General features: G+C 40.3%; 28 protein-coding genes, 1 tRNA gene, 2 pseudogenes and 1 riboswitch. Of the genes and pseudogenes, 23 read left to right on the top strand and 8 right to left on the bottom strand.

Annotated features, from left to right (window positions below; all coding sequences use genetic code 11):
* Positions 1-30: 30 nt before the first annotated feature.
* From ACFO3G_RS01795 to ACFO3G_RS01785, 3 genes are all read left to right on the top strand, one after another.
* Positions 31-1,158, top strand: a complete 1,128-nt coding sequence (locus ACFO3G_RS01795) for a choice-of-anchor J domain-containing protein (protein WP_380077401.1) — start codon at positions 31-33, stop codon at positions 1,156-1,158.
* 142 nt (positions 1,159-1,300) lie between these two features.
* Positions 1,301-1,726 carry a helix-turn-helix domain-containing protein gene (locus tag ACFO3G_RS01790; protein WP_380077399.1) on the top strand — a complete coding sequence of 142 codons (426 nt, stop codon included), beginning with the start codon at positions 1,301-1,303 and terminating at the stop codon, positions 1,724-1,726.
* Positions 1,684-2,607 (top strand): IS3 family transposase, encoded by a 924-nt coding sequence (locus tag ACFO3G_RS01785; RefSeq protein WP_380077411.1) that lies wholly within the window; start codon positions 1,684-1,686, stop codon positions 2,605-2,607. The genes ACFO3G_RS01790 and ACFO3G_RS01785 overlap by 43 nt, the downstream gene beginning before the upstream one ends.
* 224 nt (positions 2,608-2,831) lie before the next feature.
* Here the strand turns inward: ACFO3G_RS01785 and ACFO3G_RS01780 are convergent, their stop codons facing one another.
* A complete protein-coding gene (locus ACFO3G_RS01780) occupies positions 2,832-4,103 on the bottom strand; it encodes a uracil-xanthine permease family protein (RefSeq protein WP_380077397.1) in 1,272 nt (423 codons plus the stop codon).
* 218 nt (positions 4,104-4,321) lie between these two features.
* Positions 4,322-4,669, bottom strand: coding sequence for a hypothetical protein (locus ACFO3G_RS01775; RefSeq protein ID WP_380077395.1), 348 nt, complete (start codon positions 4,667-4,669; stop codon positions 4,322-4,324).
* Positions 4,670-5,100: 431 nt separating this feature from the next.
* Between ACFO3G_RS01775 and ACFO3G_RS01770 the strand changes: the two genes are divergently transcribed.
* The 15 genes from ACFO3G_RS01770 to ACFO3G_RS01700 all read left to right on the top strand — a co-directional run bounded on the left by ACFO3G_RS01770 (position 5,101) and on the right by ACFO3G_RS01700 (position 26,717).
* The gene (locus ACFO3G_RS01770; RefSeq protein WP_380077393.1) at positions 5,101-7,662 is read left to right on the top strand and encodes a YfhO family protein; all 2,562 of its coding nucleotides are present in this window, start codon (positions 5,101-5,103) and stop codon (positions 7,660-7,662) included.
* A 696-nt stretch (positions 7,663-8,358) separates the two neighbouring features.
* Positions 8,359-9,123, top strand: coding sequence for an exodeoxyribonuclease III (locus ACFO3G_RS01765; protein ID WP_380077391.1), 765 nt, complete (start codon positions 8,359-8,361; stop codon positions 9,121-9,123).
* Positions 9,124-9,403: 280 nt separating this feature from the next.
* Positions 9,404-10,735 (top strand): UDP-2,3-diacetamido-2,3-dideoxy-alpha-D-glucuronate deacetylase VimE, encoded by a 1,332-nt coding sequence (gene vimE, locus ACFO3G_RS01760; RefSeq protein ID WP_380077389.1) that lies wholly within the window; start codon positions 9,404-9,406, stop codon positions 10,733-10,735.
* A gap of 11 nt (positions 10,736-10,746) precedes the next feature.
* The gene (locus tag ACFO3G_RS01755) at positions 10,747-11,991 is read left to right on the top strand and encodes a glycosyltransferase family protein (protein WP_380077387.1); all 1,245 of its coding nucleotides are present in this window, start codon (positions 10,747-10,749) and stop codon (positions 11,989-11,991) included.
* A gap of 1 nt (position 11,992) precedes the next feature.
* Positions 11,993-13,072 (top strand): bifunctional 3-deoxy-7-phosphoheptulonate synthase/chorismate mutase type II, encoded by a 1,080-nt coding sequence (locus tag ACFO3G_RS01750; RefSeq protein ID WP_380077385.1) that lies wholly within the window; start codon positions 11,993-11,995, stop codon positions 13,070-13,072.
* Positions 13,062-13,445: a 2-amino-4-hydroxy-6-hydroxymethyldihydropteridine diphosphokinase gene (locus tag ACFO3G_RS01745; RefSeq protein ID WP_380077383.1), complete on the top strand. Its 384-nt coding sequence runs from the start codon at positions 13,062-13,064 to the stop codon at positions 13,443-13,445. Before ACFO3G_RS01750 ends, ACFO3G_RS01745 begins: the two co-directional genes overlap by 11 nt.
* A gap of 298 nt (positions 13,446-13,743) precedes the next feature.
* Entirely contained in the window at positions 13,744-14,796 is a 1,053-nt protein-coding gene (nusB, locus tag ACFO3G_RS01740; RefSeq protein WP_380077381.1) for a transcription antitermination factor NusB, read from the top strand.
* A gap of 2 nt (positions 14,797-14,798) precedes the next feature.
* Positions 14,799-16,610: a translational GTPase TypA gene (gene typA, locus ACFO3G_RS01735; protein ID WP_380077379.1), complete on the top strand. Its 1,812-nt coding sequence runs from the start codon at positions 14,799-14,801 to the stop codon at positions 16,608-16,610.
* Between the two features lie 687 nt (positions 16,611-17,297).
* Positions 17,298-17,528: riboswitch (cobalamin riboswitch) on the top strand.
* Positions 17,529-17,819: 291 nt separating this feature from the next.
* Positions 17,820-19,283: a 4-hydroxyphenylacetate 3-hydroxylase family protein gene (locus tag ACFO3G_RS01730; protein WP_380077377.1), complete on the top strand. Its 1,464-nt coding sequence runs from the start codon at positions 17,820-17,822 to the stop codon at positions 19,281-19,283.
* 8 nt (positions 19,284-19,291) lie between these two features.
* On the top strand, positions 19,292-19,609 hold the full coding sequence (locus tag ACFO3G_RS01725; protein WP_380077375.1) for a NifU family protein: 318 nt from the start codon (positions 19,292-19,294) through the stop codon (positions 19,607-19,609).
* The gene (locus tag ACFO3G_RS01720) at positions 19,606-20,898 is read left to right on the top strand and encodes an acetyl-CoA hydrolase/transferase family protein (RefSeq protein ID WP_380077373.1); all 1,293 of its coding nucleotides are present in this window, start codon (positions 19,606-19,608) and stop codon (positions 20,896-20,898) included. The genes ACFO3G_RS01725 and ACFO3G_RS01720 overlap by 4 nt, the downstream gene beginning before the upstream one ends.
* A gap of 71 nt (positions 20,899-20,969) precedes the next feature.
* Positions 20,970-22,088, top strand: a complete 1,119-nt coding sequence (locus tag ACFO3G_RS01715) for a 4-hydroxybutyrate dehydrogenase (RefSeq protein WP_380077371.1) — start codon at positions 20,970-20,972, stop codon at positions 22,086-22,088.
* 186 nt (positions 22,089-22,274) lie between these two features.
* Entirely contained in the window at positions 22,275-23,630 is a 1,356-nt protein-coding gene (locus tag ACFO3G_RS01710; RefSeq protein ID WP_380077369.1) for an aldehyde dehydrogenase family protein, read from the top strand.
* 210 nt (positions 23,631-23,840) lie between these two features.
* Positions 23,841-25,694, top strand: a complete 1,854-nt coding sequence (locus tag ACFO3G_RS01705) for a 2-oxoacid:acceptor oxidoreductase subunit alpha (protein ID WP_380077367.1) — start codon at positions 23,841-23,843, stop codon at positions 25,692-25,694.
* 21 nt (positions 25,695-25,715) lie between these two features.
* Positions 25,716-26,717, top strand: a complete 1,002-nt coding sequence (locus ACFO3G_RS01700) for a 2-oxoacid:ferredoxin oxidoreductase subunit beta (protein WP_380077409.1) — start codon at positions 25,716-25,718, stop codon at positions 26,715-26,717.
* Between the two features lie 234 nt (positions 26,718-26,951).
* Here the strand turns inward: ACFO3G_RS01700 and ACFO3G_RS01695 are convergent, their stop codons facing one another.
* The 3 genes from ACFO3G_RS01695 to ACFO3G_RS01685 all read right to left on the bottom strand — a co-directional run bounded on the left by ACFO3G_RS01695 (position 26,952) and on the right by ACFO3G_RS01685 (position 30,638).
* On the bottom strand, positions 26,952-28,031 hold the full coding sequence (locus ACFO3G_RS01695; protein ID WP_380077365.1) for a mannose-1-phosphate guanylyltransferase: 1,080 nt from the start codon (positions 28,029-28,031) through the stop codon (positions 26,952-26,954).
* 286 nt (positions 28,032-28,317) lie between these two features.
* The gene (locus ACFO3G_RS01690; RefSeq protein WP_380077363.1) at positions 28,318-29,589 is read right to left on the bottom strand and encodes a DUF2851 family protein; all 1,272 of its coding nucleotides are present in this window, start codon (positions 29,587-29,589) and stop codon (positions 28,318-28,320) included.
* A 779-nt stretch (positions 29,590-30,368) separates the two neighbouring features.
* Positions 30,369-30,638, bottom strand: a complete 270-nt coding sequence (locus ACFO3G_RS01685; protein ID WP_380077361.1) for a hypothetical protein — start codon at positions 30,636-30,638, stop codon at positions 30,369-30,371.
* A gap of 327 nt (positions 30,639-30,965) precedes the next feature.
* Here ACFO3G_RS01685 and ACFO3G_RS01680 point away from each other — a divergent pair, with 327 nt between their 5' ends.
* A complete protein-coding gene (locus tag ACFO3G_RS01680; RefSeq protein WP_380077359.1) occupies positions 30,966-33,284 on the top strand; it encodes an outer membrane beta-barrel protein in 2,319 nt (772 codons plus the stop codon).
* 116 nt (positions 33,285-33,400) lie between these two features.
* Here ACFO3G_RS01680 and ACFO3G_RS01675 read toward each other — a convergent pair whose 3' ends face one another.
* Positions 33,401-34,717 (bottom strand): DUF389 domain-containing protein, encoded by a 1,317-nt coding sequence (locus ACFO3G_RS01675; protein ID WP_380077407.1) that lies wholly within the window; start codon positions 34,715-34,717, stop codon positions 33,401-33,403.
* 649 nt (positions 34,718-35,366) lie between these two features.
* Between ACFO3G_RS01675 and ACFO3G_RS01670 the strand changes: the two genes are divergently transcribed.
* From ACFO3G_RS01670 to ACFO3G_RS01655, 4 genes and pseudogenes are all read left to right on the top strand, one after another.
* Positions 35,367-35,439, top strand: a tRNA-Gly gene (locus tag ACFO3G_RS01670).
* A 134-nt stretch (positions 35,440-35,573) separates the two neighbouring features.
* Positions 35,574-36,182 (top strand): annotated as a pseudogene (locus ACFO3G_RS01665) (MarC family protein); the annotation flags it as partial.
* A 203-nt stretch (positions 36,183-36,385) separates the two neighbouring features.
* Complete coding sequence (gene rho, locus ACFO3G_RS01660) at positions 36,386-38,923, top strand: transcription termination factor Rho (protein WP_380077357.1); 2,538 nt, start codon at positions 36,386-36,388, stop codon at positions 38,921-38,923.
* A gap of 21 nt (positions 38,924-38,944) precedes the next feature.
* Positions 38,945-39,664, top strand: a complete 720-nt coding sequence (locus tag ACFO3G_RS01655) for a Bax inhibitor-1/YccA family protein (RefSeq protein WP_380077405.1) — start codon at positions 38,945-38,947, stop codon at positions 39,662-39,664.
* Positions 39,665-40,279: 615 nt separating this feature from the next.
* Here the strand turns inward: ACFO3G_RS01655 and ACFO3G_RS01650 are convergent.
* Both ACFO3G_RS01650 and ACFO3G_RS01645 read right to left on the bottom strand, forming a co-directional pair.
* Complete coding sequence (locus tag ACFO3G_RS01650) at positions 40,280-40,990, bottom strand: SIR2 family NAD-dependent protein deacylase (RefSeq protein ID WP_380077403.1); 711 nt, start codon at positions 40,988-40,990, stop codon at positions 40,280-40,282.
* A gap of 939 nt (positions 40,991-41,929) precedes the next feature.
* A pseudogene (locus ACFO3G_RS01645) lies at positions 41,930-42,195 on the bottom strand (IS4 family transposase); the annotation flags it as partial.

The raw sequence follows: 42,195 nt of genomic DNA, 5'->3' as shown, positions 1-42,195 counted from the left end.
TGACAGACAATTCGAAATAATTTCTTTAATTTGTACTTGTGTAAGGTTCATGCTTTTTATCGTTTTTTAGTTTGTAATTTCAAAGATAATAGTCTTGGGTCTTACACACTTTTTTGGGACAGTATCTATGCAGCCTCATCGGAAGCATTTGACTTTGGACGAGTAAATGTAAACGAGGAAGTGTCGGATAAAGTTTGCTTTATTTATGGAGAACATCTGAGTAAAATGCCCAAAATCAAGGTTGTGTCAAAGCACTTGGGTATTTTCTCCGTAGATGTAGAGGGCGATGAGAAAATGTCTCGAGCTACTGTTATGTTGGATACAGAAAAGATAGGAACTTATGAAGCCTATTTGAGAGTAGAGTATAATGATACAAATATTCTTTATATTCCTATTAAAGCTATTGTTCAAGATCCAGGTAATCCATACAATTTAGATGATACCCATCCCATTGTTGAATTAAATGAAACTTTTGATGCTAAGGCTCTGATACCAGCGGGATGGAAAAATATAGCTGTAGAGGGAACTCGTAAATGGATGATGCGTACTACGGGAGGAATTAATGCTAATCGCTATCCTGCAATTGACGCTTTAGGAGATACCAAAGGAAAGGTGCACGCACTCCTTGTATTACCTGCGATTGACTTCGATAGTGATGTTTTAGCCCAAGGTAAGAGCCTTTTCTTTAAACTGGCAACGGTGAAAGAGAGTGGGGCTACTCTAAGTCTTGTAGATCTAACTAAAGAGGGTGTCATAACACCTCTTCTGGATATTACTCAATCAGTTGATGGAGACTGGAAAACTATACAATATCCTATCGATAGTCTTCCGGAAAGAGGGGTGAGATTCTTGGCTTTTGAATACATTGGAGAGGAAAAAACAAAAGCAACGATTTATCGTATAGATGATGTTAAAATAGATAAGACTATACTCTCTTCCAATCAAGTGGATCCTATCCCATTTACGATTGCAGTAGAGGGACAAATCTTACATATCAAGGGTGATATAGAGAGAAAAAATATTATCCTATGGAGTATGGAAGGATGTCTAATTACACAAACTCAAACTGCTTTATCTGAAATTTCCATACCATTGCCTACAAAGGGGGCGTATGTTGTACAAATAGGAGATAAAATACAGAAGGTATATGTACAATAATAGACTATTATACTTGTCCTATTAGGAAATCATCGTAGTGTTCTTGAGAAAATGAGGGGTTGTTGATTGAAAATGTCAAAGCCCCTCTTTTTATGTCTTTTGTCTAGTCCTACAATAGCGTTACACCTAAAAAGAGTAACGAATGGAAAAGGCAGAAAACAAGTATGTTAAGCGTACCCAAAAGGATTACAGCATGTCCTTTAAATTATCGGTAGTGCAAGAGTATGAAAGCGGTAAAGCAAGTTTATGCTATCTTCAGCGCAAATACGGAATACAGGGAAACCAAACCGTTAAGCGGTGGATAGAGAAATATGGGAACTTCGACATCTCAAACAAAACACTCAGGCCAATGGAAAAGAGTAAGGATCAAGAACTTCTGGAATTACGGCAGAAGGTAAGGCTGCTTGAACGCAGGAACGCCCGATTGGAAAAAGAACTCGAGCAGAAAGACATGAAAGCAGAGTTTTTCGATATGATGATAGATATTGCAGAAAAGGAGTATGATATCGATATCAGAAAAAACTCCTGTCCCGAACAGTCACCCAATATAAAGAAGAAAAATCCGTAAGTATCAGCGGAGTCTGCAGACTGCTCGGGGTAAGCAGACAAAAGTATTATCGTCAGCAGTGGAGCATATCCAAAAGCCGGGAAAGAGCCACCGAGGTGGTAGAAATGGTGCGGGAGGTCCGTTTGGAGATGCCCCGCATAGGCACCCGCAAGCTCTATCATATGCTCCATTTGCCATTGAGGGAGAAAAAAGTTGGTCGGGACAGGCTTTTTGCCATACTTCGGGCCAACCACCTTCTTATACAACCCGCACGTTCGTACCATAGGACGACGAACTCGTATCATCGGTTCCGAAAGCACAAGAATCTGATTGAAAATATGGTGGTGTCACGTCCGGAAGAGGTATGGGTGTCCGATATCACTTATATAGGCAATAGGAACGGCCATATGTACCTCTCTCTGATCACGGATGCCTATTCAAAAAAGATTATGGGATACGATCTCTCCGATTCATTAGAAACCCAAGGTCCCCTGAACGCACTAAAAATGGCCAATCGCAACAGGCTGTATAAAGATGTGCCACTGATACATCATTCAGACCGGGGAATACAGTATTGTTCCAATGCGTATCAAAAATTATTGAAACGATATAGAATAACTCCCAGTATGACGGAATCTTACGATCCGTACGCAAATGCTGTGGCCGAACGGGTAAACGGAATACTCAAGCAGGAATTCCTGCTTGAAGAGCTCAATCTTCCTTCGCAGCATATGAAACAGGCCGTGAAGGATGCGATTTGTAAATACAACAGGCTTAGGCCTCATTTCTCTTGTGGATATAATACCCCTGAGTACATGCATCATCAAAATCGCGTTAAGATTAAAACCTACAAAAAGAAACAGATTATCAAGGCCGGCCTTGATAATCTGTTTGAGAAATAGTTTATTTTTGTCCAATAACTGTAACGGTTATTTAGGACTAGTCATTTTAGTCTGTCTAATTAACCCATTTTAGCTCCAATCAAAGAGTTTTCTGCTTAGAGTTGTGTCAATGATAAACCGAAAAGCATGTGTATAGTGCCAGGCGTCCAAGTTTCACAGTACAGGGAGCATACCTTTGTATGTGACCGAACTTGAATACTGCAGACAACGCAGCAATATGCACATTATTTTCGGTTTATTAGGTGTTCCATGGCCAACACTCCCACAACTCCCACCACAAACCCATTTGATACAATAGGTCTAAGCACTTCCGGTATTTCATTGATTACATTCTGTGGCAAGAAAGAGATAAATAGAGCCAACATCAGAGGGAGTGCTATTGTGGTACAGTCTGTAAAGTCTCTTACGACATTGGGTAGTGTCATCATTTTGAATGAAGATGCCAGTTGCGATACCATGATAAATAGCAACACAATACCCATCACCGGTAGTGGTATATCGCATATCATAACGATTAGGTTGGGGAATATGGCACACACAATGAGTCCTAAGGCAGCCGGAATGAGTGTATATCTTGATGCGCATCCCGTATTCATAATTATTCCCGGACTTATTGAGAAGTCTACAAATCCTATTGTCCCGAATAGTCCGCATAAGATATTTGATAGTCCGGTCATTCTCAGTCCATCTTTTGTTCTTTTGTCGGGGTTGTCGGCTTCGAGAGCTTGTTCGACTGCTTGTATGGATCCTATTTCGTTGATAAACAGTGCTATGTAGCAAAAGAAGAATGCAAATAGGACACCTATGTTTAGCTTAAATCCCGGTATAAACATCTCTTGCCATGGGATTTGGCTATATGATACCATTTGCATGGATGGTTGTCCGGGAAAGCATATTCTATATACAATGCTTCCGACGAGCAGTCCCCATAGTACGGTCGTAGATTTCCATATCCCTCTGAATACTTTGTTTAGGATGACCATTGCTGTGAATAGGGCTATTGAAAGTATAAAAAGGTGTAGTGGATTGATTTGATTTCCGAATACGAGCTGTATAATGGTAGGTGTCAGAGTAAGCGCTATTAGGGCGAGTATGACGGTTATGATTCGATGAGTAAAGAGCTTTGTAAACTTGTACAACAGGTTGGTATATGATAGGATTGTCAGCAAAGCTCCTCCCAAAATGATCGCTGTGTATATGGCATCTATCCCTTGATGATTTGCCGTAAGAATGCCTATCAGCAGTACTGCGGCAGGTCCGATGACTATCGGTAGTCTATGTCCCCAAAATACTTGAGCCAATAGAGCTATGCCTGCGAGAGCAAACAACTTTTGAGCGTAGAAAATCTTTTGTGCTGTGGTGTCGTAATGTATGCCACCTACTAATATGGCAAGAATGATAAGTGTAGGTATGATGATTAAAAACCATTCGAGGCCGTACACAAGGAGGGCCTTAAGGGGCATTTTTTGATCAATGTTGTACTTGATTGGATTCATTGTAAAATAGGGGTGATAGGGTAGCTTGGGCTACTTTGGTAGAAAGAGGCTGCAATTGTAAAGTCGTTTTGCTCTGATTGAGGTCTGACCCGTTGGATATGGCAGACTATATGATGATAGCTCGATCGAGCGTATTTCAAAACAGTTCTTATAGACATCTCTTGAGCCTCAAATAGGGTAAGGTGTTATCAAAAACAGACTAAATGGGTTGCTTGGTTTTATGCGTTTGATATTTTCTTTACCGACTTGCCGGTCTCTTTGAGCATGGTACAGCTGTCGTTGAGGTCGTCCATCGCGCATTCGGTAAATTCGTACCCTCTTTCGAGGTGGTCTCTTGCTTCAAGTAGGGCTGAGCTAAAAGCTTTCTTTTTGTCCGGCTCTAACTTCTCTTTCTTTAGTATGCTTTCTAACTCATCGATGGCAGTATATGCCTTTTCTATCTTTTCGGATATGACTTTGACAAGGTCTTTTGTGGTCTCAGTCTCTTTGTTTAGTACTTTGATGTGTTTCTGAAGATTGTCAATTTTATCTTGCAAAGCTTTGTCTGTTACTCCTTTATCTTTCATTGTTGCATACAAATTTTCTGCTAAGGTAGTGATATTTTGAAATCGGAAAGGTGGTCGTTCTATACTTTCTTATGAAGTGGTCTATGTTGCAGAAAGCTATTGTCAGATTGAAGATATAGGGAGAGAATGATGCATCAAGTGCTATGGTCACAAATTTATGAGCAGCTGTGGTGGCTTTGATATGCCGGGTGCTGCCATCTGTGATAAACAATGTCCGGCTTGATGTTTTACGATATAAATGTGTTTATTATGTATTTTTGCATTCATGACTTAGGAGTTGTTTGCGGGTTGTCAGGGAGATAATGACGAGTTGTGATGGAAGCTACGCGCATTGTTTGATTCTTTTTTAAGATTAAAGAATGATGTAATCGGGCAACAGTTTCTAAATCAAGTTCGTTTCTTACAAGGTAGAAATAATAGAAAATACAGATATGGATAAACAGATTGTAAAGGACTGCTGGAGAAAATCATGGCCTACAGTGCTTGCTATTTTATTTTTTGCCATCGTTTCGTTGGCTTACTTTTATCCTGCCACCTTTGAGGGTAGGGAGCTATTTCGTAATGATGTAGAGGGTGCTTCGGGTACTGCTCAGGATGTTCGTGATTATGAGTCTGCTACGGGTGAGCATTCTTACTGGACCAATAGTTTGTTTGGTGGAATGCCTATGTATCAGATTTCTCCCTCTTATCCTTCTACTAAGGCTTTGCAGGAGATTCAAAATGTCGGTACTCTTCGTGCTCCTTTAAACATTATGGGTAATTATGCCTGGCTGTTGTTTGCAATGATGGTTGGCTTTTTCATCTTTATGCGATCTCTTAAGCAGGATGTGATTGTAGCTGTCTTGGGCGCACTTTTTTGGACCTTCTCCTCTTACTTCGTCATATTGATTGTGGCAGGTCATATATGGAAGTTGACAGCTCTTTGCTTTATTCCTCCCACCATCGGGGGTATGATCTGGCTTTATAGAGGCAAATATTTGAAGGGTTTTGTCGTGACGGCTTTGTTTACGGCTCTTCAGATTATGGCCAACCATGTGCAGATGAGCTATTATTTCCTGTTTGTAATGGTTGCCATTGCGATCTCATTTTTTGTACAGGCTATTCGTCAGCATCAGTTGGGGGCTTACCTCAAGTCTACAATCGGTCTTGTCTTGGCCGGTGTATTGGGTGTGGCAATCAACTTGTCCAATTTGTATCATACCTATGAATATTCTAAGGAGACGATTCGTGGGGGAAGCGAACTGACAATCAAGCCCGAGGGAGCTTCCGAAAGTTCTGCTGATGCCAACAAGTCTGGATTGGACAAAGAATATATTACTCAGTGGAGCTATGGTATTGGTGAGACTTGGACCTTACTTGTGCCTAATCTTAAGGGTGGAGCCAGTGGCTATGTGGGCATGAGCCCGGAGCTGATGGAGAAAGTTTCGGATATCACATCTGATCCACAGAGCCAACAGATCCTTGCCGGTATGAATCAATATTGGGGCGATCAGCCTTTTACTGCCGGTCCTGTCTATGTGGGTGCCTTTGTTTTGGCTCTCTTTATCTTTGGTTGTATCCGTGTCAAAGGTCCGGTCAAGTGGGCTCTTTTGGCTGCCACAATCTTGTCCGTACTTCTCTCTTGGGGACACAACTTTATGTCTCTTACTTCTTGGTTTATCGATTACTTCCCCATGTACAATAAGTTTAGGACTGTATCGAGTATTTTGGTGATTGCCGAATTTACCATTCCTGCTCTTGCTGTATTGGGACTTGTCGAATTTATGAAGCATCCCAAGGAGTCTTTGAAAGATGTCCGGTCCTGGGGGGTGGCTCTTGGTCTTACCTTCGGTGCCGGCATTCTGTTTTATATATTGCCGACTGTATTCTTCAACTTTGTCTCTACTCAAGAGCAAGAGATGTTTAATCAGGCCATGTCGGGCAATGGTCAGCTGATAAGTATGATTGTCAATGATCTTACAGCGTTGAGGGTCTCTGTATTCAGGGCTGATGTTTTGAGAAGTTTGGTTGTGATTTTGCTTTCAATCGTGCCTCTTTATCTCTACAGCATCAATAAACTTAAACCACTTTGGACTGTCGTATTGGTTGGAGCCATTTCTTTGATTGACCTTTATACGGTAGATAAACGCTATCTCAACGACGAAAAGTTTGAAGAACCACTGAGTGTTAGTAGCAAGGCAGCTCCGCAGACAGAGGCAGATAAACTTATTCTTAAGGACAAGACTCCCGGCTATCGTGTCTTCAACATGACTGTCGATGCCTTCAATGAATCTACCACATCAAGGTGGCACAACAATATTGGGGGATATCATCCTGCTAAGTTGCAGAGATATCAAGATTTAATCAGCTTCCAACTGGCTCGTCGTAATATGCAGGTTCTTGACATGCTCAATACGAAATATTTTATTGTTCCTTCTCATGATGGTAAGTCTCAGCAGGTTGTCCCCAATCCGGGTGCATTTGGTCCGGCATGGTTTGTCAAGGATATTAAGGTTGTCAATAATGCCAATGAAGAGATGCAGGCTTTGGATAGTACCCATCTTAGAGAGACGGCTGTTGTAGATAAGCGCTTTGTTTCTAACGAACTCTCTTCCCTTAAGCTTATGACTGATACGACTGCTACAATTAGTCTTATGAAATATGCCCCCAACCATTTGGAGTATAAGAGTTTATCCAAAGAGCCGGGGCTTGCAGTGCTAAGCGAGATTTATTACCCTCATGGATGGACTGCCACCATAGATGGTAAGCCGGCAGATATCTTGCGTGTTGATTATGTGCTTAGAGCTTTGATTGTTCCTGCCGGAGAGCATACAATAGCACTTGATTTTCATCCTAAGTCGGTCAAGACAACTGAATTGGTTGCTAAGGTTGCTTTTTGGATCTTGCTGGCCGTTATGATTCTTTCGATTGCGCTTCCACTTTTGCGTAAGCAGGATGAGATAAAGAGGTTAGACGAGGATAATGAAGATCATACCAAGGAGGATGCAAAATAAGAAGCAACAGCTTTTGGAATATATGAAATAAAATAAGTTTGGATCTAATCCATCAAGTATATTACTTGCGGATTTTATTGATACTCGCAAAAATGCCTTCTACCACGATGTAGGGGGCATTTTTGTTTTGCTTGCAAGTTGTGCAGTATTTTATCGATATAGAGGTAGTCATTCAATAGTTAGAAAACTATTCTTCAAAGGATTTTGCATTGCCGTAGCTGTTCCAGTGCATGTATCTCTCAAACAGCAGTGCTTTTCCACCTCGTGAGGTTGCAGGAGAGCTGCAAATGGATCTTTCTCTTTGCCTATTTATCTGCTTTGAAATAAAGACGCTGAACGCCAAGCCTTTTTTAATGGAGTTGAAAGCTCTTGGGCGATACCTGTATTGCAAACATAAATATATACTTGCAACATTTGAACACTTTTCTGCTGATGTTTTTCAACTTCTATTTTTGAGGAAATGGTCATAGCAGCTATTCATCTTTGTTAGATGCCAAAAACAGTTGAAACCAACTTCATAAGTGTAATCTCTTTTTATCAACATCTTTGGGAAGATTAGCTGTTTCCTTTAAATCTCAAATGCTTATATTTGATTCATGAAAGCTATATTGTCTCTTATATATAGTCGCATTTTTGTTGCTATTATTAATGCTGTTTCATTTGTAATTAATTGATTTCATTTAAGTTAAAATCATTATGAAAGTTATCACATATAATGTCAATGGGCTGAGGGCAGCCCTTAAGAAAGATTTTATAACCTGGCTTAGGTCAGAAAATCCTGATGTGCTTTGTCTTCAGGAGACCAAAATGCAAGAGGATCAGTTTGAGCCTGCGGATTTTGTTGATGCAGGATATCCTTATTGTTATCTGTTTTCTGCCAAGAAAAAGGGGTATAGCGGGGTAGCTATTATCTCAAAGGTGGAGCCGGATGCTGTCATCAAGGGTATGGGTATTGATGCTTATGATGATGAGGGACGTTTTATTCGTGCCGATTTTGGTGATTTGTCTATCTGCTCTATCTACCATCCTTCCGGTACAAGTGGTGATGTGCGTCAAGATTTTAAGATGCAGTGGCTGGAGGATTTTCAGGAGTATTGCAATACCTTACGTAAGGAACGACCTCAATTGATTTTGTGTGGGGATTATAATATCTGCCATGAGCCTATTGATATTCATGATCCGGTGCGTAATGCCAAAAATAGTGGTTTCCTCCCCGAAGAACGTGAATGGATGACTCGTTTTCTGAGCGATGGCTATATCGACTCATTTAGGTTGCTTCATCCTGAAGAGCAAAAATATTCTTGGTGGAGCTATCGATTTAGTGCTCGCAAAAACAACAAAGGCTGGCGTATCGACTACTGTATGCTGACTGACAATATGCAAGATCGTTTGGAGTCTGCTTTTATTCTCAATGAGGCTGTTCATAGCGATCATTGTCCTGTGGGGGTCATTGTCAAGTAGTTGATATCTTATAAGTGGCTTGCAAGTGACCTTCAAAGTTTTCTTTTGGATGACCTGATGTGATTTTTGTGATGGAAGTTTTTTCAGCCTGATTGGATACCTTTTTGCTATTTAGAGGCCTCTTCTTTTGCAAATAGCTTGATATAGGCATCAAAATGTAGCATAGAATAATTCACAAATCATTTACAGATAATTACGAATTTCATTCGGATAACTTCTTAGGAGGCATAATTGTGTTTTAATAGCTTACTTTGTAGTTTAATTTAAGGCAAAGTTTTGTATGAATGCAGAAGTAGTCAATTATATCATTCGTTTTATGGTCAATGAGGATGTGGCTCCGGACGATCTGGAAAATCTCGTTGGCTATACTTCCGATCCGGAACGAATGAAGGGGTATAAGATTGTTATCTTGCCATCCCCTTTCTTCAAACTGGGGGTGTATGGTACACCTGCCTCTTATCCCGAACTCCCTTTGTCGGAGTTTGAGGGTGTGCCGCTCCTTTTTGGCTCTCCGTCGGTCTATCAGTCAGATGAGGGTCCTCTTATCATAGAGGCCGATCTTGTGGCATCATCCTTTTTTGTCTTAAGTCGCTATGAGGAGATTTTCAGGCGCAGTATAAGGGATGTGCATGGGCGCTTCCCGGGGAAGGAGTCTCTTCCTTATAAAGCCGGTTTTATCGAACATCCCATCGTGGATGAGTATGGTGTGATTTTGCGTCGTTATATGCGTCAGTGTGGAATTGATGTTAAGGAGCCTCCTCGATATTTCTCCCATGTCAATTTGACGCATGATATTGATGAACCTTTTGCATATCGTGGATTTAGGAGTTTCTTGAGGGCTATTGTCAAGGAGAGAAAATCTCCCTTCGAAGCTTTTCGTTTGGCCTATTCGGATCCAAAACATGATAAGTATTATACGTTCGACAAATTTCTCGAATGGAATAAACTTTGTCGCGAACAGCTTGGAATAAGCAGATGTGATACCATCTTTTTCTTCAAGTCCAATGGTACTCATAAGTTGGATATGCCACAGTATAAGCTCAATAGTCTTCGCTATAAGCCACTTATGGATATGGTCGAGAAGCGTGAAGTCAAAATTGGGTTGCATTGCTCTTATTCCTCTTCACTCAGGCCCGAACGTATTAAGCAGGAGAAGATTAAACTTCAGCGATCCGTCAATTGTATTACGGACTTGTCGAGGCATCATTATCTTGCCGCACGTGAGCCTGAAGATATGATATCTCTTATCAATAGTGGCATTCGTCATGACTATACGATGGGGTATGCCGATGTTGTTGGTTTTAGATTGGGTACCTGTCGACCGGTAAGGTTTATCAGGCCTTCTACTCGTGTGTTGACTGATCTTGTGCTTCATCCTTTGATGATGATGGATTGTACCTTTACGAAGTATATGAATCTTTCGGAAGAGGAGGCCGAAAAGAAGGCCAAACTTCTTGTGCGTTCGACAGCTCAGTATCATGGGGAGTTGAATATCTTGTGGCACAATGTCTCTCTTTCGAAGGCTTTGCATCCATGGTTGTGCAGATTGTACAGAGTGTTGCTGAGGTATCTTACTGCTGTGGATATGCAGGGAAGGGGAGAGGCTAATTAACCAAAGATGTCATGAAAAATCTCTTGATTATATCGGATGCTTTTCCTCCAACTTTTGCTCCCAGGATAGAGGCTGTCGCCAAATACCTCCCTTTGTATGGATGGCAGCCCACGGTGATTACCATTTGCACAAGAGAAGCTAACTATACACATACAGCTACGGACAGCTTGACCAAAGATCCTTGCCCGGTGTATAGGTTGCTTAAGTCTGATGCTGAAGCCGGTAAGTTGAGACATCTGTTATCCTTTTTGGGTGAATTGCTTTCTGAGAGTCGCGAGAAGCATTTGGAGCAAGAGATTCTTTCGTTGTCTCTTCCGAGGTTTGATGCCATTCTTTGTTTTGCATATCGCAAATTTCCTTTTCGTACAGCTTTTCATTTGGCTAAGAGATGGGGTATTCCGTGGATTGCCGACTGTCGGGATATTGTCGAACAATATACGGAGGGTGACTTCTTGCCAAAGAAACTTATTTTGGGCGGTATCAGGTTTAAGTTTGTTGAGAAGTGGATTAAGCATAAGATTTTGAAGGCTCGCAATGCCTCCATTAGTCAGGCTTGTGCTGTGATAACGGTATCTTCTTGGCATTGTAAGGTGTTGTCTAAAATCAATCCGAATGTACACCTTATATATAATGGGTATGATCCGCAGATTTTTGAGGTGTGTCATAATAGTCATAAGCGATTTAAGATCGTCTATACCGGTCGTCTTTTGAGTCTTGAGATGAGGGATCCTACATTGCTGTTTGAGGCTCTGCGCAGTGATTGTTTGGCTCGGCTTCTCAAAGAGGGATTGATTGATGTGGATTGGTATACTGATCAGCATTCAAAAGAGTTGCTTGAGCCTTTGATCAAAAAGTATCATCTCGAACGGTTTTGCCATTTCTATGCTATGGTGCCAAGGGAGCAGATGGCAAAGATCATTTGTGATGCAGATATATTGCTCCAACTTTCCAACCGAGAAACTTCCGAAGGGCCTCATGGAATGGTGTCGACCAAGATCTTTGAGGCGTTGGCAGTCGAAAAGCCGGTCCTTCTTGTACGAAGTGACGAGTCTGTAGTAGAGTCTTTGATACAGAAGTATAACCTTGGGTGTGCCGCTCGCTGTGTAGATGATGTGGTAGGCTTTGTCTTGGCTCGTTATAAGGAATGGAGTGACAAAGGATATACAGAGATAAGCTTACCTTTGGAGACGAAAAAACTTTTTTCGAGGAAAGAACAGGTAGCTGATTTTGCTCGAATATTAGACAAATTGATGTGATATGGATGTCCGTTTCGAATCGTTGGATTTGCCTCTTTACTCTCCCGGTAATTATATTTTGATTGCCGGACCTTGCAGTGCCGAGACTGAAGATCAGGTGTTGAAAACTGCCAAGGAGTTGCACGAGGGAGGAGTTAAGATTTTTAGAGCCTCTTTGTGGAAGCCCCGTACAAGACCGGGCTGTTTTGAAGGGGTTGGTGCAATGGGCCTTCCCTGGCTTAATCGTGTCAAAGAGGAGTATGGCATGCTTACGGCTACTGAGGTTGCCAATGGGCTCCATGTAGCTGAGAGTATAGAGGCCGGAATTGATATTTTGTGGATTGGGGCGCGCACAACTTCCAACCCCTTTTTGGTTGAGGATATTGCACATACGATTGCAAAGTACGATTGTCAACCGGTTGTTTTGGTCAAGAATCCCATCAATCCGGATATCGATTTGTGGGCCGGGTCTATCGAACGTCTTTCTTCTGCGGGAGTCAAACGTATTGGTGCTATCCATAGAGGGTTTAGCACTTATGCAGACAGCCTTTATCGCAATCCGCCCCACTGGCAAATTCCCATTGAACTTATGAGACGCTATCCAACCCTTCCGATGTTGGGTGATCCAAGCCATATCACCGGCAAAAGAGCTCTTGTGCCTGAAGTTTGTCGTCAATCGCTTGATATGCATTATGCCGGTTTGATTGTCGAATCGCATTGCAATCCGGATGATGCTTGGAGTGATGCGGCACAGCAAATGACTCCCGAAGAGTTGCTTAAGGTTACCAGCAAACTTAAACTGTCTCGTTTGGCAACTTGTCCTATGCCACCTCTTGATGCTTGGCGAACCGAACTGGATCAGCTTGATGAGAATATTTTGGGGCTTTTGTCTAAGCGTATGAGGATAGCCGAGCAAATAGGGTATTATAAGCGAGACAACAATCTCTCTGTTTTGCAGACCAATCGCTATCAGATTATGCAACAAGAACTTAAGCAGAAGGCTTGCAATCTGGGTCTGGATGATAAATTTATACATAAGCTGTTTGCTCAGATTCATGAAGAGTCTGTCAGAATTCAACATAAGATCTGTGATGAAGAATAGTTTTATCGTCAGTGTCGGAAGTAATTATTATGCTTCGAGGTATATACCTATGGCTCTAAAGAGATTGAGGGCATCATTTGAGGAGATCATTTCTTCGACACCCAAGGTTAATTCGGCTATAGATAGTCCAAAAGGTTGTCCTGACTTTGTAAATTGCGTTGCTGAGATTACTTCTCAACTTACCGAGGAGGAGGTTAGGCTTATTATCAAAGAGATTGAGCAGACTTGTGGTAGGAGGCGATATCCAAAGACCAAAACAAAGGTGGCTATCGATATTGATCTGCTTTATTGGAATGATGAATTGAGAAAACCGCAAGATATTCATAGACCTTATGTTTTGGAAGGTATGCACGAGTTGGGCAGAGATCTCTAAAAACATTGAGTGTTTCAATCATCATGGAAGAGTGCAGTTGTTACCTTTGTTATATCTTCTTTCCTGCCAGATTTATATGGCTTTTTAGTATTATTTGATTCGAATAGTTTCACCGTATATCTTTGTATAACAGTTGTATAGATATGTATGGGTTGTGGTGTGACAATTAAAATCTTAGCTCAAGAATGGTGTTATAATTCATATTTCCTCTTTTTGAATTACCTTTGTCCTCAAGTCGCTTTAAGAATAGGACAATATTGTCTAACGAAAAAAGGGACTGAATTATTTACTGCAAGCAATGATTAACAGAACAGTTATACGAACTCGTGCTCTACAAGTAGCTTATTCACATTTTAAGCGCGAGAAGACAACCATCGATGTTACATTGAAGGAATTGGAGAATAGTCTTAGGGAAACGTACGACCTCTATCTTCACTTTTTAGGCTTAATCCCTGATTTGACTGAATTCCATTCGGACGTTCTAAGGGCAAAACAACAAAAACACATGCCCACCGAAGATGAGAAAAATCCCAACATGAAATTGGCAAACAATGCTTTGGCTAAGCTTCTTAGGCAAAATACAATCTTAAATGATTATGAGGCTGAGGCTATGCATAACTGGAGAAGTGATGATGCCATGCTCAGTCGTTTGCTCACAAAAATCCTTCAATCAAATATTTATGAGGCTTATTTGGCTGATATCGACAGCCTGAGAGCCGATTGTAAGTTTTGGTTAGATGTATTTAAACATATCATCTTTGTGGATGAAGATCTTGCCGACTTCTTGGAGCTTGAATCGCTTTATTGGGACAATTCGCTTTTCCTAATCGAGAAATTTGAATCAGAAGAGCTTCCCGATATCGAACGAGTAGAAGATGAAGTTGAAGAGCTTAAGAAGAATCCGGACCTTTATCAGTCTGTAAGGGCTGAGACCTCACCTGTGGAGATTGTCAAAGATTTTGTCTTGAAGACGATTAAACAGGTAAAGAAGACAACCCCCGTTGAGGAGATTGTCAGTCCTATGTACAAAGATGACGAGGACGAGATGTTTGCAGTGAATCTTCTTTCTAAGACAATCGAGGGTAGCTGTCACTACCGCGAGATATTGGATAAGTATCTCAACAATTGGGACTCTGAGAGGGTAGCAGATATCGATATGATTCTGATGCAGATGGCTCTTTGTGAATTTTTTGAGATGCCGGATATTCCCGTCAGGATTACAATCAATGAATACATCGAATTGTCAAAGATGTTTTCAACTTCAAAAAGCTATTCTTTCGTGAATGGAGTATTGGATAATGTCGCTACAGAATTTAAGAAAAACGGAATGATTTTAAAGGCTAATAAATAAAGATGCAGGATATAAGAAACATTGCCATCATCGCTCACGTGGACCACGGAAAAACGACCTTGGTGGATAAGATGCTTTTGGCCGGTAAGCTATTCAGAGATGATAAGGCGGCCGAAGTAAGTACATTTTTGGACAACAACGACCTTGAGAGGGAGCGTGGTATTACGATTTTGTCAAAGAATGTCAGTATTAACTATAAGGGAGTTAAGATCAATATCATTGACACTCCGGGTCACTCTGACTTTGGAGGAGAGGTAGAGCGTGTGCTTAATATGGCAGATGGTTGCTTGCTTCTTGTCGATGCTTTTGAAGGTCCTATGCCTCAGACACGCTTTGTGCTTCATAAGGCTATTGAGATGGGGCTCAAACCAATTGTTGTCATTAATAAGGTTGATAAGCCCAATTGTCGTCCGTCAGAAGTACAGGATATGGTTTTTGACTTGATGTGTTCGCTTGATGCTTCTGAAGAACAACTTGACTTCCCGACGGTATATGGTTCGGCTAAGCAAGGATGGATGAGTGATGATTATAACCATCCGACAGAAGATATAACGGCTCTTTTGGATGCTATCATCAAATATATACCTGCTCCTCAGCAGCTGGAAGGTCCTTGTCAGATGTTGATTACATCGCTGGTTTTCTCCAGTTATGTGGGACGTATTGCTGTAGGTCGTGTACACAGAGGAACAATCAAAGAGGGGCAAGATATTGCTTTGTGCAAGCGTGATGGCTCTGTGGTAAAACAACGAATCAAAGAGCTTGACGTATTTGAAGGCTTAGGCCGTAGCAAAACATCTGAAGTCTCATCAGGTGATATTTGTGCCATCATTGGCTTGGAGGATTTTGAGATTGGAGAGACTATTGCCGATGTCAATACACCGGAAGCTCTCAAATCCATTGCTATCGATGAGCCTACCATGAGTATGCTCTTCACGATCAATAACTCGCCCTTTTATGGTAAAGATGGTAAGTATGTAACTTCAAGACATATTTATGAACGTTTGATGCGTGAGCTTGATAAGAATTTGGCTCTTCGTGTTGAACCTACAGACTCTTCCGACTCTTGGCTTGTCTTTGGTCGTGGACTTCTTCACCTTTCCGTGTTGATTGAAACAATGCGTCGTGAAGGATACGAATTGCAGGTTGGACAGCCACAGGTAATTATCAAAGAGATTGATGGCAAAAAGTGTGAACCAATAGAAGAACTTGAAATCAATCTTCCGGAAGAAACATCAAGCCGTATCATCGATATTGTGACCAAACGCAAGGGTGAGATGACCATGATGGATTCTAAGCAGGATCGTGTATTTCTTGAGTTTAAGATTCCTTCAAGAGGTATTATTGGTCTTAATAGTGCTGTTCTGACTGCATCTGCAGGGGAGGCCGTAATGTCTCACAGATTCTTGTGTTATGAACCATGGAAAGGTGAGATGGAAAGACGAAGCAATGGATCAATCATTGCATTGGAGTCGGGTACGGCTTATGCTTATGCACTTAACAATCTTCAGTCAAGAGGTAGATTCTTTATAAGCCCACAAGATGAGGTCTATGCCGGCCAGGTTGTGGGAGAGCATACCAAGGAAAAAGACTTGGCTGTGAATGTTTGTAAGAGTAAGAAGTTGACTAATATGCGTGCGTCAGGATCTGATGATAAAATCAACTTGGCTCCTCCAATAGTCTTTAGTTTGGAAGATGCCCTTGAATATATCAATGCAGACGAATATGTGGAGGTAACTCCTCATCATATGAGAATGCGTAAGATTATCCTTGATGACTTGGAGCGTAAGAGAGCTAATCGTAACGCAGAAGAGTAAAAAGAGGTTGCTTGCGAATTATTTTGAAGTGAACATTGAACATAAGAGTTGGGTATCGAAGTTTTTTGATTGCTTGGAGCAATTTTAGACTTTGAGCTAAACAACTTTTAGATCCAAATAGTTTTTAAGTCCAAAGATTGATTAACCGATCTTTGGACTTTTTTTATTGTTATCGACTAACGGGGTGGCCAAAGAGAAGATACTATTAACCCGGATCTGTTGTTGGAGCAGAATTGAGGGGCTGTCATTTAATTGTTTTCTAACACTACCCATGTGGCCTTGAGGCTTTATCCCGGGATAAAATGTTATTGTCAGCCAAATCTGATTTTTTGTTTTGTTACAATGTCCCAATAGTATTTGCAATAAAGTGGAGGCTCTTTGAACTGTTTAAGGCTCTAATTGAGAGATATAGATGGTCGTGAGTATTAGTTGTAACTTTAGTTTGACTCAAAATAGCATTCATGATACAACCTTATTCTGTAAAGACATTTGTGCTTTAGAGTAGATAATTTATAAGTTTCTTTTGTGTTGAAGTTGTATCGTTTGACCTTTCTATTTGTATTTATATGATTATTTGTATATCAAAGTGTATCGTTTATTAGTGTTAATCTTTTCATAATGATAGTTGTATATCTATGCAGTATCCTCTTTTTATTGCGATTTGCTTGTTTCTTAAAAAAGAATACATACCTTTGTGATGTTTTGGTGAGCGTAGCAAGTCCCCTTGTTGCGTTATAATAGGGAATCCGGTGAAAGTCCGGAACTGTCCCCTCAGCTGTAAGTTCAAAACTATATAGGTACAGCATTCTCACCGGCCACTTCCAAGATTTCGTTACTACACGAAGTCGTAGTCAAGGAGGAGGGAAGGCCGCTGTACTGAGAACAAGTCAGAAAACCTGCCAAAGCAAGCAGCTCTCAACTACTCGGGGTGTAGGGTTAAGGGAGTGATGTTATTTTAACAAGTATAAGTCTATATGCGGCGTAGTCGTCCGGAGTGTGGCTCATTTGATGTGGGCTAAATTCTTGGGAGACGAGTGTTAGATGGGTTTTCATACCCTGATGGGGTTTGATTTACCTAAATAAATGAGTGTTAATATTCATTTATTTGGGGCTGAAGAACTATGCTGTCATTGAATGTTAAATTGTTTTAGGTTTGAATTTTAGATAACTCTAATCACTTTGTAATAAACCAATAAATTCAATGCTATTATGATGACAAGTCAAGAGTACATTGAGAGTATGCGTAAGCTTAATCTACAGGTGTATTTTATGGGAGAGAAAATAGAAAATCCCGTTGATCATCCTATGATTCGTCCGTCACTTAACTCGGTGGCAATGACGTATGAGCTTGCTCAAAAGCCTGAATATCAGGAAGTAATGACTGCAATCTCTAACCTTACCGGTAAGAGAGTAAACCGTTTCTGTCATATCCATCAATCAACAGAAGACCTTAAGAATAAGGTTAAGATGCAACGCCTAATGGGTCAGAAGACAGCATCTTGTTTCCAGCGTTGTGTGGGTATGGACGCATTTAACGCTATCTATTCAACCACATTCGAAATGGATAAGGCGCTTGGTACAGAGTATCATAAGCGTTTTGTCGAATATATGAAGTTTGTTCAAGATAAGGACCTGGTTGTTGACGGAGCTATGACTGACCCTAAGGGTGACAGAGGTTTGTCTCCATCACAACAACCCGACCCGGATCTTTACCTCCATATTGTAGAAGTAAGACCTGATGGTATCGTAGTTCGCGGAGCAAAAGCACACCAGACAGGTGCTGTCAATTCTCATGAACACCTTATCATGCCTACTATTGCAATGAAAGAGGCGGACAAAGACTACGCAGTATCATTTGCTGTTCCCGGAGATGCTCCCGGTATCTTTATGATTTATGGTCGTCAGAGCTGTGATACTCGTAAAATGGAGCCTAATGCAGAGATTGACCTTGGTAATCCTGAGTTTGGCGGTCACGAAGCACTTGTTGTTTTTGACAATGTGTTTATTCCTAACGAACGCATCTTTATGTGTAAGGAATATCAATATGCCGGCATGATGGTAGAGCGTTTTGCAGGTTATCATCGTCAAAGCTATGGTGGCTGTAAAGTAGGTGTTGGTGACGTCTTGATTGGTGCAGCAGCTCTTGCAGCTGAGTACAATGGCGTTCCGAAGGCATCTCATATCAAGGATAAGATTATCGAGATGATTCATCTGAATGAGACACTTTATGCTTGTGGTATTGCTTGCTCTTCTGAAGGAACCAAGACTGAATCAGGAAACTATTTGATAGACCTTCTTCTTGCTAATGTTTGTAAACAGAATATCACCCGTTTGCCTTATGAGATTGCTCGTTTGGCTGAAGATATTGCAGGTGGTTTGATGGTTACAATGCCTTCTGAGCAAGATTTGCGCGATCCTAAACTTGGACCGGTTGTAAGAAAATACCTTAAGGGTGCATCCAACAAGGACACTGTCAATAGAATGCGTATCCTTCGCCTTATCGAGAACATAACTCTTGGTACTGCTGCAGTAGGATATCGTACAGAGTCTATGCATGGTGCCGGTTCTCCTCAGGCTCAGCGTATTATGATTTCACGTCAGGGCAATCTCGAAGCTAAGAAAGAGCTTGCTCGTGTGATTGCAAGAATTGATACATCATTAGATAAAGAATAACTTAGTACATGACAACCTCGGCACATTTTCCAACTCGAAATGAATTGCAAGCGGTTTTAGATCGCGATGTGACTCCTACTATGGCATCACACAATGGTGGCGTAAATATCAAAGAGATACGTGAGGATGGTGCCGTGGTTGTTGAGTTTGTCGGTTCGTGTCGCTTTTGCCCTGCGGCACAAGACACATTGGAAACACTTGTTGCTTCTGCCTTTGCTTCATCTTTCCCAAAATCCGATATTCGGGTTGTTTTGGACAGTGGGGTAAGCGACGAACTGATAGCTCAAGCCAAGATGATACTAAACAAAAGATCTCATCAACAATGAACACCTCTTATCAACAAAAGATTGTATCTGCTCTTGAAGCAGTAAAGCATATTCCGAATGACAGCTTCGTAGTCATGTCTCATGCCGCAGGAGTTGCACAGATCTGTTCTCAAGCATTGGCAGACAATTATAAGCAATATTCCAATGTCAAGGTCTATCATATGCTTTGTCTTGGAACGGCACCTTATTGTGCCCCCGAAATGGAAAAGCATATTAAGCATGTAGCATCTTTCGTAGGTGGCAATACGCGTCAAGCGGTGGCAGAAGGCCGTGCTGATTTTATCCCGGCCTTCTTCTATCAGATTCCCACCTTGTTTAGGAATAATCTTTTGCCCGTAGATGTTGCTATAGTGCAGGTCTCAGAGCCAAATTCAGAAGGATATTGCAGTTTTGGCCTTTCGTGTGATTACACCAAACCGGCCGCCGAATGTGCCAAGATTGTCATTGCAGAGATGAATAAGCAAATGCCTTTTGTGGGAGGCGACAATTTGATTCATGTTGATAAATTGGACTATATAGTTGAAGCTGATTATGCACTTCCCGAGATTCCTCTTCCAAAGATTGGAGATGTGGAGAAAGCCATAGGTAAGAATGTGGCGTCTCTCATTAAGGATGGTGCAACGCTTCAGTTGGGTATTGGAGCTATTCCCGATGCGGTTTTGGGCTTTTTGGGTGAAAAGAAAGATCTCGGTATCCATACAGAAATGTTTTCCGATGGGGTAATCGAGCTTGTCAAGTCGGGAGTAGTGACCGGAAAAGCCAAGGAAATACACAAAGGTAAGCTGACTGCAACCTTCCTTATGGGTTCCAAGGCATTGTATGATTTTGTTGACAACAATCCCGATGTTGAGTTGGCTCCGGTAGATTGGGTCAATGATCCTCTTACAGTGATGCAATTGGACAATATTGTGAGTATCAATAGCTGTATTGAGGTTGATCTTATGGGGCAGGTGTCAAGTGAATCTATGGGATTGAAACAATTTAGCGGAACGGGTGGACAGGTAGACTATGTCAGAGGTGCTGCGATGGCAAAAAATGGTATTAGTATTATGGCTATGCCTTCAACTGCCAAGAAGGGCACAATCTCCAGAATAGTACCGTTCCTTCAGCCGGGTAGTGCTGTGACTACATCTCGTTGTGATGTGGACTATGTCATTACAGAGTATGGTATAGCTCACTTGAGAGCCAAGACTCTTCGCGAGCGTGCCAAGGCCCTTATTGCAATTGCTCACCCGGATTTTAGAAATGATCTTTTGAATGAATTTGCCAAAAGATTTCCAAATGAATAAAGTTGTATCCATTATATGACGATGGAGAGTAAAGCTTTCCGAATGAAAAAACCACTAAACCACAATTAGAAATGCAACTATTCAAGTTAGGCTCAGTAATCCACAGTTTTGATTCCTTTGCCGACTTCGCTCAAGAGTTTAAGCTTGGCGAACGCGATTTGGTCATTACGAATGACTTTTTGTTTAAGCCTTTTATGGAAAAACTTAACCTTCCCTGCAAGTTTATTATGCAAGAGAAATATGGGTTGGGAGAGCCGAATGATGAGATGATGAATGCCATCCTTCGTGACACGAAAGGTACAGAATTTGACCGTGTTATTGCGGTAGGAGGAGGTACAGTAATTGATATTTCCAAACTGTTCGTCCTCAAGGGGCTTGGTGACAATGTATTGCCGGCTTTTGACCACGAAATTCCACTAATCAAAGAGAAGAAACTTGTGATCATCCCGACTACCTCAGGTACTGGTAGCGAAGTGACCAATATCTCTATAGCTGAAATTAAGAGCCGTCATACCAAGATGGGGCTTGCAGATGATGCTATCCTTGCAGATGATGCTGTGATTATTCCTGAATTTCTTAGGGGACTGCCTTTCAGATTTTGGGCTGCAAGTTCGATTGATGCATTGATCCACGCTGTTGAATCTTATGTTTCTCCAAAGGCTAATATGTACACCCGCATGTGCAGTTGCACTGCGATGGACACAATCTTGGATGTGTTTAAGGGTGTTGCCACCTATGGTGAAGAATACCGATATGAGAGACTTGGAGATATGCTGATGGCTGCTAATATTGCGGGTATTGCATTTGGTAATGCCGGTGTTGGAGCAGTGCATGCCCTATCTTATCCTCTTGGAGGCAATTATCATGTGCCTCATGGAGAGTCTAACTATCAATTCTTTACAACTGTGTTTAAGGCATATCTTGCAAAGAAGCCCCAAGGGTCTATACAAGAAGTCAATAAGCGTATTGCCAATGCTTTGCAGTGTACAGAAGATAATGTTTATGAATGTCTTGATGCACTTCTTGGCAAGCTTATTCAGAAGAAACCTCTTCGTGAATATGGCATGAAAGAGGAGGAGGTGAGAGGCTTCGCCGAAAGTGTCATGGTGACTCAGCAAAGACTACTAAAGAACAATTATGTCGATCTTACAGTTGATGAGATCGAAGCAATATATCGTTCGCTTTACTGATTCTATTATGAAGTTGTCAAATACTGACAGAAAAAACCAAAACTAAAAACCTCAAATTGATTTGAAAAGACTCGATGCTTTGACCCGTGTCTGCCACTTATAGGTAGACACGGTCAGGCAGAAAGCAAACTAAACTCTAACCAACATCATTGTTATAACTAACTAAAAATCAAATAGAACAACATTATGGAAATCAGTGAAATGATTGCAAAAGCCCGCGAGGCTCAATTGCTTTACCAAGCACGTTTTGATCAACAAGCAGCAGATTTGGTATGCCGTGCTGCAGCGAAAGCTATCTTCGATAACGCAGAAATGCTGGCCCGTGAAGCTGTAGATGAAACAGAGATGGGTGTATATGAAGACAAAGTGGCTAAGTGTAAAGGCAAATCAAAAGGTGTTTGGTACAACCTAAGAGACAAAAAGTCTATGGGCGTTCTCGATATTGACGAGCGTACAGGACTTATCAAAATAGCAAAACCTATCGGCGTGGTTGCTGGTATAACGCCAATGACAAATCCAGTCGTTACACCAATGAGCAAGATTATCTTTTCCTTGAAAACACGTAACGCGATAATCATCGCTCCACACCCAAAGTCAAAGCGTTGTTCAGCCCACGCCGTTGATCTAATCCTTGACGCTATCAAGGAATTTAAGGTACCGGAAGGAATGGTTCAGATCATTCGCGAGCCGAGTATCGAAAAGACACAACAACTGATGGCTCAAGCTGATGTTGTTGTAGCTACCGGTGGTATGAATATGGTTCACTCTGCTTACTCTTCCGGTAAGCCTTCATTTGGAGTTGGTGCAGGTAATGTGCAAGTCATCTTGGACCGTTACATCGACTTCAATGAAGCTGCCGACAAGATTATTACAGGTCGTGCATTTGACAATGGTATCATTTGCTCGGGTGAACAATCATTTATTTTCCACAAAGATGACCGTGAAGCTGTAGCTAAAGCTTTTAGAGATAATGGTGCCTACATCGTTACTCCGGAAGAAAAGCAAAAGCTTATCGCAGCGATCTTTGCCGATGGTCATACAGCACGCGATGTTGTAGGAAGAAGTGTATTTGAGATTGCTAAGAAAGCAGGTTTCGAAATACCTAAGAATACAAGAATTATTGTAGCAGAAGGTGTTGGTATCGGAGCTGACGATCCTATTTCAAAGGAAAAGATGTGTCCGGTAATGGGAGCTTTCGCTTACTCCAATTTTGAGGAGGCTCTTCACATTGCAAAGACAAACCTTGCATACGAAGGAAGTGGTCATACAGCTGCTATTCACTCCAATAATCAAGCAAATATTATCAAGGCTGGACAAGAAATCAATGTCAGCCGTCTTGTAGTAAATGCTGTATCTGCAACTACAGCCGGTGGAGCTATCCAGAATGGTCTTGCAGTTACCAATACTCTTGGATGTGGATCTTGGGGTAATAACTCAATTTCTGAGAACTTTACTTACAAGCACCTTTTGAATATAACAAGAATTGCTCCTCTTTCTGCTCGCATTGAAGTGCCTTCAGATGAGGAAATTTGGAAATACTAATGTGATAAGATAAGGTTCAATCCTAAACTGATGATGTCAGGGGGTCGAAGTAGGGATTTACTTTGACCCCTTCAGTGTGGATATAGAGCTTATCTATCATTGTATAGACATATAGAATGTAATTTGGTCTTTTGCATATCAATTTGCTACTTTTATGGAGTAAATAAAGATTGTATGTAATTGACAACCTAATAAAAACTCGTATTTATAATGACAAAGAATGTAGAAGTTAAGAGCTTGCCTTCAGTGGTGGTTCGCTTTTGCGGAGACTCGGGCGATGGTATGCAGCTTACAGGTACCATTTTCTCAGATCTCTCTGCTGTCTTAGGGAATACAATTTCAACTTTCCCTGATTATCCTGCTGAGATTCGTGCTCCACAAGGAAGTTTGAGTGGCGTATCCGGGTTCCAGGTGCAGATAGGTACTGAGCCTGTAATCACTCCGGGCGACCAAGCAGACGTGCTTGTAGCAATGAATGCCGCAGCTCTAAAAGTTAATCGAAACAATGTAAAACGCCAATCTGTCATTATCGTTGATAGTGACTCATTTCAGAAGAAAGACTTAGACAAAGCCGAGTATAAGACAGACGATCCTTTTAAGGAGATTGGTCTTGTAACTCAAGAGATTATTTCAGCACCTATCTCATCCATGGTCAAAGAAGGATTGGTTGAGTTTGGTCTTGACAATAAGTCTGCTCTTCGTTGTAAGAATATGTTTGCTCTTGGTTTGGTTTGTTGGCTGTTTAATAGGCCTATGGACCATGCTTTTGAGTATATCAATAATAAGTTTAAGAAGAAAGACACCATTCGCCAGGCTAATATCAAGGCTTTGACAGATGGTTATAACTATGGTGAGAATACTCACTCTTCTGCTACTACTTATCATATCGAATCAAAGCAACAGCCTGCAGGTAGATATCTTGATATTAATGGAAATAAGGCAACCTCTTATGGCTTGATCGCAGCATCAGAAAGAGCTAATCTTCCTTTATTCTTGGGATCTTATCCTATTACTCCGGCTACTGATATTCTTCATGAGCTGGCTAAGCATAAGAACTTGGGAGTTAAGACTGTGCAGGCTGAGGATGAAATTGCCGGTATCTGTACAGCTATTGGAGCTTCATTTGCAGGAAATCTTGCAGTTACTTCAACTTCCGGTCCCGGTGTGGCTCTCAAGAGTGAGGCTTTGGGTTTGGCTGTAATGGCTGAACTTCCTTTGGTTGTGGTAGACGTTCAGAGAGGTGGTCCATCTACCGGTCTTCCTACCAAGAGTGAGCAGACAGACTTGTTACAAGTTTTGTATGGACGCAATGGCGAATCTCCCGTGCCGGTAGTGGCTGCAACTACTCCGGGCGAATGTTTCAATGCTGCGTATTGGGCTGCTAAGCTTGCTGTTGAGCATATGACACCTGTTGTTTTATTGACAGATGCTTTTGTTGCAAATGGTTCTACTGCATGGAGAATACCGGAATTGGACAAACTGCCTGCTATTACGTCTAACTATGTCTCTAATTATAAGGGTGACAAGGAGTGGAAGCCATTTATGCGTGATGAGAAGTCTTTTGTAAGATATTGGGCTATTCCCGGTACAGAAGGTTATCAGCACATCCTTGGAGGTCTTGAGAAAGACAGCGAGACCGGCGTTATCTCTACTAAGCCGGACAATCACCAGCTTATGGTTACCAACCGTCAGGCAAAGGTGGACTACATTGCTAATTGTATTCCTGATCTTGAGCTGGAGGGAGACGAAGATGCTGATCTTCTAATTGTCGGCTGGGGTGGTACATATGCCCATCTTCATGCTGCAATGGATGAGATGCGAGAGTCCGGCAAGAAGGTTGCTTTGGCACACTTTACCTTTATCAATCCTCTTCCAAAGAATGCCAAGGATATTCTTAAGAGATTTAAGAAGGTTGTTGTTGCTGAGCAAAACCTTGGTCAGTTTGCTATGTACCTTCGCTCTAAGGTGCCCGGATTTAATCCATATCAATTCAATAGAGTGAAGGGACAGCCATTTAAGGTTAAACGCCTTGTAGAAGAATTCACAGATATCATCAACCATTAAGCCATGGAGGAGAAGACAAATATGTTTGAAGCAAAGAATTTTAGAAATGATTCATTAGCTCGTTGGTGCCCGGGTTGTGGTGACCACGCAGTATTGGCAACTTTGGTCAAAGCTATGGCTGAGGTTGGGGTTGCACCTCATAAGACAGCTGTGATTTCGGGTATTGGTTGTTCATCACGTTTGCCATACTATATGAATACTTATGGATTTCATACAGTACATGGTCGTGGTGCTGCTGTCGCTACAGGAGTCAAGACCGCCAATCCGGATTTGAGTGTTTGGCTTGCTACCGGTGATGGCGATAGTTTGGCTATTGGTGGTAACCACTTTATCCATGCGCTTCGTCGTAATATCGATTTGAATATTGTTCTTTTTAATAATCGCATCTATGGTTTGACTAAGGGACAGTATTCACCTACATCTGCTCGTGGTTTTGTATCTAAAAGTTCACCTTATGGTACTGTGGAAGATCCGTTTGTACCGGCAGAGCTTGCTATGGGGGCTCGAGGCAATTTCTTTGCTCGTGCCATTGATGTAGATATGAAGAATCTCCAAGCTTGTATGGTAGCTTCAGCAAGGCACAAGGGGGCTGCTGTTACTGAAGTTTTGGTTAATTGTGTGATCTTCAACAATGGTATTCACAAAAATATTACAGACAAAGAGGTTCGTGATGAGAAAACTATTCTTCTTAAGCACGGCGAAAAGATGATTTTCGGTAAAGATCATAATAAGGGTCTTGTCCTGGACGGTTGGAAAATCAAGGTCGTGACTATCGGAGAAGATGGTTATACGATGGATGATATTTTGGTGCACGATGCACATGAAAAGTCGGATATCCTTCACACTATGCTTGCTATGATGGATGGTGAAGAACTTCCATTGGCACTTGGTGTAATCAGAGATGTAGATAGCCCTACATATGATTGGGCTGTAGCTCAGCAGATTGAAGATGTAAAGGCTCAAAAGCCTGCTCGTACGCTTCAAGACCTTTTGGATAAGGAACCTTATTGGGAAGTGAAGTAAAGTCAATCTATATAGAATGAGACTACAGATCTGATGTGTCGCACAATCATAGCTTTTTTATATAAGTAGTCTCATTAAGGTCAAAGAGCATTTGACCAAAAAACCATCAAGGGCTGTGTCATTAGTTTGACATGGCCCTTTTTGCATTATTATCCTAAAAAAAGAGCCACTTCAAAGAGATTTAGTCTCATTCGAAGTGGCTCTTATGTCTATATTGACTTCTATTCTGTAATGCTATTCGTATTGTTTGCCATGATTGAGCCCGGCATCGGCAACAAAATGTTTGATTCGCTGCTCTTCATCTTTCTTGCAAACCAAAAGAACATTGTCACATTCGGCTACAATAAAGTCTTCCATTCCTTGAAGGACAACGAGCTTTTCGGGGTCATCTACGGAGACCAGGTTGCCTTTTGATTCATAAAACATAGCTTTGCTTTTTAGCGTGACATTGCCATGTTTGTCTTGTTCACCCAAATCATAAAGCGATCCCCATGTTCCAAGATCTGCCCATCCAAAATCTACCGGCATGGTTAGTACATTGGATGCTTTCTCCATAACACCGTAGTCAATAGATATATTGGGGCAAAGCGGGAAGTTTTCTTCTACATATGCTCTCTCATTTTTAGTCCCGAATACAGGATTATTTAAGATAGATGTAACTTCAGAAAGATGCTCTTCAAATGCTTTTGTTATGGTTTTCACATTCCATACAAACATTCCACTGTTCCATAAGAACTCGCCGGATTTGAAGAAGATCTCAGCCATCTCCGGTCCCGGCTTTTCTGTGAATGTCTTCACTTGCATAAGATCATCATTGATTTTATTGGCTGTCTGAATATATCCGTAGCCAGTCTCGGGTCTTGAGGGTTTAATACCCAATGTCAGTAGATTGGGCATCTTCTCTGCATACTCAAGAGCTTTTGATACAGCAGCGATAAAATCTTCCTCTTTGAGGATCAAATGATCACTGGGTGCAACTACGATATTGGCATTTGGATTGATTGCACGAATATGATACATGGCATAAGCTATGCATGGAGCTGTGTTTCTTCTGCAAGGCTCTGCCAATATACAAGAGGCCGGCATTTCCGGAAGTTGATCCTGTACCTGTTGTACATAGTCGGCATTTGTAACGATGAAAATATTTTCTGTCGGTATGAAACGTGCAAATCGATCGAATGTCATTTGAAGAAGGGAGCGACCGGTTCCGAAAAAGTCAAGAAATTGTTTGGGCTTTTGTTCTCTGCTAAACGGCCAAAATCGGCTTCCGATGCCGCCACCCATAATAACGCAATAATTATTCTTGTTCGTCATATTGTATTATAATGCCAAACTTATGCCAAACGAACTAAAATCCTATTCTATTGACATAACTTATTATTATTTAATAGTTTCAAGAGAATTGGTTCTCTTTCTCCTCTCAAAGGTAATCTTTTTTGATGAGTTTGCATAAGAAGATTGTGCTTCTATCTTCAATATAGTCCGAAATAGTCTATTTTTTGAAGTGCTTTCCTTCTGTTTAGTTTCCTTTATCCCAAATATGTCGACAAAAAGAAAAGTATTGATGCGATTATTTAATCTGATTTTCCCTCCCAATGCTTTAAAGATATTTTTGTCTATTTATGATGGGGCATACAAAACAGTCATTGATTTGACAATATTTCGAATATAGCAAGATTAGACCTTGGCTCTCCAATGCGTTTTGTGCAGTAAGGACTGATTCAAAGTATCTTGTAATTTTATTGCATTCTGCTTTTGTCTCTTTTAGGAGGTTGATAGCTTTTGTTGTATATAATGGTTCTTTGATGTAGTTGCCATAAGCTATTAGTGTAGGGCAAACTACATTGCAAATACAATGATTGATCGCATTGGTTGTGAGTGATCTGTTTTTTACCTTTTTTCTCTTATGACCAAAACGATAATGCTCCTGCCAATAGGTGGATATTTGGGGTGTAGCAAATAATAACCTTATGTCTCTAATGCCTTTTGCATGGATGATATCTGAGAAGATAAATTCTTTTTTAGTCAAAAGAGCAGCCAGTTGGGCTAATTTAATAGTTGGAAATGCAGCGGGCCTAATCCGATGAAATCGCACACATCCATCGGCGAGTTCCGAAAGGTGGTATTTCTGTTTGAGAAAGTTATAATCTTTTTGGAGTTCTGTGGCATACCGATCTTCTCTTTTATTGAGCAATCCGGCAGTACCTATCAGTAGGGCCTCTACCATCTTTGGCCGACCTCTTTCCTTTCGAATAAAAGCATAGGGTATTTGTTTGGCTATTTGTTCGAATGCATCATTGTTGACACTGCCTCCAAAGTGCCTTGATAGCAGAATATACACAGCCTCGTTCCAATCGTAATTAGTTGCTTGTAGAAGTATATTTAGACGCTGGGCTTTACTCTTCATTCGTTTTTTACCAAGCTCCTTAACAGTGTCAGATATTTTATCTTGATCTTTCAGGTTGATCAATTCTTTGCATAGTGGGGTGGCAGTCAGTTTGTTTATCTTTTCTCCGATATGAATGTGCCCGTTGTCTAAATCCATCTTTGCTGTTAATATAGGAGTCGAATCTTTGCCTGGAATTATTTCACAATCATCTTCAATCACGATATGCAGAATGACATTGTTGTACGATGCATCCATATGATGATTGTGTTGTACCCAGTCAGAGCCTCTGATGTGTATCTCTACATTTCCAACTAAGATGAAGTCACCATATCGAATCTTGGCATTAAAGAAGTCCGGCCCTCCATCGTGGTTATGTTCGCCTTTGTGGATGATTTGTACCTCTTCACCTTTGTAATCTCCATTGGTATATTTAAGAGAGTGGTACAAACCATGTTTGTAAGCAAAATGTATCTTCTCTTCCATTGTCTTATCCCTTATATATGACTGTGCATCTCATCCTTTTTGCAAAGTCACCAAATCTGCTTGTAAATTTGAGAGAATGATTCTTTGTACAATATCCTCTATATATAATAACATGTAGGATAGTCAGAAAAATCGTCAAAGACAAACATCATAATCAAATGGGTATAGTTGATATAGATCTTAGTTGTTGGATTGGTAATATTAAATTAGAAAATGTCAGATGACAGATAACGTTTTTTGTCAAAACTGCTGTAAGATTACTCCCAAATAACATCGAATTAAATCTGAAATTCATCTTGGATATTTGATCTTGAAGCGAAATATAGAGTGCTATTTTGCTTACTTTATGCCGCTAAAACGATAAATAATGTAAATTTATTGAGCCGTTTTATTTGCCTAAGAACAGCCCTTTTTGACAAAAAATGAGGCTCATTCTGAACAAAGCTAAAGCACAATAGGACGAAATTGTCCTATCTTAATGTTAATATATGTATAGGTCGCTTTTTACGGACTATTTGACGGCTTAAAAACCCACTTCAGGCTACTTTTTTTGGAAGGTCGCGCGACTTGCAATCCATTCTCGCGCTACCTTGAAGGTAAACTCGCGCGAGGTTGCACCTGAAGTAGCGCGACTTCGCATGTCAAGGTCGCGCGACAACGGATCGAAAGTCGCGCGAGAATAGATTGCTTCTCGCGCGAGCTTATTTGTTAAAATAGCACATAAAAAAGCCCGTTTCGTACTAATAAAACGGGCAAAATGTGTATAGGGTCAGATTCCCCTAACCCCTAAATGTATGAATATCGGTATAAATAAGAGTTGTTTGAGCCCCTTTGAGAGCATCAAAAGTGGTAACAATATTTAATAAATAAAAGCTTCTCGCTAAGAGCTTCACAGCCCATATGAAAAGACTATTCGAGAGTTTGTTTTTGATCTTTGCAGGAACGCCAATTCGTCCGTAACCAATGGGACATACTTCTGCCTCTCGAAGAAGTGATCCTCCAAGCTGAACTATAATCCAAAGTATGGTCAAGAGTATGAGTATTCCCATGGCTTTTATTTAATTACAAAACTAAGATACTAATAATCAATGATGTTGTCAATTTTTAATTTACAAAGGGGCATGAGTCGCTATGTCACCACGTAGCAATTAAGTTTAGTTGATATTGATTAGTTGCATCTTTTGTTGAGAGAATACATTTAAAAAATAATTGATATATAATTGTAAGAAAACTATATTTGCGTCATCAAATTACTCTTAATTTGTTGGTAAGAATTATAAAATCGGAAGCTTGTTGTTAGATGTTGTGCAATGTTTTTGCATTCCATAAATGCAATAGCTTACAGATACCGAATTGTAAATCGTATTAAAAAGACTATGCGTAAAATATTTTTGTCGTTGTTTTATGTAATCATAGCTACTTTAGCCATGTTTGCAGGTAATGTTAAGATTACAGGGCGAGTTCTTTATGCAAAAGATTCCACAAATGTATTTGGTGCGACTGTAAAATTATTGAACGAACATCATACTATTCTTGGAGGAACCACAACGGATGTAGAAGGCAACTTTATATTGGCAAGTGATATAAAAGATGCTGTTAATATTGAGATATCTTTTATTGGTTTTTTGACGGTTTCAATACAGGTAAATGGAGGCAGTGGGCTTGTTTCGTTGGGTGATATTTATTTGATAGAGGATGTCAAAACTCTTGGAGAGGTAACTGTTTCCGGCTCACTTCAGAAGGTCAATCGTCATTTGTTGTTTCCCAATAAGACTCAAATCAAGGCAAGTCAGGATATCATTACTCTTCTAAATAATCTTTCGCTAAGCGGATTGTCTGTGGATTTGATCAATAAAGCTGCTTCCATACATGGGAAACCTATTCGATGGATGATTAATGGGGTTCCACATTCTTTGCAAGAAGTGAAGAATATAAAGCCTGAATCTATTTTGCGAATTGATTATTCCGAAACTCCCTCCATGAGAGAATTGGATCGTGGATATGGTGGTTCTATTAATATTATTCTCAAAGATAAGACAGATGGAGGGTCTGTGGCTACTCATCTTCAGAGTGCCCTTTGGGTAGGATTTGTAAATGCCAGTGCCAGTGTTGATTACCATAAAAGTAGGTCTGAATTTACGGTCGATTACAATTCGAGCTATCGAAACTATCCAAGATGGAACAAGGAAGTACAGCAAAAATATGTTGGAGATGATTTTGAAATTGTTCGTGACGAAATGCCTGAAGATAGTCCATTTAAATCTATTGAGCATAATGTCAATCTTACGTATGTCTATCAGTCAAGCAATAAAAGGCTGTACAGTGCTACATGGCGCAATACTTTTGGGTTGCAAAATACAGATGTGCGGAATAAGATTGTCGAGGTTGGCAAAAATTTATTCCATAGGGAAACCAAAAGCAAATTTCGTGATTATACTCCTGCTATTGACTTGTTTATGAAAAACGAGTTTGAGAATGGGGGTAGCCTGGAAGCCAATATTGTAGGAACAATTTCTTCAGGTAAGAGCGATCGTGATTTGATTGACAAAGGGAATGAGGCAGAGAATAGATCTTACTCTAATCCGGCAAAAACTCACTATCATTCAATCATAGGAGAATTGGTCTATGGGAAGTCAATTCACAGAAAAGCTTATTTAAGTCTGGGATTGCAGGATAAGTATGCATATGGATCTAATAAATATCTTTCGCCGAAGTACTTTTTGGACGAACTGACACAGAACAATTTATATCTGTATGGTCAGTTGTCCGGAAGCTTAACTTCGACGCTTCAATATAGTCTTGGAACGGGTGCTAAGGTATTCTATATCAATGATAATAGTGATAGTAAATCTTATTTTAAGAATCAAAGCAGCCTCGGAATTTATTATTCACCTACCAGTAGTTTTATGCTCTCATTCAATGGCTTTTTTGTCCCTAATTTACCTTCACTTAGTCAATTGTCATCTGTTGTACAACAGTTTGATGATTTGAGTGTATATACCGGAAACAAAGATTTAAAGCCAAGCTATTCATTCACAAATTTTCTCTATGCCGGTTACCGTAGAGGACAATTTAATTCCAACTTAACTCTACGGTTTGATTATACGACTGATCCTATTTTTACGGAAATATCGTATCAACCGTCGAAGGGATACTTCTTGTTTCAATCTTCCAACGGTCATTATAATAGACAATATGGGGCTGAGTGGAAAGTTACCTATCAGGATATATTCAACTTCCTATCACTGTTTGGTACAATCGGATTTAACAGATATGAGAGCAATGTTGGGGATAATCCTCTTCATCTTAATAACTTATATTGGGATGTGTCATCTCAGATGGTTTATAAAGATTTTGTATTCTCAATGTTTTATGCAAAGTCACAAAAGAGCCTTTATAATGAAATCGAATCCTATGAAGGGGATCGTTGTGGTTTGACTTTGATGTGGAATAAGGGGAATTGGGCTGTATATACACAGATGATATATGTAGGCCTTAAAGATGGTGATAGCTATTTTACAACCAACCATTCTAAAGTAAATCCATACACTACAACAGTAAAAATACCGGAAAATGGAAATATGCTGACTTTGGGTCTTGTGTGGAATATGGACTTTGGGAAGCAAAAGAATAAGATAAATAGAAGTCTCAGGAATAGTGATAGCAATGAAAGTGTATTGACGCTGAAAGAGTAATTGAGACGAGGCTGTCTTGGTTATGATATTTCATGGATAAAGCAAAGGCTGCGGGTAATAAAGATTATAACTTTTTATGCCGCAGCCTTTGTGCTGTATAGTCTTTTGACGGTCTATTATCTTGTAGGAGCGACTATGATCCTTACATATTTTGATTTGGTTCGGGCTTTGAGCCAAGTTTCAATCTTCTGTCTTTCAGCATTCCTAATCCGGTTGGATTCTACAATAATGGTAAGGACAGAGTCTTTGCCACTAATATATCCGGCAGATGGAGCAATGATTGTCTTTTTGACGGTAGGAAAGAGCACATTGACTTCGTTGTTTACTTGTCCTTCCATGGCTTCATAGCTGCTGTATGAACCGAGGAGGTTTTTGAGAGAGTCGATATCTTCTTGCTGTCGTTTGATGATCTGTTCGCTATTTTCATACATGTCTTTGAGAAGAACATTCTTTAACTCTTTGACATCAGTGCCTTCTCCAAAACCCTGTTTAATATTGAGCTGTACATCCTTTACGCCACTTGCTGTCATTGAGGATTGTAATTTTGAAATGGCTTTCTCACTCATCTTTGGCCCCAATAAAATAACATCAAGGCTGTATTTACCTTGTCCAAGTTTGTTAAACTTACTGTCTATCATTTGTGTATCAGCTATCTGATTGAAGTACTCCGTTACGTATTTGATTGCTGCATCCTTGGTATAAGAGTCCCTAATCATGGTGTAGCTCAAATAAATGCTCGGGATGATGGTACTCACTACAATAGTGATAACAATACGTTGTACCCGCTTTTCTCTTGCTTTGTCAACAAATATTTTTGTGGGGAAGTGAAGTATACGGGTAAAAATAAAGGTGGCAAGAGCTATAAAAACTGAATTGATAATGTACAAATAAAAAGCTCCGAAAAAGAAGCTAAATTGTCCGGTTGCCAGACCATATCCCGCAGTACATAGCGGAGGCATAAGAGCTGTAGCGATAGCTACACCCGGGATGACTTGACCTTTGCTTTTGCTACTTGCCGCAACAATGCCTGCAGCTCCGCCAAAGAATGCAATCAGGACATCATAGATGGTCGGTTGTGTGCGGGCCAAAAGCTCGCTTTGAGCTTGAGTGATAGGGGATATTAAAAAATAAATAGTGGCAGTAAGGACACTAAAAATAGTGGTCAACATCAGATTTCTAAAAGACCTTCTAATTAGTTGGAAGTCGCTAATCCCAAGCCCAAGTCCAAAACCTATAATAGGACCCATCAAGGGAGATATCAGCATGGCTCCGATGATGACTGCAGTCGAATTGACGTTGAGACCCAAAGAGGCAATGAAGATGGCAAAAATAAGAATATAGAGTTTGGCTCCTCTAAAATCGACATCTGCTTTGATTGATTCGATGGTGTTGTAATCATTCTCTTTGTCCATCTTCATATCAATCAGCTTCATGATGCTGTCTTTTAGTGAGAACGAATGTTTGGCTGTTTCATCTGATTTATCTTCAGATGATTTTTGAGATTCTTTCGACTGGTCAGACAAATGCGGAGAAACAATCTCCTCTTTTGTCTTATGTTCGTTGTTGAGGGTCGTTTTTTTGTCTTCCATATTCAAATTAAAAGAATTTAATGCCGTTATTAATGTCTAATATTCTGTTAGATTTATTTCGTGACAAATCGAAGAAAATAATCAACTTGTATTAAGCTACAGTTGAAGCAAGTCATGAGCTATTTGCAATTCATATAGTTTAGAATTAATTAATATTCCAATAAATTCAATACATCTTCCAATTGTTTTGCAAAGATACCTATTTAATAGTGATGCGTGCGTACGAGGAGAGATTCAAAAAATACAAAACAGATCTCAAGCAGTGCCGGGTTATGAAACTTGCTCAATAATCATTACCTTTACGATAATCAATTTGAAGTCTTAAGAGTGTTTGACTATCAAATACTTGTATGCTGTCAATCATTTATAATCGGAAATATTGTAAAGAGTATTTTATCTGCAAATTCATGAAAGGTATTGTTGGAATAAAGTCTTTTTATACCTTTGTGAGGATATTTGCTCATAAGGTAAATTACAACATCGTACCAGTGAGGCGGTAGTAGCTCAGTTGGTAGAGCATCAGCTTCCCAAGCTGAGGGTCACGAGTTCGAGTCTCGCCTACCGCTCAATGGGCAGTATACATTTTGAGACATACCGGTCTCGGTTTCATTCTATTCAATTCTCAATATCTCTTACTCGCATTGCATATCTGTGTCGTGAATAGTCATTGCAGCGAGAGACTTCAAATTCAGTTATTATTATGTGGGAAAACTTTTTATCAGACCTAACTCATTTTAGCATCAAAGATGTATTTAGTGCATTCATGATTTTGTTTGTGGCAATTGACGTCATAGGTGCTATTCCGATTGTACTAAGTTTGAAGGCACAAAATAAGCCGATTAATCCATCAAAAACATCTATCTATAGTGGTATTATGTTGGTGGCTTTCTTATTTATCGGTGAGCCTATGCTCTCTTTCTTTGGTGTGGATATATCTTCATTTGGCGTAGCGGGGGCTGTAGTGCTTTTTGTCCTTGCCGTGGAGATGATATTTGGTGTACAGGTCTTCAAAGATGATGGCCCATCCGGTAGTAGCACGATTGTACCTTTGGTTTTTCCTCTTTTTGCCGGGGCTGCCTCTTTTACAACGATGTTGGCATTGCGATCTGATGGGTATGCACTTACCAATGTGTTGGCAGCACTTCTCTTAAATATTGTGGCCATCTTTTTGATGTTGAGATTTGTGGATCGAATCGAAAAAGTATTGGGAGAAGGTGGAGTGTATATCTTACGTAAATTTTTCGGAGTACTTCTCTTGGCTATCTCTGTGAAATTCTTTGCCGGTAATCTGATGAGGATTATTGAAAGTGGCAAAAGTCCCAACTTGCCGGAAATGCAAGTGCAGGCAGTTGCTCCGGTGATGGATTCTATTACTATGAAGAATTTGGATAGTCTAAAGAAGATCAATCCGGATAGTATCATTATGAATGTTAAATTAAAAGTGCCGACAGCTGTTCATGATTCGATCGGGAAAGCTAAGGCAAATTAAAAAAGAATCAAACTCAACAATTTATGCAGAAATATACGATCCTAGAACTTAATGCCAAGACAGAATCAGAGCTTGGCGCTATAGCAAAAGAACTGGGTATTGATGTTACTTCCGGCGAGTCTAAGCAAAATTTGGTATATTCTATCTTAGATCAGCAAGCAATTGCGATAGCAGGTGTACAGGCTGATAAGATGAAGGCAAAAGAGCAGCGTAGACAAGCTCGAAAGCAACAAAATAAAGATCAGAATAGAGAGCAACAAAAAAATAAATCTCAAAAGAAAACCCCTGATAGCAAGAAGGAGACTGACAATAATGGTCAGAAAAAACAATCTAACCCCTCCGGTGGAGAGCGCAACAAAAATGGGCAGAAGAAACAGCAGCCAAGATCTGAGGAGGCAAATAATTCTAAGAAACAACAAAGTCCCAAGCCTCAACAGAAACGAGAGGTTATTCCTCAAAAAGGAAAACAGGATGGAGGGGTAGATAATAAATCAAATCAAGGCTCTCAGGACAAGTCAAATGCTCATCCTGAACCCGAGCCCCAATCCAATAATAAAACAGAAAACGATAAAGAAGGCATGATTGATAAAGAAAAACTATCAAATTTGGCGCAGAAAGTCCGAGGAACCGGCAAGACTGCAGAAGAGATAGAGCTTGCCCTTCCAAAACGTAGACGTGGTCGTCCTACCAAGGAAGAGGCAGCAGAAAGAGAACTTGTATTGGCAACATTGACCAAAGCTGCATCTTCTGTTCCGCAAGGCGATCTTGATAAAAAAAATGAACCAATGGTTGAAAAAGAACATGATGAGAAATTTGTTCATCCTGCACTTAGGGATGAGACAGATGACAAACTTTACGGACGTCCGATAGTAGAAGTGAATACACCCGTCGAACAAGAGGTAAAAGAGGAAGAAAAGAAAATTGCTCCGGTAGGGGTTAATGCGATTTTGGATCTTGATGAAGAACTGGTAGAATCGGTTGCAAAGGATGTTAAACTACCCAATCAACCAGCCGTAGTTTCTGACAAGAAAAAAGATATTGAAGCTCAGAATCAACCGAGCAATACATCTAATAAGAACAAGTTTTATCATTCAGACGATTCTAATCAGAATAGTCAAAAAACTAAACCTCAAGCAGAACCTTTGGCTCCTGTAAAGGCTGTGTCTCCACAAGAAGTGGTAGCTGAGGAGAAGTCATCAAAAGATAAACCTAAACTTACACAGTTGGTATTTAAGCATAAGGAGGATCAAACGACTGTTTTGGATCAGATGCTTATGTCGACTCCCGAGCAACCTGTGGCACCTCAACAAGATAAGCCTGTTGCTCCAAAGAAGAATGATTCGGCAGCGTCTTCTCCGGCAAAGCTTAAGCTGGTCGCACCTGTTGCTCCTGTGGCACCCGAATATAAAGATGAGCCTTTGTATAACTTCGACGGCATTTTGACTTGCAATGGTTGTTTGGAAGTGATGCCTGATGGATATGGTTTCCTTCGTTCGTCGGATTATAATTATTTCTCTTCTCCGGACGATGTTTATGTCTCACAGATGCAGATTAAGTCTGTTGGTCTTAAAACCGGGGATGTGGTAGAAGGTACTATTCGTCCGCCCAAAGAGGGGGAAAAGTATTTCCCATTGGTAGAGATTACAAGTGTCAATGGTCGTAATCCTTTAGAGATAAGAGACCGTATTCCTTTTGATCATCTTACACCGCTCTTCCCGGATGAGAAATTTAAACTTGAATGTCCGGAGGTTGCATCTGTCAATGACAAAACGTCAGTCAGAGTAGTCGATTTGTTTGCTCCTATCGGTAAAGGTCAGCGTGGTCTGATTGTTGCACAGCCAAAAACCGGTAAGACTATGTTGCTTAAGGATATTGCAAATGCAATTTCTGCTAACCATCCCGAGGTTTACATGATGATCCTACTCATTGATGAAAGACCGGAGGAAGTGACAGATATGGCCAGAAATGTCAATGCAGAAGTCATTGCTTCTACTTTTGATGAGCCGGCAGAAAAGCATGTCAAAGTGGCAGATATTGTTTTGAATAAAGCAAAACGCCTTGTAGAATGCGGACATGATGTGGTGATTCTTCTTGACTCAATTACACGTCTTGCTCGTGCATACAACACCGTACAGCCGGCTTCAGGGAAGGTGCTCTCAGGTGGTGTTGATGCGAATGCTCTTCAAAGACCAAAAAGGTTCTTTGGTGCTGCTCGAAATATTGAACATGGCGGAAGTTTGACTATCTTAGCAACAGCTCTTACAGACACAGGGTCCAAGATGGACGATGTGATCTTTGAAGAGTTTAAGGGTACAGGTAATATGGAGTTGCAGCTTGACCGTAGATTGTCCAACAAGCGTATCTTCCCGGCCGTGGATATCGTTGCCAGCAGTACGCGTCGTGATGATCTTCTTTTGGATCAGGTCGCTCTCAATAGAATCTGGATTCTTCGTAAATATTTGGCAGATATGAATCCGATTGAGGCTATGGAGTTTGTAAGACAAAAGATCAAAGGAACCTATTCCAATCTTGAGTTCTTGGCTTCTATGTCAGATCGATAACTTTAGTTAGAAAAAATTATGATGCAATTTAATGAAGGAATGAATGAGTATAGTGGTCAGTCACAAAATGTGGTGACCTCTACAACCACCTCTTCGCTTATGCGTTCGGTGTTTATTTGGATGACATTGGCGTTGGGTATTACCGGCTTTACTTCATATCTTATGATGGAGAAGGGGTATGCAATGACTTTACTCCAGTCCGGTCCGATGTTGTTTTTTGGTCTTTTGATTGCTGAGCTAATAATGGTTTTTGTCCTTTCTGCTCGCATAATGAAGATGTCCTTCAGTACGGCTACTATTTGTTTTGCAGCCTATTCTATCCTCAATGGGGTGACTCTCAGTCCATTGTTGATGATGTATACTAAGACATCTCTTACTACTACATTCTTTATTACTGCCGGTACTTTCTTGGCAATGGCTGTTATTGGCTATACTACTAAACGAGATTTGACTAAGATGGGAAGTTACCTGTTTATGGGGCTGATAGGTCTTATCATTGCAAGTGTTGTCAATATCTTCCTCGGTAATTCGATGTTTGATCTCATCATTTCAGTCATTGGTGTATTGATTTTTACGGGTCTTACTGTGTATGAAGTGAATAGAATCAAGGCAATGCTTTCTATGGCTGTAGAGGGCGACGAGACTTTCAAGAAGATTGCCCTTCTTGGTTCATTAAGTCTTTATCTTGACTTTATAAATCTCTTCCTATATATATTGAGATTCTTTGGTAATAGAGACTAAATCATTCATTTAATTAATAAAAACAGGCTGCAAAGGTAAATTCCTTTGTAGCCTGTTTTTGTTTATAGTGTTCCTTACTTCGCTTTGTACCTTTGTTGAGACATTGCACATAGGAATGCCAAATATGCTCGTGAATACTTCTGTCCGATAAAAGTTTTGGCAGCCCGGCAAACTTGGATTTCATATGAACAGCTCTCACGATTGCTCTCTAACCAAACGGTATTACCTATTTTGAGGCATTAGCCTGTAAATCATGCTTAGTTTTATCAGACAACCAACCCTTCAATACATTCAATACATTCAAAAAAAGAAAAACCATCCATTTAGGAAACCCCTTTGTCCCATAAGGCATTCTCTCGGATCAAATGCTGATTTATGACTCAATCTTGCTGGTGTTTTTGTCGGACAGCCGACTTTATAGTCCAAAAGGGTTTATCTTTCAAAATTGAAACGCTCATTCGCACAAATAAGGTGTTTGGGAGACTCCAATATGCCCTTATTTAGTTTAATCGGCAATAGTTCGTAAAACTATGAGAATGGCATTGTAGTGCAAGATTCTCTTGTTAGAGTTTAAATCATTGTTTCTAAAGATATCCGAGTAATTTCAATTGACTTTTATTCGTCGAAGCCCTCCTCTTCAAGTAGAATCTTTTTCAACTTTTGTACTCCGGATGTTGCTTTCTCTTGAATAAGTTGGAAGTCATATCTTGATGTTGATACCGGTTTGGGATCAATGACATATACCGGAGTTTTGCGAGGAACATATCCCAGCAAGCCTGCGGCCGGGTAGACCACAAGTGAACTTCCTATCACTACAAATATATCTGCTTGCTGTGTCTCTTCTATTGCCGGCTCAATCATTGGTACAGCTTCACCAAACCAGACTATAAAAGGTCTGAGTTGACCACCATCGGGTGCTTTGTCTCCAACATGCAGATCCGGATGATTTGGATCAATGTCATACAATATCTGATCGGTCTTTGTTGATCGATTTTTAGCTATCTCACCATGAAGATGGATGACCTTATTGCTTCCGGCTTTTTCGTGTAAGTTGTCTATATTTTGAGTTATAATGGTTATGTCGAAGTATTTCTCAAGGTCTGCAAGCACTTTGTGACCTTCATTGGGTTGACAATCTTTGTATTTCTTTCTGAGCATATTGTAGAAGTCTAACACAGTCTTGGGGTCTCTCTCAAAACCTTCAATACTTGCCACATCTTCGACCGGGTAGTTTTCCCACAAGCCATTTGCATCTCTAAAGGTTGATATTCCACTTTCTGCACTCATACCTGCACCGGTGAGCACAACTAATTTTTTCTTCTTAATACTCATTTCAATTGTTATTTAATATGTTTCATAAAGGTAATAAATAAGGAATACTCTTAAAAACAGATCTAAAGGCCGTATGATCCATTATAACGCCATAAAACTGTTGGGATAGAAGTATTACCTATTCCTCTTTGTTAGAAACAACGATCAGCTCAAAAAGTTCTAAAGTCGTTTAGATCATTTGGTTTCCATTACAATGTTCTAACGACAAATTCGGGTTAACGCAATCTTCTTTCTTAAAAGCTGGTTTGGGTAGTCTTGGTTAAGTGATTTATTTCACCAATTCAAAATATTGCTGTTGTATAATGTTACCTTTATCACCGAAATCTCCAAATAGAACAAATTATACATGTCAAGATGTGGAAAAAGGCAGCATTGGTGTTGATTAGAAAAGAAAGATCCAATCGGACGATTAGCCCCCATATCTTTACATCAAAAACCGGATAGTTCGTTAGGGCATTTTCAAGACCCTGTATTTAGCAACGAAAGTATAAGATGTATGGACATGATGACAAAACAAAAAAAGACTATGAAGTATATCGGCATTGACATCAGTAAACGAAGAATTTTAACCCATAAAAATACTGTGGCGGTATGCCCGAGCGGCAGGAGGCGCAAAGTCTCCTAAGAGCTCTTGCACCATTTTATTGTGATATTTTTTAACTCGGTGATTATAGTTCGTCTGATTGACCAAAAAATGTCGGTAGAACATCGAAGTATCACATACATTCAACTCTCCAAAGCCATCTGGGTCTTATAACATCACACCAAAATGGTGGGGAAAATTTAGTAGGCGATAATCATTTTCTAAGATTATAAAACGATGATATATAATCTATCAGTGCTGTCCGATAAAAGTTAGAAAAGACCTATTGAAGATGCTCAATCGCCGAATACATGCGGTTGAGCATTTCATTTTTTAAAGATAAGCCCCCCCTAATCAAAAAGTGAGGGTATTGGAGGAGCATCTGCCCGAGCTTTTAGGAGTATTTCCCAGTCTTTTTCGGGATGATTGAACAAACTATAGAAGTCTACGTAATACATCAGGGTTATTCTTACCATGGTTGCCAATCCGGAAAAGCTCCAAGAGCGGGTAAGTCTTTTCTTCATGATTGTCAAGAGAAGATTGGCAATGAGCGTTACCCAAATTTGTATTTTGATGGCATTGGCATTCTCCCCATAGAAATATTTAAGCGGAAAGT

Source organism: Falsiporphyromonas endometrii, from assembly GCF_042654485.1.
Taxonomy (GTDB): domain Bacteria; phylum Bacteroidota; class Bacteroidia; order Bacteroidales; family Porphyromonadaceae; genus Porphyromonas; species Porphyromonas endometrii.
The sequence above is the reverse complement of the archived record's forward strand: the minus strand, read 5'-3'. Positions and strand labels throughout refer to the sequence as shown.

What these genes read in the sequence shown, in the direction of transcription:
- vimE (WP_380077389.1), top strand. Translation starts at nt 9,404, where the DNA reads ATGAATGCAGAAGTAGTCAATTATATCATTCGTTTTATGGTCAATGAG.
- ACFO3G_RS01765 (WP_380077391.1), top strand. Translation starts at nt 8,359, where the DNA reads ATGAAAGTTATCACATATAATGTCAATGGGCTGAGGGCAGCCCTTAAG.
- ACFO3G_RS01695 (WP_380077365.1), bottom strand. Translation starts at nt 28,031, where the DNA reads ATGACGAACAAGAATAATTATTGCGTTATTATGGGTGGCGGCATCGGA.
- ACFO3G_RS01710 (WP_380077369.1), top strand. Translation starts at nt 22,275, where the DNA reads ATGGAAATCAGTGAAATGATTGCAAAAGCCCGCGAGGCTCAATTGCTT.
- ACFO3G_RS01790 (WP_380077399.1), top strand. Translation starts at nt 1,301, where the DNA reads ATGGAAAAGGCAGAAAACAAGTATGTTAAGCGTACCCAAAAGGATTAC.
- ACFO3G_RS01715 (WP_380077371.1), top strand. Translation starts at nt 20,970, where the DNA reads ATGCAACTATTCAAGTTAGGCTCAGTAATCCACAGTTTTGATTCCTTT.
- ACFO3G_RS01770 (WP_380077393.1), top strand. Translation starts at nt 5,101, where the DNA reads ATGGATAAACAGATTGTAAAGGACTGCTGGAGAAAATCATGGCCTACA.
- ACFO3G_RS01775 (WP_380077395.1), bottom strand. Translation starts at nt 4,669, where the DNA reads ATGAAAGATAAAGGAGTAACAGACAAAGCTTTGCAAGATAAAATTGAC.
- nusB (WP_380077381.1), top strand. Translation starts at nt 13,744, where the DNA reads ATGATTAACAGAACAGTTATACGAACTCGTGCTCTACAAGTAGCTTAT.
- rho (WP_380077357.1), top strand. Translation starts at nt 36,386, where the DNA reads ATGCAGAAATATACGATCCTAGAACTTAATGCCAAGACAGAATCAGAG.
- ACFO3G_RS01685 (WP_380077361.1), bottom strand. Translation starts at nt 30,638, where the DNA reads ATGGGAATACTCATACTCTTGACCATACTTTGGATTATAGTTCAGCTT.
- ACFO3G_RS01750 (WP_380077385.1), top strand. Translation starts at nt 11,993, where the DNA reads ATGGATGTCCGTTTCGAATCGTTGGATTTGCCTCTTTACTCTCCCGGT.
- ACFO3G_RS01655 (WP_380077405.1), top strand. Translation starts at nt 38,945, where the DNA reads ATGCAATTTAATGAAGGAATGAATGAGTATAGTGGTCAGTCACAAAAT.
- ACFO3G_RS01720 (WP_380077373.1), top strand. Translation starts at nt 19,606, where the DNA reads ATGAACACCTCTTATCAACAAAAGATTGTATCTGCTCTTGAAGCAGTA.
- ACFO3G_RS01730 (WP_380077377.1), top strand. Translation starts at nt 17,820, where the DNA reads ATGATGACAAGTCAAGAGTACATTGAGAGTATGCGTAAGCTTAATCTA.
- ACFO3G_RS01725 (WP_380077375.1), top strand. Translation starts at nt 19,292, where the DNA reads ATGACAACCTCGGCACATTTTCCAACTCGAAATGAATTGCAAGCGGTT.
- ACFO3G_RS01690 (WP_380077363.1), bottom strand. Translation starts at nt 29,589, where the DNA reads ATGGAAGAGAAGATACATTTTGCTTACAAACATGGTTTGTACCACTCT.
- ACFO3G_RS01705 (WP_380077367.1), top strand. Translation starts at nt 23,841, where the DNA reads ATGACAAAGAATGTAGAAGTTAAGAGCTTGCCTTCAGTGGTGGTTCGC.
- ACFO3G_RS01675 (WP_380077407.1), bottom strand. Translation starts at nt 34,717, where the DNA reads ATGAAGCTGATTGATATGAAGATGGACAAAGAGAATGATTACAACACC.
- ACFO3G_RS01680 (WP_380077359.1), top strand. Translation starts at nt 30,966, where the DNA reads ATGCGTAAAATATTTTTGTCGTTGTTTTATGTAATCATAGCTACTTTA.
- typA (WP_380077379.1), top strand. Translation starts at nt 14,799, where the DNA reads ATGCAGGATATAAGAAACATTGCCATCATCGCTCACGTGGACCACGGA.
- ACFO3G_RS01700 (WP_380077409.1), top strand. Translation starts at nt 25,716, where the DNA reads ATGTTTGAAGCAAAGAATTTTAGAAATGATTCATTAGCTCGTTGGTGC.
- ACFO3G_RS01745 (WP_380077383.1), top strand. Translation starts at nt 13,062, where the DNA reads ATGAAGAATAGTTTTATCGTCAGTGTCGGAAGTAATTATTATGCTTCG.
- ACFO3G_RS01755 (WP_380077387.1), top strand. Translation starts at nt 10,747, where the DNA reads ATGAAAAATCTCTTGATTATATCGGATGCTTTTCCTCCAACTTTTGCT.
- ACFO3G_RS01780 (WP_380077397.1), bottom strand. Translation starts at nt 4,103, where the DNA reads ATGAATCCAATCAAGTACAACATTGATCAAAAAATGCCCCTTAAGGCC.